Consider the following 57,671-nt stretch of genomic DNA (forward strand, 5'->3'; position numbering starts at 1 on the left):
CGGTATTGGATATCCGCGTCCAAGCAGTTAGGCTGGGAAATAGGCAAATCCGTTTCCCGTAAAGGCTGAGCTGTGATGGCGAGCGAAATTTAGTAGCGAAGTTCCTGATTCCACACTGCCAAGAAAAGCCTCTAGCGAGGTGAGAGGTGCCCGTACCGCAAACCGACACAGGTAGGCGAGGAGAGAATCCTAAGGTGATCGAGAGAACTCTCGTTAAGGAACTCGGCAAAATGACCCCGTAACTTCGGGAGAAGGGGTGCTTCTTAGGGTGTTAAAGCCCCGAGAAGCCGCAGTGAATAGGCCCAGGCGACTGTTTAGCAAAAACACAGGTCTCTGCGAAGCCGTAAGGCGAAGTATAGGGGCTGACGCCTGCCCGGTGCTGGAAGGTTAAGAGGAGCGCTTAGCGTAAGCGAAGGTGCGAATTGAAGCCCCAGTAAACGGCGGCCGTAACTATAACGGTCCTAAGGTAGCGAAATTCCTTGTCGGGTAAGTTCCGACCCGCACGAAAGGCGCAACGATCTGGGCACTGTCTCAACGAGAGACTCGGTGAAATTATAGTACCTGTGAAGATGCAGGTTACCCGCGACAGGACGGAAAGACCCCGTGGAGCTTTACTGCAGCCTGATATTGAATGTTGGTACAGCTTGTACAGGATAGGTAGGAGCCTTGGAAACCGGAGCGCTAGCTTCGGTGGAGGCATCGGTGGGATACTACCCTGGCTGTATTGACCTTCTAACCCGCTGCCCTTATCGGGCAGGGAGACAGTGTCAGGTGGGCAGTTTGACTGGGGCGGTCGCCTCCTAAAATGTAACGGAGGCGCCCAAAGGTTCCCTCAGAATGGTTGGAAATCATTCGCAGAGTGTAAAGGCACAAGGGAGCTTGACTGCGAGACCTACAAGTCGAGCAGGGACGAAAGTCGGGCTTAGTGATCCGGTGGTTCCGCATGGAAGGGCCATCGCTCAACGGATAAAAGCTACCCCGGGGATAACAGGCTTATCTCCCCCAAGAGTCCACATCGACGGGGAGGTTTGGCACCTCGATGTCGGCTCATCGCATCCTGGGGCTGTAGTCGGTCCCAAGGGTTGGGCTGTTCGCCCATTAAAGCGGTACGCGAGCTGGGTTCAGAACGTCGTGAGACAGTTCGGTCCCTATCCGTCGCGGGCGCAGGAAATTTGAGAGGAGCTGTCCTTAGTACGAGAGGACCGGGATGGACGCACCGCTGGTGTACCAGTTGTTCTGCCAAGGGCATCGCTGGGTAGCTATGTGCGGACGGGATAAGTGCTGAAAGCATCTAAGCATGAAGCCCCCCTCAAGATGAGATTTCCCATTCCGCAAGGAAGTAAGATCCCTGAAAGATGATCAGGTTGATAGGTCTGAGGTGGAAGCGTGGTGACACGTGGAGCTGACAGATACTAATAGATCGAGGACTTAACCTATATTCTAATGTGAAGCATGAACGTTGTTATCTAGTTTTGAGAGAACATTCTCTCCATCAGGTTTGGTGGCGATAGCGAAGAGGTCACACCCGTTCCCATACCGAACACGGAAGTTAAGCTCTTCAGCGCCGATGGTAGTTGGGGGTTTCCCCCTGTGAGAGTAGGACGCCGCCAAGCTTGTTATTTTTATATCGTCGCGGGGTGGAGCAGTTCGGTAGCTCGTCGGGCTCATAACCCGAAGGTCGCAGGTTCAAATCCTGCCCCCGCAACCAAATTATTTTATACACCAATAGGGAGTACTCATTAAGTGCAACCCAAATGGTCCGGTAGTTCAGTTGGTTAGAATGCCTGCCTGTCACGCAGGAGGTCGCGGGTTCGAGTCCCGTCCGGACCGCCATTTTTTATGACTTGTAAACGAAAACGTATAGTTTCGTTTTTTTTTATGTCTTTTTCTTTCAACAAGTAACCATGATGCGGTGAAACAGCTTGCATTTGGCTACACTATATGTGAAAAGAAAAGATAGATGACTTCAACACAGCCTGGTTTTTTCATACCAGGCTTTCTTTATATCATTTTTAGTTGGAACTGAGGCTCATATTCGCTACACTAATACTAACTGTGTCTGACATCATGTCTACTCAATTAATTGATTGCATGAAGGGGCTGTCTTTTTTATGGATGAATTTGATCTTATTCGCCGGATTACACCAAAAGAAACACATCAATGTTCCTTGGTCATGGGGATCGGTGATGATGCAAGTGTTTATCAACCTCATTCACATTGTGAAGAGGTCGTTTGTGTTGATACAATGGTGGAGCATGTTCATTTTCGTTTTGATTTTTCCACGCCCTTTGAGGTTGGCTTTAAAGCGCTGGCAGTCAATGTCAGTGATATCGCCGCAATGGGAGGAACACCAAAGTACTATCTTGTATCGATTGCGATCCCGCCTCATGGTGATGAGACAATCGTCACTGCTCTTTACGAGGGAATGAAAGCTTTGGCTGACACATATCAAATGGATTTGATCGGTGGGGATACGGTAGCCATCCGCAGTGACTTTGTCATTACGGTGACGGTCATTGGTGAGGTTCCAAAGGGAAAAGCTTGTTACCGCCACAGTGCTCAAGCAGGAGATATTGTATTTGTTACAGGTGAGCTCGGTTCATCAGCTGCTGGATTATCACTTTTAATGAACGAGGTAGACTCTGCAAAGGCGATCAATTCTGCTTTTTTTCTTGAGCGTCACAAAATGCCTCAGCCTCACATTGCTGCTGGACACATTTGCTCAAGCTTCCCGCGGGTGACCTTGAATGATGTCAGTGATGGATTAGCGAGTGAGCTGAATGAGATAGCAGAAGCAAGCCATGTGACGATGGAGATTGAAGCTGACAAGCTCCCAAAACATCCAGATTTACCTCTGTTACGCAAAGACTGGCTTGAATGGGTGTTATTTGGGGGAGAGGACTTTGTTTTAACTGGCACGATTCCAGAGAATGATTGGAAAAGCTTTGAAACGCAATGTAAAAGAGAAGACATTCAGATCACACGCATTGGACAAGTCAAAGATGATCAAGCGGCCAGCGTCATTTTAAAAGACAATGATCAATCAACAACGTTAATGAAAAAAGGATATAATCATTTTAAGAAATGAGGTGACACCAACTGTGAAATTAACATGGACGACAAAAGGTGCGGATGAGACGAAACGAATTGCCGGTGCTTTGGCCAAACTTGTGATGCCAGGCGATGTATTGACATTAGAAGGGGATTTAGGCGCAGGCAAAACCACTTTTTCAAAAGGTTTTGCAGAAGGCTTAGGTATTACCCGTATCGTCAACAGCCCCACCTTTACCATTATTAAAGAATATACCGATGGCAGACTGCCACTTTATCATATGGATGTGTACCGCATGGAAGATGCGGAAGAAGATATCGGACTCGAAGAATATTTTGAGGGCGAAGGTGTATGCTTGGTTGAATGGGCACATCTCATTGAACCGCAATTGCCTTCATCATATTTAAAAATTGACATGCTGAGAACAGAACGTGAAGAAGAACGTCATCTCACGTTTTATGCAAAAGGGGAGCGCTATGAGACCCTTTGTAAGGAGATGAAAGAATTTGACCATACTGGCGATTGATACGTCAAACCATACACTAGGAATTGCTCTTGTCAGAGATTTCGCAGTGATTGGCGAGAGCATCACGTACTTAAAAAAGAACCATTCCGTCCGAGCGATGCCGACAGTTGAAGCACTGATGAAAGAATGTGGTGTAGCGCCAAGCGAACTAAGCAAAATCGTTGTAGCAAAAGGACCTGGTTCCTACACTGGCGTCAGAATCGGTGTGACCATTGCAAAAACACTTGCGTGGACGCTGTCTATCCCGATATCTGCTGTTTCGAGTTTAGAAACACTCGCTGCAAATGGTCAATATTTTGATGGATGGATCTCGCCACTATTTGATGCGAGAAGAGGACAAGTTTATACTGGGCTATATACGTTTGAAGAAGGAAAGATCAAAGAGGTCAAACCAGACCAAAATATCTTGCTCACGGATTGGCTTCATGAGCTGAAGCATGGAGGAAAGCCTGTCTTATTTCTTGGACATGATGTGCATCTTCATCAAGAGAGCATTCGCTCCATTTTAGGAGAGACTGCTGTTTTGGCAGAGGGGGCATTTCATAATCCAAGACCTTCAGTGCTTGCGTTTTTAGGAGCAGATCGCCCTGTTGAAGATGTCCATCAGCTTGTCCCTAACTATATTCGTTTGGCAGAAGCGGAAGTGAAATGGCTTGAAGGACAAAAATAATCTCAACACAGCAGAGATTCGAAGAATGACAGTAGAGGACATTCCAGAGGTGTATACGATTGAAGTGCATGCGTTTACAGCACCATGGAAAAAAGAATCGTTTGTCTATGAGATTCTCCATAACCAATACAGCCATTATTTCCTCATTGAAGAAGATAAGCAGCCTGTTGGGTATTGCGGAGTCTGGATTGTCATGGACGATGCACAAATTACGAATATTGCGATTCTCCCTGAGCATAGAGGAAAAGGCTACGGGGAAGCATTGCTTCGATATGTCATGGAATTTTGCAAAGAAAAAAAGACAGATCATCTTTCATTAGAGGTGCGGGTATCGAATACCCCAGCACAATCCCTTTATGAAAAGCTTGGTTTCCGACCAGCTTCTATTCGAAAGAACTATTATACAGATAATGGGGAAGATGCATTAGTCATGTGGGTGAATATAAATGAGTGAACAAAAAGATCGATTCATATTAGGTATAGAAACAAGCTGTGACGAAACAGCTGCGTCCATTGTGAAAAATGGGAAAGAAATTGTAGCGAATGTTGTTGCCTCACAAATAGAAAGTCATAAACGATTTGGCGGTGTTGTGCCAGAAATCGCATCAAGGCATCACGTGGAGCAAGTGACCATCGTATTAGAAGAAGTGATGGCACAGGCCAACATGAGCTTTAAGGATTTAGATGCCATTGCTGTCACAGAAGGACCGGGCTTAGTCGGTGCACTTCTGATCGGCGTCAATGCAGCCAAGGCACTGAGCTTTGCTCATCAAATTCCTCTCGTTGGTGTTCATCATATTGCTGGACATATTTATGCGAATCAGCTCGTTGGTGAATTGCTGTTTCCTTGTTTAGCTCTTGTCGTCTCTGGCGGGCATACTGAGCTTGTTCTAATGAAAGAGCATGGGGCCTTTGAAGTCATCGGTGAAACATTAGATGATGCGGCTGGAGAAGCGTATGACAAAGTGGCTCGGACGATGGGTCTTCCTTATCCAGGCGGGCCTCACATTGATCGATTAGCACATGAAGGAGAGCCGATGGTCAAGCTTCCTCGAGCATGGCTTGAAGAAGGCTCTTATCATTTTAGTTTCAGTGGTTTAAAATCAGCTGTGATCAACACATTACACAATGCATCCCAAAAGGGAGAAACGATTGCTCCAGAGAATTTGGCGGCAAGTTTTCAAGAAAGCGTCATTGAGGTGCTTGTTGGAAAGACATTAAAAGCGGCTGAGGCATATGGTGTGAAGCAGGTTGTTTTAGCTGGGGGAGTCGCTGCCAATAAAGGATTGAGAGAAGCTTTAACGTCAGCATTTACGAAGCTGCCTGAAGTGAGTGTCACCATACCGCCATTGTCTCTTTGTACAGATAATGCAGCCATGATTGCTGCTGCGGGTACCATTGCGTTTGAAAAAGGAATAAGAGGCGATATGGCAATGAACGGTCAGCCTGGATTACCGCTTGTCTCATATGAATGAAGACTCCTGTGGATATACAGGGGTTTTTTCATTTGAAATGAAAGCGATTTATTCACATGTAAACGTGATATATCCACAATTATTAGAAAATTTCGTTTTAAAATGAAGAGAATGTGTACAAATAGGATCTTTTCTGTGGATATGTGATTAAAACTCTGTGGATAAAGTGGATAAGTCCGAAGTGTTTAATAATAATCAAGAAGTTATTGTGGGTATCATTGTGGATAATAAATTATCACTGAAAGAAAAAGAGCACCCGTTAGGGCACCCTTTAAGATTCTGATAGGTCTTCCCACTCTGCAAAAAGTGATTCGAGCTCTTGATTAAGCGCATCATTTTCTGTTTGAATGGCTTGGACCTTCTCGTGATCTTGGAAAATAGCAGGATCACATAAAAGCTGTTCATTTTCACCAAGCTTCTCTTCAATGACGGCGATCCGCTCTTCAATTTCTTCGATTCTGCGCTGTTTTTGTCTTTCTTTCTTTTTCAGTTCTTTTTCTTCAGCATAGGAAAGCTTGGTTGTTTCTACTGGTTTTTCTGCGTGCTTTTTAGACGGCTCGTGATCTTTGAGCGCTTCAAGCTCTAATTGTTCGTTTTTCTTTTCAAGGTAGTAGTCATAGTCACCAAGATATTCTTTTGTTTCTGCTCGCGACAGCTCGAACACTTTTGTTGCCAGACGGTTGATAAAATACCGGTCATGAGAGACAAATAAGATGGTTCCTGGATAATCAATCAGCGCATTCTCTAAAATTTCCTTACTATCTAAGTCAAGGTGGTTAGTCGGTTCATCGAGAATGAGGAAATTGGCTTTTTGCAGCATCAGCTTCGCCAGCGCAAGACGCGCTTTTTCTCCACCACTTAGTGCATGAACGGGCTTTAAGACATCATCACCGGAGAAAAGGAAGTTGCCTAAACATGTCCGGATTTCTTTTTCATTCATATGAGGATAATCATCCCAAAGCTCATTTAGCACTTTCTTGGAGGATGTCAGTTTGGCTTGTTCTTGGTCATAATAGCCGATGGTGACATGAGACCCAAAGCTGATGTCGCCTTTTACAGGTGTTAATGCATTCGTTAAGGTTTTTAAAAGTGTTGATTTTCCAATTCCGTTAGGACCAATGAGTGCCACACTATCCTCGCGTTTGATATGAAAAGAAAGAGAGGATAGGAGCGGCGTTTTTTCATCATAGCTAATATCGAGATCATGCACCTTCAGCACATCATTGCCGCTTTGTCTCGTAATATCAAAATGAAAGCTTGCGGATTTTTCATCACCTAATGGCTTATCTAAACGATCCATTCGTTCCAGCTGCTTCCGTCTGCTCTGAGCCCGCTTTGTGGTAGAGGCTCTTGCTAGGTTGCGATCCACGAAATCCTGGAGCTTTGAGATTTCTTCTTGCTGCTTTTCATAGAGCTTCATATCACGCTCTAGCTGCTCCGCTTTCAGCTCAAGATACTTACTATAGTTCCCTGCAAACTTTTTCATTGCTGTTCTTGAGACTTCATAGACATGGTTGACGACTTTGTCTAAGAAATAGCGGTCATGGGAAACGATGAGAATAGCTCCTGTATAATTTTGCAAATACTGCTCAAGCCATGATAAGGTATCAATATCTAAATGGTTGGTCGGCTCGTCCAGAATTAAGAGTTCTGGTTTCATTAATAATAGCTTTCCAAGCGCTAGACGGGTTTTCTGACCGCCGCTTAAGGATTGGACGGTTGAGTCATCTTCAAAATGACTAAATCCGAGCCCATGAAGAATGGAGCGGACATCTGCTTCATATTGATAGCCGCCTTGATCCTTAAATTCCTGCTGCAGCCTGTCATAGGTTTTCATCAGGGAATCCAGCTCTGAACCTGTGGAAGAAGCCATTTTTTCCTCAATGGTTCTCATCTCTTGTTCCATTTCTTTTAAATGATCAAAAACCGATAATAATTCGTCTTTTAACGTACGTGTAGACGTCACATCGGTGTGCTGTGCTAAATAGCCGATTGATAGGTCTTTCGGTTTGATGATCTCACCTTGCTCGTAAGACATTTGACCGGCAATAATTTTTAAAAGCGTGGATTTGCCTGCGCCGTTACGACCAACAATGGCAATACGATCCTTTGCTTTGACTTCCAATTTTATATTCGTTAAAACGGTATCAGCGCCAAACGATTTGGACAGCTGATTCACTTGTAGAATCATCATGTAACTTCACCTCTGCTATAATATGTTAAGTGTAGCTTATCAGCAGTAAACCGGCAAATCTTACATACAATCGCAATGGTCAAATGAAAGACAGATAGGAAAAAATAGTGTATGATTTGAGTGAGGGAGCGTTGAAAGATGAGTCAATTTAGCCACTTTAACGAACAAGGAAGAGCAAAGATGGTCGACATTAGTAACAAATCGTCTACAGTGAGAACCGCCGTTGCTGCTTCAAGCGTTCGTATGATAAAAGAAGTGTTTCATAAAATACAACAACGTGAAATTGGAAAAGGGGATGTGCTGTCTGTCGCACAGGTTGCTGGCATCATGGCAGCAAAGCAAACGTCCAACATCATTCCAATGTGTCATCCGCTTGTACTAAAAGGCGTGGATATCTCCTTTGATTGGGAGGATGACGGAAATGCGCACATTCTGAACATACAAGTACAGGTCAAAACAAAAGGAAGTACGGGTGTTGAGATGGAAGCGCTCACTTCTGCTTCAGTATGTGCACTGACCGTTTACGACATGTGCAAAGCGATTGATAAAGGCATGATCATCGGTCCTACCTATCTAGTTGAAAAGACAGGCGGGAAAAACGGTGATTTTCACAGAGCATCTGATATTTAAGTTGGAGGACCTTATATGAATATAGACCAGTCAAAAATTCCACAAGCGACAGCCAAACGTTTGCCGCTTTACTACCGTTTTTTAAAAAATCTGCATGCATCAGGAAAACAAAGGGTGTCATCGGCAGAGCTTAGTGATGCAGTCAAAGTGGATTCTGCCACCATTCGCCGAGATTTTTCGTATTTTGGTGCACTAGGGAAGAAAGGGTATGGCTATAATGTCGATTACCTCTTGACCTTCTTCAGAAAGACCCTTGACCAAGATGAAATGACCAATGTTATGCTCATCGGTGTCGGGAATTTAGGGACTGCTTTTTTACACTATAATTTCATAAAAAATAATAATACAAAAATTTCAATGGCTTTTGACGTCAATGAGAGTAAAATAGGAAGTGAGATAGGCGGCGTGCCTGTCTATGATTTGGATAAGCTTGAAGAGCATGTTCAAGAGGTAGGAGATATTCCTGTTGCGATTTTGACAGTACCTGCCGTAGCAGCTCAATCCATTACAGATCGTTTGATTGCCCTTGGCATCAAAGGAATCCTTAACTTTACGCCGGCTCGATTGAATGTGCCGGAACACATTCGAATTCATCATATAGATTTGGCGGTTGAACTTCAGTCTCTTGTGTATTTCTTAAAGCATTACTCTGTTACGCAGGAGGACTGATGAAAAGGGGTAAAGGGGGTGGAGCAAATGGGTCCGATCGGTCCTGGAAGTTTGGTTCTGATTGCGATTGTTGCGCTCATTATTTTTGGGCCGAAAAAGCTTCCTCAATTAGGAAGAGCAGCAGGAGATACATTACGTGAATTTAAAAATGCCACAAAAGGTTTAGCTGATGATCAGGAAGAAAAAAAGAAAAAAGAAGATCAGTAGAATAGGATGAGCTTCATGAATGTCAAAGATATGCCGCTTATGGAGCATATTGTGGAACTGCGAAAACGTTTAGTGATCATTGCGATGTTTTTTGTTGCCTTTATGGCGGCAGGTTTTTTTCTCGCTAAGCCGGTCATTGTGTATTTGCAAAATACCGATGAAGCGGCAACACTGACATTAAACGCATTTAAGCTCACAGATCCACTGTACGTGTTTATGCAGTTCGCATTTGTCATTGCTTTGGTTTTGACGTGTCCCGTGATTTTATATCAGCTATGGGCGTTTGTGAGCCCTGGTTTATATGAAAAAGAAAGAAAGGTGACACTTGCTTACATTCCGATTGCACTGCTTTTATTTTTGAGCGGTGTGGCTTTCTCTTATTTTATTTTGTTTCCCTTTGTCGTCGATTTTCTGATGCGGATGTCGAATGATTTAAATGTAGAGCAAGTGATTGGGATTCATGAGTATTTTACATTTCTGATGCAGTTAACACTTCCATTTGGCTTTTTGTTTCAGATGCCCGTTGTGTTGATGTTTCTCACAAGACTTGGCATCATCACACCGATGTTTTTATCAAAAATACGGAAGTATGCCTATTTTGTCCTCCTTGTCATTGCCGCACTCATTACACCGCCAGAGCTTGTTTCTCACCTCATGGTTACCTTGCCAATGCTCGTTTTGTATGAAGTGAGTATTGTCATTTCAAGAGTGACCTATCGCAAAATGCAGCAAACAGAGGAGAAAGAAAGTCATTATGTCTCATAAAAAAGCATCGTGATCCAAATGGTGATCACGATGCTTTTTCTATTGTGATCGAAATTGATTGATGGCGTGAAAGAGGCGCTGATAATAACCGGGCTCATGAGGGACAAAGTCGTGTACATCTACTTCTCTGCTTTCCTCACGCCGTTCTCCGGCTGCATCAATCTCAAAGCCCTCTACCTGAATCCTTTCACATTGACCTGTTAAAAGGTGCTGTGCATCGATGAATCTCGTTCTGTAAAGACCAGCGACTTCTTTTTTCTGTAATTGAACGTTCACAGACTCCCCTTGATTTCATAAAGGTGCACGTGGCAGAACTCACGGTCGATGAACGAAGGGATATGGATTTCATCCTGCATGACACCTGCAAAGGTAAGGTCTTCAAAAGGGATAGAGAGACCAAGCTCTTCTTCTACCTCTCTGATGCCATCAAAAGGCTGTTCATCTGCAAGAAGGTGGCCTGCTGCTGTGATATCAAGGAGAGAAGGAAAATCCTTTTTTGCGGGACTTCTTAGCTGAAAATAGAGATAGACTGTGTTATATTCCTTTTTTAAAAGCCAAAAAGCCAAAGACCTTGGGCATGGACATCTGAACGGGCGGCAACTCCAATCGTTTCATGCTGCTCGTTCATGATTCTCAGTTTTTCATGTTCCATGAAGACACGACCTCCATAAAAAAAACCATTTTCCTAGCGGCGGAAAATGGTTTTTGATTTATTTTTGCTGTTGTTTTTTTAGTTTGACAGAGAAGGCAAACATTTTAAACGCGATATTGATATTATAGGCCGCAAACACCATCAGCAAAATGCTGTAAAATGACCACATGTCACCTGGGTTTTGGATGGCCATATAGGTGAAAGCCACACCTACTGCAAAATAAATGATGCCCCATACGACAGGGTTTCTCATGAGAAAAAGCCTCCAATAATCATTTGCATTGTTTGAGATTGTTCTTCAATCATTTTTTTCACTGGCTCAATCTGCACAAGAATGACGAGCGAGTTCATGAGCATATGAGCGCCGATTGGAACAATGATTCGTTTTGTTTTCGCATATAAAAAGGCAAAGGTAAAGCCCATCGCGGTATAGAGCAAGATATGGGCAAAATCAGTGTGTACAGCGGCGAAAACCACTGAACTAACAAGTGCCCCAATGAAAAAATTCGTCTTTTCGTAGATCACCCCAAAAATGATTTTTCGGAAAATGATTTCCTCTAAGATAGGTCCAATCAGGGCGATGACGATCACAAGCCAAGGAACGGCATCCATAATAGATAAAATCGCTTGTGTATTTTCTGACTCACGGCCAATGCCAAATGCATACTGCTCAATCACTCCTGCAATCGATTGCGCAAAGAGGGAGAGAAAGAAACCGCCAATGATCCAAGCGATGGCAGACCCGGCTGAAACCGGTGCTTCATTTCGTAGTGAAGCTTTTGGTACTGTCCGCAGGATGAGCAAAATAATGATCAATCCAATACAGAAGCTGATGATTGTCCAAGTTCCCGACAATTGTGAGAGCTCCGCTTGTGTCATTGGTGTCTTAATGAATCCCAACCATTTCATGATGAGCACATAAGGAATAGCAGAAACCTGTACCAATATATACGTTAAGATGATGTACCAATATTGTTTTTTCAAGTAACGAAAACCCCTTTACTAAAAGAACTAGATTTATTGTAACACAAGTCTTCTTTTTCGTTGAAAAGGAAAGAATCAGTGATGGAAAAAGATCGTGAAAGCGCAAAAATTTTTAAAGGTTTTTACTTGAAATTGCAGAAGACATTCTTTATTATAATAAATGTGTTAGCACTCGCTAGTGATGAGTGCTAAAAAAGACTACATATAAAAATTGAGGAGGTTGTTTCTTATGTTAAAGCCATTAGGCGATCGCGTAATCATTGAACTCGTTGAATCTGAGGAAAAAACCGCTAGCGGTATTGTCTTACCGGATTCTGCAAAAGAAAAACCACAAGAAGGTAAAATTGTTGCAGCAGGTTCAGGTCGTGTACTTGAAAGTGGTGAGCGCGTTGCGTTAGAAGTCAATACAGGCGACCGCATTATCTTCTCAAAATATGCAGGCACTGAAGTGAAATATGAAGGCAAAGAATATTTAATCCTTCGTGAGAGCGACATTTTAGCTGTTATTGGTTAATCACATATAAAATATTGAGATACATTTCTAAAAAGACTGAGGAGGTTTTGTTATTATGGCAAAAGATATTAAGTTCAGTGAAGAAGCACGCCGTGCGATGTTACGTGGTGTAGATGCACTTGCAGATGCTGTAAAAGTAACTTTAGGACCTAAAGGACGTAACGTGGTTCTTGAGAAAAAATTCGGTTCTCCACTTATCACAAATGATGGTGTAACGATTGCAAAAGAAATCGAATTAGAAGATGCATTTGAAAACATGGGTGCAAAACTTGTGGCTGAAGTCGCAAGCAAAACAAACGACGTAGCTGGTGACGGTACAACAACGGCAACGGTTCTAGCTCAAGCAATGATTCGTGAAGGTCTGAAAAACGTAACAGCTGGTGCAAACCCTGTTGGCGTTCGTAAAGGGATCGAAGAAGCAGTGAAAGTAGCACTTGAAGGCTTGCACGAGATTTCTAAACCAATCGAAGGCAAAGAATCAATTGCTCAAGTTGCGTCCATTTCTGCAGCAGATGAAGAAGTAGGAAGCTTGATTGCTGAGGCAATGGAGCGTGTAGGTAATGACGGTGTTATTACAATCGAAGAGTCTAAAGGTTTCACGACTGAGCTTGAAGTGGTTGAAGGGATGCAATTTGACCGCGGTTACGCTTCACCATACATGGTGACGGATTCTGATAAGATGGAAGCCGTTCTTGAAAATCCTTACATCTTAATCACAGACAAAAAGATCACGAACATTCAAGAAATCCTTCCTGTACTTGAGCAAGTGGTACAACAAGGAAAACCATTATTGATCATTGCTGAAGATGTAGAAGGCGAAGCACTTGCAACACTTGTTGTGAACAAACTTCGTGGTACATTCAACGCAGTGGCAGTAAAAGCACCTGGATTCGGTGATCGTCGTAAAGCAATGCTTGAAGACATCTCTGTTCTAACTGGCGGAGAATTAATCACAGAAGACCTAGGACTTGACCTGAAATCAACTGAAATTGGTCAGCTTGGCCGCGCGTCTAAAGTCGTTGTGACAAAAGAAAACACAACAATCGTAGAAGGCTCAGGAGATTCTGCTCAAATCGCAGCTCGTGTAAACCAAATCCGTGCGCAAGTTGAAGAAACAACTTCTGAATTCGATAAAGAAAAATTACAAGAACGTCTTGCAAAACTAGCTGGCGGCGTCGCTGTCATCAAAGTTGGTGCTGCAACGGAAACAGAGCTAAAAGAGCGTAAGCTACGCATCGAGGATGCACTCAACTCAACTCGTGCAGCAGTTGAAGAAGGCATCGTATCCGGTGGTGGTACAGCACTTGTGAATGTATACAAAAAAGTCGCTTCAATTGAAGCTGATGGTGACGTTCAAACAGGCGTGAACATCGTTCTACGTTCTCTTGAAGAGCCAATCCGCCAAATCGCTCACAACGCAGGTCTTGAAGGATCTGTCATCGTTGAGCGCTTGAAAAACGAAGAAATTGGCGTAGGCTTCAACGCAGCAACAAACGAATGGGTAAACATGATCGAAAAAGGAATCGTTGACCCAACAAAAGTAACTCGCTCTGCACTTCAAAACGCAGCTTCTGTGGCAGCAATGCTTCTAACAACTGAAGCAGTCGTTGCTGACAAACCAGAAGAAGGCGGCTCAGGCGGCGGAATGCCAGACATGGGCGGCATGGGCGGTATGGGCGGAATGATGTAAACACCCTCGAAAACCCCTTGAAATATAGGGGTTTTTGTTATCTTCAATAATATTAAAAACAGGTATTATTTTTAATTTGAGTGAATGGTTTAAACTTTAACTCCAATATAAAAGAGGTTTTAGAGTGACAGATAACTTAACTCCGAAGCAGCGTCGGAAAAATATGCAGGCAATCCGTTCTCAGTCAAAATTAGAAAATCGAATTTCTAAAGAAATTTGGCGCAGAGGTATACGTTTTCGTAAAAACGATCGGACTCTTTTTGGTAAACCGGATATCTCCATAAAAAAATATAAGGTTGTCATTTTTATCGATTCGTGTTTTTGGCATGGCTGCGAGATACATGGAAATCGTCCAAAAAGCAATCAGGAATACTGGGATAAAAAGCTCAAACGGAACAGGAAACGAGATGAAGAGGTAAGGGATTATTATAAGGTACGCGGATGGAATTATAAGCGGGTCTGGGAGCATGAATTTAAGGGAAATTTCGATAAAGCAGTCGGCGAAATTGAAGCGTTTATAAGGCAAGCTCAAAAGACGGAACCTTAATAGCGGCGCCGTCTTTTTTTTGTTATATATTCAGTTCTGTTTGATTATCTAATTTTTCAACCGGTTTATCTTGTGAATTCTTCACTTCATCAATTGTTACCTTTCTCTGTCCGCGTAAATTTTCAAGCTGTAACTTTTTCGCAGGCTCTATCCATTCATAATCTATCTTAGCGAATGATTTCAAAATGGCTTCAAATACAATCTTTGCTCCCTTAACTGGTACTGCCATGCCAATTTGCTTTCTTACTGCTTCTTTGCTTCCCTGAAATACAAAGTCATCTGGAAATGTCTGCAGGCGGGCACGTTCCCGATTTGTAAGCGCACGAAGCTCTTTCCAATGATACATATGAGTTCCGCCGCCGCCGCTGCCAGTCACTGTATAAGCCGGCCGATCCGGGTCAAGACGCTTGTAAATTGAACTTAGGCGTGCTCCTTTTACATTAAGCTGAAGGTCTTCTGGAATTCCAGCATACCAGGCATTTTCACCGGGCGGAATGTAGCTCAGCATTTCCTGTACCTTCTTAGTGTGTTTAGGTATTTCATGATTTGGTGCATCTTCAGGAATCGGCGGCTCAGTAATTGCCTGCTTAGAAGTAACATAGTCTGTAGAGGCTAGTGTAGTTGGTGCCGGTACTCTGAACTCTACACCTTTTGCAGCCCAGTCATTTCTGATACCAACAATGATAATACGATGCCGTGCCTGTGGGACACCGTATTCTTCAAATTTGTACAAGTGAGGTGTTAATTTGTATCCGCACTCCTCAAGCTCTGTTAAGATTTTGATGAATGCTTTTCCTTCGTTAGCGCTTTGGAGTCCACCAACATTCTCTGCTACAAAGAATTTCGGCTGGTATTCTTCCAGCACTTTTACCCCGTATGAATAAAGAGGACCGTATGTACCGTTTAATCCCTGCTTTTCACCAACATTGCTATAATCATTGCATGGGAATCCAAACGCGAAACAATCTATTTCCTCTAGAACTGTTTTATCGCCAATAGGAAGCTGCTGTACTGGTCCGCAAAAGACAGATTGATCTTCTAAATCACCGCAAATATTGTAACGAAATGTGCTACACGCATTTGGATCATAGTCATTTGCCCAAACATGCTCTATACGCCATTCTTTGCCTGTTTCAGGATGTGTAAATCCAGCCAATTTAGCGCCAAGACTGAGGCCGCCGGGTCCATTAAATAGTTCGCCCTTTTTAAAAATCATAACAAAACCTCTTCTCATATTTTTATATAATCAACGTTTTTACGAAAGTATGTTCTTGCATACTGATACGCTATTTATTTTACACGTTTTAGAAAAAAAATAAAGTCTTAAAGAATTGCTTTATAAAAAATTAGCGATTTTTCACTATATTTAAACTACATTAGACATGTACTCACTCATTAAAAACTAAAAGTTAGGTTGAGGCAAGAATTTAGCTATCATAGATGGCGATAACACTAGTGTTTATTTTCGATAATTATTAACTGTATATTACAGTGCTTTTTTCTTTCATTGATTGTAAAAGCATCCACAATTAAATTGGTGGCATATTTTTTCCATATAAATCCTTCTGAGAATGTATTAAAATTAAATTTACTAGGTTTAGCTGTGTAGGCAAAAAAATAATTGGGTTTATAATTAAAATGTTATCTTTTGAAAGATTGTCAAGGTTATGGATCAAAAAAACTTAAAAGCGAGAAAAGATATTTTAAGTGCATTACAATGAAAATTGTAAGGAGGATGGGAAATTGGCAGAACGAAAAGTATGGTTTATTACAAGACCAGAAAGAGATCCGCAATTTCATGCTGACGCCATAAAAGCATTGGCTGAAGCAACGCAAAAGTTTACTGTAAAATGGCAGGGAAATAGGGGAGTACATAAACACTATGAGGCGGTATTAGCCTCTAAAGGATTAAAGAGGAACAATATTAGTGCTGATGGATCAGGAGGCCGTACTTGGTGTGCTATGTTAAAGACTTTTGCCTACTGCTATATAAATAGTGATGGTCTAGTTAAACCAACTAAATCAGGACAGGCACTGATTAAAGGAATAAAAGAATATGAGAACGTAAAAAAGCAGATTTTAACACTTCAGATTCCAAACGCTTACTTTATGGAAGCGGGCTTCCGTCCCAAATTCGATCAGAGCTTCCGCATACGTCCTGCTAGATTTTTAGTTAAGCTTGTGCAGCGATCTGATTTAAATTACCGGCTGACAAAAGAAGAAATCACCTATTTTGTTCTGACAGCACAGCAGGACAGCCAACTAGAAGAGATAGCTCAAAAGATTATTGCTTATCGTAATGCAGGTGAGAATGAAAAGGAGATGATGAAGCAAAAGATTGCTGTTGAATATGACCATCGCGATAGAAATGACAAATCAGCACGTGATTATTACCAGGCTCATTCTGATGTAGCACATACGTTTATGCTATTATGCGAATACACTGAGCTTGTCGAGTATCAGCGTGGAGAGGCATTATTGAAGACTGATCCTGCATTAGCGAGAGAAGCGCAGAGTATTCTAAATTATTATGATAGCCGCTATCCTTTTAACACACGATATCTAATTTCAATCGAACGTATGGCACAAAATAATGGACTTGATGTAGATAGTTATAAAGTGAGCGATTTTGGAGATGAGAAACCTGCGAGTAACAATGTCAAGATGAAGAGGAAAATTGAATCTGTTCTAAATAGTATTCCAAATGCATCTGAATTGGTACGTGAAGAACTGCTTTCGTATTTTATTCCAGCTATAGGGCCGAATGAAGCCCGGAAAGCTGTAGATAGGCTTCGTTCTGAAACATACAAATTTGCAAGCATACCTGAAGAGTTTGTGGAGAGGTATCTTGGTGAACTAACACCAGCAGAATTTGAAAAAGAAACATTGAAAATCTTTGAAGCTATCGGCTTTGAAGCTTTATATCAGCCAAAAGCAAATGGAAAAAAGACAGAGATTGAAATTTTGCTAAAATATGAGGATAAATGTGGTATTATCGATACAAAGTATTATCCCAATGGTTTTACACTTTCACAAAATCTAGCTAATTATATGGCCTCAGAGTATATCCCAAATTACCTTCAATATGAAGGAAAGAAATTATCTTTTTATGGATATGTCACATCCGGTAAGTTATCAGGAGACAAAAAACTTAAATCCATTACAACTCTTAGTAGCAAACTAGTAAATAAAGAGATTGAGGGGATTATGATGACAAGAGAAGTGTTAATAGGTTTTCTTGATTACTGTATGGAAAATGAAATTCAAAAAAGTAGACGTATTGAACTCTTTATTGAAAAGATACAAAACAAAGGTTTTAGTGACTTACAAATATTTTTGAATCATAATTAATGAGAGTAGTGCAGAGCGCTCCACTTTTATCACAACTGTAAAAAATCTTTATTAAGAGATCATATGGACACAATTCCTTATTTTAAAAAAGAAATGCGGTGATCATATGGGCTTGACTACTTGGGTGGCTATTATTGTTGCACTGGCCGTCGTGTTTGGATTGTTTGGATCGAAGAAGCATGATAAATAAAGAAAGAGTTGAAAACCTACTTCCAATTAGGGAGTGGGTTTTTTATTGCAAATACAACATTAATCAGTTATACTAACTTTAGTTATTTGTTGTAAATGCAACAAAAGGGAGTCGAGATACATGAAAGAGATTTTGCGGGAGATCGGCGTCATTGCTCGGGCACTTGATTCGATTAGTAATATTGAATTTAAAGAGTACGATTTAACGAAGGGGCAGTATTTGTATCTTGTGCGTATTTGTGAGGAGCCTGGCATCATTCAGGAAAAGCTGGCGGAAATGATTAAGGTGGATCGAACAACGGCTGCCCGTGCCATCAAAAAACTAGAGCTGCATGGTTTTATTGAGAAGAAAGATGACCCGGTGAATAAAAAAATCAAAAAGCTTTTTCCAACCGATAAAGGGAAAGCCGTATATCCAATGATCAAACGAGAAAATGATTACTCGAATCAAGTAGCGCTGGATGGGTTTTCTGAAGAGGAAGCGGAACAGATTTATGAGTATCTTCTAAGGGTGAGAAAAAATATCGAAAAAGATTGGGATTATGTGAAAAAAGGAAATAAGAGATGTTACTAAATGATAAGGAGTGATGACTTCAATGACCGTCACTTTTATTCTGTGCAATGAACAGCATATAGAAGAGCTGCAGAAAGTCGGAATCGACACGTTTAAAGAGACCTTTCAGGATCAAAACAAAGCTGAACATATTGATGCTTACGTAAAGAAAGCCTTTCATCCGAACCAGCTGTTAAAAGAATTACATCATCCATCTTCACAGTTCTATTTTGTTCAAGTGAGTGGTGAAGTTGCTGGTTATTTGAAGGTCAATATGGACGAGGCGCAGTCAGAGGAGATGGGAAGTAAAGCGTTAGAGATTGAAAGAATTTATATCAAGCAGTCGTTTCAAAAGCAAGGGTTAGGACGATTTTTAATCAATCAAGCCTTTGAGATCGCAAAGAAATATGATAAACGTGATGTTTGGCTTGGGGTGTGGGAGCACAATAGAGCGGCCATCGCATTTTATCAAAAGCTTGGGTTTGTTCAAACAGGGGTGCACGCTTTCCTTATGGGAGACGAAGAGCAAATGGATTTTATTATGACCAAAACACTGAACTGATCAAAAAGGGGGAAGGGAATATGCATATTCCATCATTTTTTCAAGTGAAAGATTTGGAGGAAGTAAAAGCATTTATTCAATCACATTCATTTGCAACAGTTGTGACCACAACGGATGAAAAACCTATTGCGACACATATTCCAGTGAGTTTTCATCAAATTGAGGATTCGTATGTGATCACAGGTCATATGGCGATTGGAAATCCTCAGTGGAAAACGTTTGAAGAAAATGAGAAGGTGCTCGTGATTTTTCAAGGGCCACATGCTTACATATCATCTTCATGGTATGAAAAAGAAGCCGTGCCGACGTGGAATTATCAAGCTGTGCATGTATATGGAAAGGCTGAACTGCTAGAAAAGGCGGAACTGGTAAAGGAATTAACAAAGATGCTAGAGACTTACGAAAGCCATAGGGAACAGCCAGTGTTATGGCATACGTTGTCTAATGAACTGTTAGAGAAACAAATGAAAGGGATTGTGGGCTTCAAAATCATCATTGATGAAGTTCAGGCTGCTTTTAAGCTTAGCCAGAATCGCCATGAAAGAGATTATGCTCACATCATTGAACAGCTGGAAGCAGAGGGTGAAGTGGAATTGGCTGATGCGATGAAAAAGAGATTAGAGGATGTATGAGAAAAGCACTCTTATGAGCAAGAGTGCTTTTGTTGTTCCGAGCTATCTGAGGGTGCCATGGCTCATATCTATAGCCTGTCACTTTTTCTTTTCCTTACGTATAGCGGATGAAAAAGCTAAATTCTTGAGCATGTTTGGTATGCCAATTGAAGCTGAACGTCAATTGCTGAATCTCTTTTTTGTTTAAAATTACATAAAAAAATCCACTATTTCCATAAAAAATCAGATCAATTCCTTATAATAAAAGTATCTGAGAACGGGGAGTGAGTCGAGATGGACCAAAACGTGCTGCAAATGAATCAAGAAAGATCAGAGGATGAATTAGCGGTTGTGAATATATCTTCTACAGAAATTGGGGCGCTGTCAAAGGAAGCGGCTGAGCGGATTTTACAAACGAAGGATACGGATGATATTCATTTACTGATGTATGTTCCGATTGCAAAGAAAGCAGATTTGAATTGGTTGATTGAAAGTGTTGGACAGGCGTTAGGAGATGAGGATGAAGATAACGTTGCACTTGAATTTGCTGATTTGCTCTATTTCTTTATCATTCCATTTTATAAGGAGTATATTGTGAGGGAACATCATTTGTATGAGTGTATAGATGATTTGTTGGTACGATTAGCATCAAGGGCTCACTCGGATATCCAAACACTGGTCGATGCGATGAGAGACGATTTGACTGAATAAACATGAAAAAAAGCTTGTAGAGAGGTCCTCTACAAGCTTTTTTTAACGTAAAAAACCATGAATTATTGGGCTCTTTCCCAAGTGATCTTTGTTTCATTTGTTTTTTTCTTTCCTTTTGCCAGCACCTTGCCGTTTTCTTGTTTCACGGTGATGTTCAGGTCATAAAAGGAGTAGAGGGCGCCGAGGCTATCATTTTCTGGTTTGTGCAGGTTGTTTTCTTTTTCAGTTGATGCCCCAATGGCCAGCGTCTTGGCAAAGTTTAAACCGATGACTTCAGCGTAATCACTATTGGTATCAGAGGAAGCTGTCACGTTTAAAGAAATAACTTTTTTCTTTTGATCAACGGTGATCGCTGTGTCTTTTACGAGCTTAGACTGCTCCATCACCTCTTTCGTTTCATTTTGAATGCGCTCATTAATTGTAGGAAGTGCCTTAGATTCTGTTTTTTGTTCTTTTGTCGTATTCGAGCAAGCTGCTAGAATGAAGAGACTTGCAACTAGACTCATGAAAATAAGTAGACTTTTTCTCACGTTCGTTCTCCTTTTTTCTTCGAAGTATATATGCTTATGTTACCACGAATCCTTGTTTTGATTAAAAGAGAAGTGTTGATAAGCTGTGAACAATAAAAAGCACCCAAAACTGGGCGCTTTTTTCTTATTGTGCTGAAAGGGTTGTACTAAGTGGAATAGAAGAATGTACCGTGAATTTAGGAGACGGCGCACCTGATTCTAGATTTTTACGCAACAATGAGGATTTGACGGTTCCATCCCATTTTTTATAGACGCTTCCTGATGTATCTGCACGAAGCTGTACATTCGAGAAGCTTGCTTGTGAGTAGCTGTTTGCCCCATTATCCTGAACGCCGTGTACCATTTTGACAACATCAAGGTTTTTCAGACGGCTGGGTTTGAAAACAGGCTGCTTGTAGCGCAATTTCCCATTGACATATAGTGACACCGTGCCATCACCATTGTTGATGAGCTTTAAGTTGACACGTGCGCCATCCTTAATACTCTTATCGTATTCACTGTTCCAGTATTGACTGCCGCCTTGTGAGCCGCTGCCAAGAAAAACCTTATAGCCAGAAGACGTTTTTGAAATACCGCTCTCTACAACGGCAGAGCCAAGACCGAGATACCAGTCAGCATATCCATTTTTAATCGTCGCTGTTTTCGGAAGCACAATATCAGCAGAGATACCTGACCATCTGGCTTCATCCGTTTGTGTCACAATCGCACCGTGACGGGGACCAGCTGCTGAGGCAGGTAGACTTGAAAGCATCAAAACGAAGGCCAAACTCACACTCAAAGCGATGAACCACTTTTTCATAAAAATTCCTCCTTAAATTTGATTCACTTTTATTATATAAAATGAAAGAGAGGGGCTGCTTACATTGTTTTGGCTGATTTTGGTATTTTTTGTGAACGAAATCGGTCATAAAGTGGTCAACTTGTATTCGAATTGTAATGTGACTGTAAAATAACTGGGTGCATCTTCATGTATAATAAGTGCAGAAACCAAATACGGAGGATTTTTTAATGAATAAAAAGCTTATTGCGACAATCGTAACAGTAGCTAGTTTATTTTTAGCGTTTAGTTTCTCACATGGAGCAAGTGCAAAAAAAGTAAGCGGCAATATTACTTGGTATAATGGTGTCGGTAAAAAAGGCGCAGATGGAAAAAAACTCGGTCATTGGGATGCAGCAACTAAAATGGGATTTGACGTACCGAAAAAAGGTACAAAACTAAGAGTGACAACAAAAGCGAAACCACATAAAGTGATTACAGTCTATAAATATGATGTAGGTAGAATGCCAAACGCTGTATTAGACGTAAGTCCGAAAGCATTCAAAGCACTTGGATATAAAACAAGTAAAGGTGTCGTGAAAGGGCATTACACTTATTAATACATAGGCATGCAAAGAAGCGGGAAAAATTCATTTTCTGGCTTCTTTTCTTGTAGAGAGGGTCTGAAAGGCAATGAAAAAATCAACATGGTGGATCATCACGGTCATTGGAGTCGCAGTGATTGCGGCAGTCATTTTCTTCATGATGAAGCCGGATCAAGAGGCGAAACATGTGGGGAAAGTTAAAACGAATCAAGACGCAAAAGACGAATTGCTTGTTTCATTTACAGATCGGCAGCTAAACAATACATATTACCTGCACGATCGGGCGCTCCATACGGAAAAACTGACAGCCTATCCTTCGATTGCATATGATTCTACGAAACAACTTTTATATTACACGTATACGGATGAAGACACGCAAAAAGTGAGTATTCGGGAATTGAATGTGAAAAATGATCAAGAAAAAACGCTGTTTACTAGTGACGATTCAATCGACAGTATGAGGCTGTCTGGTGATGGAAAGCAGTTATTTCTAAGGTATAACAAGGGTTCTGGGGAACAATTTTATGTCGCTTCTTTTGATTTGAAAAAACACAAGGTGAAGATGTTGTATCCAGAAAAAAGCAAGGATGATACGGTGAGTTCTTTTGCCTATGATCCGACTTCAAACCTTTTGGCTGTCCAGCATTATTCATTAAAAGAAGATTATCAGAAGACCGATGAAGCGAATGAAAAAGGGACGGATCCTGAACCAACGACCATGAAGATCACCCTTCAAACAGATGAGAAGGGAAAACGTATTGCACGGATCTCACAAACGATCAATGATATTTCATTTTCACCAGATCACAAGAAATTGATTTATACAGAGGTGAAGGTTCGAAACGAAAAAGAAATATCCTCTATTAAGATGCTTGATGTAGAAACGGGGAAAACGACGACACTCGTTAAAAACAGCCAGGATGTTCATATTTTAAGTGCTGCACAGCCGCAATTTTCTATGGATGGGACATCTGTTTATTTCTTAGGTGTTGCAAAGAACGCTAAGGAATTAAAGGATGACACTGGAAGAAAGGCGAAGGTAAGGACCATTTTTGAATATGATATTAAGAAGAAAACGGTAGAAACCGCTTGGGAGAAGGATGGCGGAATCATTAACAATTTCACTGTTAATCGATGAAGGATGCGTTCAGTTATTTTATATAACTGGACGTTTTTTTATTTTGTCATTTGATATGCCGGAGAATATGTGAATTCATGAAATGAAAGTCGTTTTTTAAAAAGAAAAACGAGGGGCATTTTCGTATTTTGCTGGTGTGACAGAGGAGAAGAAAGACAGTAAAATGAATGGAAATAAAAAAACGAGAGGACAGATGGCTTCTCGTTTTATCTTATTTGTTTGGTGTTTTCGTCTAGTAAGTTTTGAAAAATAAACAGGGCATTAATGGAATGAGGAAATCCAGCAACCTTTGTACAGTGCTTAATAATCTCCATGATCTCTATGACAGAGAGACCGATATGTAATGCTTGTTCAAAATGAGCCTTTAGTTCTTCATCACAATTGCCTTTTGTGATGAGGGCAGATAATGTGCTGATTGCCTTCTGTTTATCATCTAATATGAAGTGATTGAATTCTTTTTGTTCACCGAGTTCAATTGTTAGTTGTTCAATGTTTGACCGAATGCTCTCATTTTCATGAATTGAAAGCTTCTCCATGTTACCTGCCGCTGTTTCTTGTTTGATCTGGCAAGTCTCTTTTTCTTCATTCAAATTGAACTCCTCCGTTTTTTATCGCAATTTTCCATTTGTTTGTTCAATGTTCCTTATGTGCCTTTTGATAGATGTAATGGGTATATAGTAGTACTATCGGCTTGCTGCGTCAACTTTTTAAGTGTTGCATGTACAAATAAATGCCAATTCACGCGATACATTGTTCTATTTTCTAATGAATCAATGAAAAGGAAATAAAGGGCTAATGTAACAATGTCCGTTAGCCCTTCGCGATCATCTACTTAATGCATATTTCTAAGCATGTGAAGGAAGAATGGTTTCATTTTTACCGAATGATATCCATCGGCCGCATCATGTCATAATCTTCGTGCTCTAAAATATGACAATGCCACACATACCGTCCGCTGTATGGGACAAAGCGTGCGATGATTCGAATGACTTCACCGGCATGCGCCTGAATGGTGTCCTTGTAGCCTTGTTCATGTAAAGGAGGTGCTTCATTTGGTCCTGTATACACGATTTCTCCAGTCGACTGATAGATTTCTGTATCAAATGGTCTTCTGTCTATCACCCTGAATTGAACAAGGTGTAAATGAATGGGGTGCGTACCCCTTGTTGGGTTGACGATGGACCAAATCTCTACACTGCCAAGTCGGGGGTTTTCAGTAACGGGATCATTCCAAAATTGGTTATCTAGTAATAAAATAGGGCGGCCATATTTATCCTGCGTGCCGTTAAGTGTGAGCGTACGTTCTTTATCAGCTCGACTTGGCCGAAGCGGTGGCAGGGGTTTGAAGATTGGACGTAATGATTTAGGTGCTCTCCCTTTTAGCGGACGCGTGACTTTAAACTGCATAATGTTCGCATCTGTTTCTGGATTCACTTCTTGGCCGCAGCCTGCTTTATTTTTTAGAATAATTGTTTTGTTTTCATAAGCTGAGAAGTCGATGATGACATCGAAACGTTCAGCAGGTGCAATGCTAAAGGACTGGTGATGAACAGGTCTTGGCAAAAAGCCGCCATCAGATCCAATTTGCAAGATCGTGGCATCGTTGTCTAAATGCAGCTCGTAAGTTCTTGTATTGGACGCATTTAACATGCGAAAACGGTATTTTCTCGGCTCTACTTCTAAATACGGCCATACTTTTCCATTAACCAAAATCGTTTCCCCGCAAAAAAAGGGGACGATGGAGGGATCTGGAATGTCACTGTTCTCCGGCGTGTTGTTTGGTCTGCTTGGATAAAACAGTGCGCCATCCTCCTGAAACGTACGGTCCATGATCATTAAAGGAATGTCATACTCACCTTTCGGTAATTCTAACGACTTTTCAAACGCATCTGAGATTAAGTAAAACCCAGCTAAGCCGGCGTATACATTTAATCGTGTTAATGCCATTGCATGATCGTGATACCACAATGTGCATGCTTGCTGATGATTTGGGTATTCGTAAATCTGCCGTTCAAAGAAGGGGCCTGTCGCTTCAAAGTCTCGTGAAAACCAAGCCTCTGGATAACCGTCACTGCTTGCTGGTGTGACCCCGCCATGTAAATGAACGACGGTTTTGACTTCTGGTTCGTCATGATGGCCTTCGTGAATGGTGTGATCGACCGGCAGAAAATGCTTAAGCGGCAATTTGTTCATCCATTTTACTTTAACCTTTTCATTTCGATTTGCTTTAATGGTTGGACCAGGCAAACTGCCATTATAGGTCCATAGCTTAGTTGGGGGCAGGTCTCTATGAACTTTTAAGAACACTTCCTCCATGGCGATTTCATAATACGTTTGTCTTGGGTTCTTTTTGACGGGCTTCGCGACTTCTGGAATGGGCAGCTCGTCAATAAATTTTTCTAGGTTCATGTTCACTAATCCTCACTTCAAATCCAATTTGATACATTATAAGTGCGGACATTAAAATAGGTGAATAAAATAAAAAACCCGCTTTTCAGCGGGAGAATTAAGGGTGTTTATTTTCAAGCGCCGCATTTGCAGGCACTTTTTTATTCGGTTTAAAGATAAAATAAGCGGCTAGCACACCAAAGGTAATGATACTCGTCAAAATGAGCTGTGGTCTCATCGATTCGATAAACAGCATAGAGGCCAAAATTGCACAAATGACCAAAATGGTAAAGTACGTGAGGTATGGGAACAGCCACATTTTGATTTTGAGTTGTTCTGGATTTTCTTTTTCGAGTTTACGACGCATTCTTAATTGCGAAACGGCAATGACCAAGTAGACAAGAAGTGCGATAGCACCTGATGCATTGACAAGGAACAAAAAGATGGTTTCAGGATAAAAGTAGTTCATCATGACGGCAATATAGGAAAAGAAGGTCCCTGCGACTGTAGCCGCTACAGGAACACCACGCTTGCTGATTTTCATAAAGCGTTTTGGCGCTTCGCCTCTTTCCGCTAATGAATAAAGCATTCTGGACGTTGTGTACAAGCCGGAGTTTAAACAAGATAGAACGGCTGTTAAGACAATGACGTTCATCACCTGAGCGGCAGATGGGACGCCGATGTATTCTAATACCGCAACGAACGGGCTTGTTAAAATACTCGCTGAATCCCATGGAAGCAAGGTGACAACGACAGCGATCGATCCGACGTAGAAGATGATAATACGCCATACAACAGAACGAGTAGCTGTTGTAACAGATTTGACAGGGTCTGCTGATTCGCCGGCCGCAATTGCCACAATTTCGGTTCCCATGAAGGAAAAGATGACGACGACGATCCCGAGTAAAACAGAGCTGAATCCGTTTGGAAGGAAACCGCCGTTCCCCGTTAAATTCGCAAGACCTGCAGTATGATGACCGCCAAAACCAAAGATAAATGCAAAACCAATGAGGAGAAATAGAATAATGCTGACGACTTTAATTAATGAAAACCAATATTCAAATTCGCCAAAAGATTTAACAGAAAAGATATTTGTTAATGTTAAGAGGATTGTGAGGATAAGACTTGTGAGCCAAACAGGTGCATCTGCATACCAATATTGAATAATGGCAGCACCGGCAATGGCCTCGATGGCGATGACGATTACCCAGAAGAACCAGTAAAGCCAGCCGATTGTAAAACCAGCCCATGGGCCGATGGCGTCGCTTGCATATTGTGAGAAAGAACCGCTTGTCGGATAGGCACACGCCATTTCTCCAAGCATTCTCATAATAAAGATCACCAGAAGTCCGGCAAATGAATAGGAAAGAATGGATCCAGGCCCTGCAGAATGAATGACAGCGCCGCTACCAACAAATAGCCCTGCCCCAATGACCCCGGCAATGGAGATCATTGAAATATGTCTTGTCTTAAGGTTTTTTTGAAGACCGTTTGTCATGTTGGACATTTCTTTACCTCCAAACACTTCTCTTCGATAGAGAATTTGTTTTTAGAATATTTTAAATTTTATCATACTGAATTATCATTCAGCATTGGACAGGTTATCAAACTGACATTTCAAACCTCTTAACATGATGTTAAAAAGTATAAAGGATTTGAGAGATTATGTTCCCTCTTTTTCCTCTGCTCATTCTTAAAAATAGTATAAGAGAGAAGAGGGGGAAGTTGTGTCATGAAATAAAAATATTCCGACAATTAATCGAAAGGGTGATTATGCTTATATGCAAATGTCGGAGTGTGTTGGAAAAAGGTTGATAGGAGTAGGTCTTGAGGTCAATTGACCTTATAAAAATAAGTTTGCTTAGGTCAACACATTTCTATGTACCCTATTTTGCTGACGCAAGCGAATCATGTTGCTGTAGACCCACACGGGCTTTGCTTTGTAAGATAAATAATAGAAAAGTGATGTGTGAGGAGGCTCTGTTCGACATGGAGCGCTATAACGAATTAAGACAAGGTGAAACAGGTGCTTGGGTCAGCATCATTGCCTATGTGATCTTATCTGCGGTGAAACTCATCATTGGATATGTGTTTCATTCAGAAGCTCTTTCGGCAGATGGATTGAATAATACGACAGATATTATTGCATCTCTTGCTGTATTGATTGGGCTGCGTATTTCTCAGAAGCCGCCTGATGAAGATCATCCATATGGTCATTTTAGAGCAGAAAATATTGCGTCACTTGTCGCTTCCTTTATTATGATGCTTGTTGGGCTTCAGGTTCTGCTGAGTGCAGGCCAGTCGCTTTTCTCATCTGAGCATCAAACGCCTGATATGATTGCGGCTTGGACGGCAGCAGGAAGTGCTGTTGTGATGTACGGTGTGTATATATACAACCGCAATTTGTCCAAACGAATCAATAGCCAGGCACTTCATGCGGCAGCTGCTGATAATAAATCAGATGCGTACGTGAGCATCGGGACATTTATAGGGATCATCGCCTCCCAATTTCAGCTGGCATGGATTGATACGCTTGCTGCGTTTGTTATTGGCTTAATTATTTGTAAAACGGCGTGGGAGATTTTCAGAGATGCCTCTCATTCGTTAACTGACGGTTTTCATATAAAAGATATGTCAAAATATAAAGAGACCATTAAGGAGACACCAGGAGTGGGCGATTTGAAAGATATTAAGGCCCGTTATCTTGGAAGCACGGTCCATGTGGATGTAGTCGTTGAGGTAGAGCCGCATTTGAACATTGCAGAAAGCCATGATATTGCAGATGAAATCGAACGTAGAATGAAAAAAGAACATGATATTTTACATTCTCATGTTCATATGGAGCCAGCAAGTGCGCCTAAAGAAGAGAAGAAGTCTTTTCCATCGTGAGAAGGCTACCTTTCTTTTTCTGACGTGCTGATGTTTTATGCAAACGCGCGTTGTATGGTAAAGTTAGACTATATGAAAATTGCGGAAACGTGATAGGAGGATCAGGATGGCATTTGATGAACCAATGCATTCAGATGTACAAAAAATCTTAGATAACATCAATAAAGTCATGGTTGGGAAAAAAGACATTGCGATATTAAGCCTTGTGGCGATTTTGGCGAAGGGGCATGTGTTATTAGAGGATGTGCCTGGCGTTGGGAAGACGATGATGGTTCGTGCTTTGGCAAAATCAATTGGCTGTGAGTTCAAGCGAATCCAATTCACCCCTGACCTTTTGCCTTCAGATGTGACAGGTGTGTCGATTTATAATAAAAAGACAAATGAATTTGAATTCAGGCAAGGACCGATTATGGGGCAGATTATTTTGGCGGATGAGATCAATCGGACCTCTCCTAAAACACAATCAGCACTGCTTGAAGCGATGGAAGAGGGCAGTGTCACAGTGGACGGAGAAACGATGCCGCTTGCGGATCCTTTCTTTGTCATGGCCACGCAAAACCCGGTGGAATATGAAGGAACCTATCCACTGCCAGAAGCGCAAATGGACCGGTTTTTATTCAAGCTGCAGATGGGGTATCCGACCATGCTGGAGGAGCTAGAAGTGCTCAACTTGCAGGAGAAGCAATCTCCGATCGATACGCTCCAGGCTGTGATGGCGAAGGAGCATATCCATAATTTGCAGCAAGCCGTTCAGAAAGTGCATGTGGATGCATCTATTAAAGAATATATTGTCGAAATCGCCCAAGCGACGCGTCATCACCCATCTGTTTATTTAGGCGTTAGTCCAAGGGGATCGATTGCACTCATGAAAGCGGCTCAGGCGTATGCGCTTTTGAATCAGCGGGATTATGTGATTCCAGATGATGTACAGTATTTAGCGCCTTATACATGGCCGCATCGAATGATTTTGACGTCAGAAGCGACGTATGAAGGGAAGAAGGCTGAGACACTGCTGCGACAGCTGCTTGAGCAAATTGGCGTACCAGTTCAAAAGTCGATGACTCAATGAAGTCACAAGACCGTTTAGCTGTTTCATTATGGTTACGGGTGATCATGCTCATCATCCTCACTGTGGCAGCCTTTTGTTATGCCATGTTTCAGGGCGGCTTTGTGAGCTGGTTCCTTTTTTATGCATTTTTACCATATACTTTGTATGCTTTGCTGTTTGCGGTCGTTCCGCTTCGCGCGACAGCCAAAAGGACATTGCGGCACACCCGGTTGAAGGCTGGGGATGTGCTTTCGGTTGACCTTGAAATCAAGCGGACGAATCCATTTCCATACGTTTACGTTATTATCGAGGATGATCCGCCGTACACTTTTCACTTGCAGGAACAGATTGAAATGAAGCAAATGCTGTTTCCATGGTTTCGGAAAACGTGGCGATTTTCTTATCAATTGAATGATATCGTGCGGGGGGAGCACCATTTGACAGCAGTCAGAATCAAAACGGGTGATATGTTTGGTTTTGTTGAAAAAGAAGTGATCCTTCCGTTAGAGAAAAAGCTCCTTATCTATCCAAAAATGCTAGATCTTCCTGTGGAGTCTGCTGATTCAGTGAATGAAAATGGAGGCAAAGCCGTTCACACTTGGTTAAATGAACCGACCAATGTGACAACAGGCGTGCGGGAATACCAGCAAGGAGACCGTTTTGCTTGGGTGGATTGGAAGACGACGGCCAGAAGAGGTCAGCTGATGACGAAGGAGTTTGAACAGAATCAGACAAAGGATCTTGTGGTGTTTGCCGATTTTACAGATGAAGCCGTTTTTGAAACCGTCGTGTCTATTGCAGCCTCTGTTCTCCAAACGGCTGTGAAAAAAGGGGTGCCGGCAGGTCTCGTTCCTTTTGGAGATCAACATGCATTTCGAGTGGACCAAGGAGAACTTCATTTGCAGGACATGCTTTATTATTTAACAAGAGTGCAGCATCAGCCTTCTCGCGCACTAGAATATAAACCGTTAACAGCTAGTGAGTACCAGTACACCGGAAAATATGTCATTACGGGTCAGCTGCATGAGGAGCTTGCTGCAAGTCTCTTTGGAAATCGAAATAGAAAGAACATCACTGTTCTTTTAGTGAAGAGAGCCGTGGATCGATTCACGACAAAAGAGAAACAGCTTGTAGACCGGCTTAAGGCATCTGGAATACGCACGACCCTTTTATTTGAAGACCGGCTGCACGAAAGAACTGTGAGGTGACAAACATTTATGCTGCATACGCATCAGCGGCAAAGCCGTTTTGAGTTGTTCATCTATTATGCTGTAGCATTTCTGCTGCTTTGGGAGTGGCTTCGACCGCTTCAAGATTTTACAGAGACGAGTCATACGTCTTATTTCATCATTTTTATAGGGCTTACATGTTTGTTTACATTCTTTCGTTTGAAGTGGTATGTGACGTTTCCTATTTGTACGGGCTTGATTTTGCTCGCCTTATATTTGATCTTTTATCAAGCAGAGCCAAGCTATCCGGCTGCATTATTTGCTGATATTAAAGATAATATCACCTTCATGAGCACAGGCATGTGGAGTGACATGTATCCCTCCTTCCGCACATTATTGTTTTATATTTTGCTATGGCTGCTTGTCTACTTGCTTCATTATTGGGTGGTCTATCAGCAGCGTATCTTTTTCTTTTTACTCATGACGATTGTATATGTCACGATTCTGGATACGTTCACACCATATGATGCGACCTTTGCGATCGTTCGTATTATGGTGTTTGGCTTTTGTTTGCTTGGGCTGCTGTATTTCGATCGACTGCGTTCGACTGAGGGTGTTCGGGTGTCGCAGAAGGCGCGCTTAAAGTGGTTTTTGCCTATGCTGGTGCTTGTTCTTCTGTCAGCGACACTCGGCGCTTCTTTGCCAAAGTCAGATCCGAAATGGCCTGATCCTGTCCCGTTTTTAAAGGCGGTGACGAATCAAGATGGTTCTGCTGGGCAGAATAAGGTGGGATATAGTGCAGATGATTCGTCGCTTGGCGGACCGTTTAGTGAGGACCGCACACCGGTCTTTAAATGGAGCGGGAAGGAGCCGTCTTACTTTCGTGTCGAAACAAAAAGCATCTACACCGGCAAGGGCTGGGAGGATGCTTCAAATGATACGAAGCCTACTCGGCTAAAGAATGATGATGTACCGAATCGTTGGTTTACTAATCGTGTAAAAACAGAGGAGCACGAAACGAGAGTCGATATGGAATCGGATTATCGATTTAATCACGCCGTCTATCCAATTGGCACGATCACACTGATGCCAATGGAAAACATCCCGCTGCAAATGATGGGCAAGACGGAAAAAATTGTCCCGTCTATTCAAAACCCGCCTAAAAATTTAGGGAACTATCAAGTCAGCTTCTTATCACCTACATTTATCCTTGAGGACTTACAGCGGATCAAAGTGCCGACTAAGAAGCAGGTGAATCAACAGGTCGGCCGTGAATACTTGCAGCTCCCTTCCTCATTGCCAGATCGTGTGAAAACATTGGCAAACAGCTTAACAGAAACAAAGGAGAATATGTATGACAAGGCAAAAGCGATTGAGGATTACTTAGGATCTGCGAAGTTTTCATATGAAACGCAAAATGTCGCCGTGCCTGGACGGAATGAAGATTATGTGGATCAATTTTTATTTGATACGATGATTGGCTACTGTGATAATTTTTCAACCTCTATGATTGTGATGCTTCGTTCAATCGGTATTCCGGCGAGATGGGTAAAAGGGTATACGTCTGGTCAGTTATATGAAACACAGATGGATGGAAACAATGTGTATGAAGTGACCAATAACAATGCGCATTCATGGGTAGAGGTCTATTTTCCAAACCGGGGCTGGGTGACCTTTGAACCGACAAAAGGGTTTACAAACCCAGAGACATTTACAAATGAAACCGCTGCTAGCGATCAAACGGATGATCAAAAGGAAGAAGAAGATCAGCCTAGTTCTGATGCAAGCGAAGATCAGCAGCCGCAGCAGGAGAAGGAGCAGCCGGCAGAGCCAAAGGAACAAACAGCTCAAACAAAGCCAAGTATGGTGCATGTTGGTTCGATTTTGGGGTATACGGGAGGTGCTGTCGTCCTTCTTGGTTTCATCAGCTGGGTGCTTTATCGATTCAGGGCAAGATGGGTGCCATTCTTTATTGTACGAAAGGTGAAACGTCTGCCAGATGAGGAGGCATTCTTCTATGCGTACGCTGCCCTATTAAAGCAGCTGAAGCGCAGAAGGATCGAGAAGAAGCCAGGCATGACGTTAAGAGAATTCGCTTCTGCGATGGATAGCAAGGATGGAGATCGTCACATGTCAGAGCTGACACAGCTTTATGAGCGGGCGCTCTATCGACGAGAAGATGCATCAGCGCTTTGGCGGCAATCCGCAAAGTTATGGGAAAATTTAATAAACAGGAGATAGTCTTGACCGCGTACCTTCCTGTTGTTAGAATAGGTGAATATTAAAACCTTCTAAAATACATGAAATTGAAGCGTTCGGATGTGAGTCTGGGCGCTTCAAAAGCGTGATTTCACACTGAGAGCAGGTTTTCTCCTCTCATTTTTTCTGTGCGTTTATAAAAACTATATTGGACATAGAGGTGACACCATGACAAATTTAGTAAATGAAATGATTTTGGTTCTCGATTTCGGCAGTCAGTACAATCAGCTGATCACACGCCGTATTCGTGAATTTGGTGTGTACAGTGAGCTTCATCCGCACACTTTAACTGCTGAAGAAATTAAAGAAATGGCGCCTAAAGGAATCATCCTTTCTGGCGGACCGAACAGTGTGTATGATGAAGGATCTTTCCGCTGTGATGAAAAGATTTTTGATCTAGGCATTCCGGTTCTAGGCATTTGCTACGGCATGCAGCTCATGACTCACTATTTAGGCGGGAAAGTAGAAGCGGCCAGCCAGCGTGAATATGGGAAAGCAGATATCCACATTAACGGAACACCTGCTTTATTCAAAGACCTTCCGAATGACCAAGTCGTTTGGATGAGCCATGGTGACCTTGTCGTTGAAGTGCCAGAAGGCTTTACAGTGGATGCAACAAGTGCACATTGTCCAAACTCAGCGATGAGCTTTGCTGAGAAGAACTTCTATGGCGTACAGTTCCACCCAGAGGTTCGTCACTCTGAGTACGGCAACGACCTATTGAAAAACTTTGTCTTCGGCGTGTGTGATTGTGATGGCAAATGGTCAATGGAGAACTTCATAGAAATCGAAATGCAAAAAATCCGTGAAACAGTGGGCGACAAACAAGTATTGTGCGCACTAAGCGGCGGTGTTGATTCATCTGTTGTAGCGGTATTGATCCACAAAGCAATCGGTGATCAGCTGACATGTATCTTCGTTGACCACGGTCTTCTTCGTAAAGGCGAAGCAGAAGGGGTTATGAAGACATTTAGCGAAGGTTTCAACATGAACGTGATTAAAGTAGATGCGAAAGATCGTTTCTTAAACAAGCTAAAAGGTGTATCTGATCCTGAGCAAAAACGTAAAATCATCGGTAACGAATTCATCTATGTATTCGATGATGAATCGGACAAGCTAAAAGGAATTGACTACTTAGCACAAGGAACACTTTACACAGATATCATTGAGAGCGGAACAGCAACGGCACAAACAATCAAATCTCACCACAACGTAGGTGGTCTTCCAGAAGACATGCAGTTCGAATTGATTGAGCCTTTGAATACACTATTCAAGGATGAAGTCCGAGCCCTAGGTTCAGAGCTTGGCATTCCTGACGACATCGTCTGGAGACAGCCATTCCCAGGTCCAGGACTAGGTATCCGTGTATTAGGTGAAATTTCTGAAGAAAAACTAGAAATCGTTCGTGAATCTGATGCCATTCTTCGCGAAGAAATTGCGAACTTCGGCCTAGAGCGCGACATCTGGCAATACTTCACCGTTCTTCCAGACATCCGCAGTGTAGGTGTGATGGGTGACGCAAGAACATATGACTACACAATCGGCATCCGTGCTGTTACGTCTATTGATGGTATGACGAGTGACTGGGCAAGAATCCCTTGGGATGTGCTTGAGAAGATCTCAACTCGTATTGTGAATGAAGTGAAGCATATTAACCGTGTGGTGTATGATATTACGAGTAAGCCGCCTGCTACAATCGAGTGGGAGTAGACTTCCAAGAATTGAATGATTAAAGGTGCTGAGAAAGCAGTCGTATCAAAGGTTTGAACAGTTTGTGTGTGGATAGGGTACTATTCATCCGCAGCAATCTTTTTTCAAAATGAGACTCTCGTTTATTCACATTATTTGTGAAAAAAGGAGGGTCTTTTTTATGACTGAAATTACAGAACTACTAGATGATTTTAAAATGAAAAAGATCATCATCATTAGGATAAGCCGCGAGTCAAGATCGTGGCTTATCTTTTTGTGTTTTCCCATGTTCGGAGCAGGTGCATTTAAGTACACTCACCTAACATAGTGCATAGGATAATTTGATAAACTGTGAAGGGATTGAGAAAAATGTATTACTATCCAAATATGTATCCATATCAATATCCTTATTATGTTCATGTACCAATGAATAACTATGATAGACAGTCTGTTTATTGGAATATTCCTGTTGAGGGACATGCAAACAGTTCTTTTCGTTTTTCCATTGGTGATGCTGCAAGCATTTTATCAAAAGATTATGGAGCAGAACCGTTTGCCGTTAATATCAATGAGGCTACAAAGAAAAACAATACGTACCGTACCGCCTTATGGACAGGAACTCATTTGCAAGTTACCTTAATGAGTCTCAATGCTGGCGAAGATATCGGGTTGGAAATGCACCCTAACGTTGACCAATTCTTACGTGTTGAACAAGGTCAGGGGATTGTTCAAATGGGCAAAAGGAAAGATAAATTAAATTTTAGAAGAAATATCTATGATGATACTGCAATACTGATACCTGCTGGAACATGGCACAATGTAACCAATACAGGTAATGTTCCGCTTAAACTTTATTCAATATATGCTCCTCCTAACCACCCGTTTGGTACTATTCATGTAACAAAGGCAGATGCAGTGGCTGCGGAAGAAGGTGACGGTCACGGCAATGAAAATACAGTTATTTTTGGCAGAACTCCAGATGAATGGATAAAGCACACGGAATTTTTGGTAAACGAAGGGTTAGAGGATGTTAAAAAAGGAATAAATGCTACACACATTCTCCAAGAATTTATTCTAATGGGCGTTCTTGTAGGAAAAGGGTATTCTCCCGAAAATGCATATGAAACAGTAGAAGAATGGGAACGTACAGGAGAATCCAAACTTCTTCAGAAAAGTAAAAAATATGTAGGATTAGAGTAAATGCATATAGTGAGGAGAAAAAAACTCTTGATAAAAGATTTACTTAACCTTTAGGTTCTACTATTTTTAACAATACAAAAGAGTATGATTCCATAAATATAATCATACTCCTTTTTCTGTATTTAAAACTAATGAAAAAAGGATTACATTGGAAAATTATTCGTGTAAATTGACATCATTACACCTTCACCTAAAAGGTTCCTGAGAGACCTCTTTCAAATGCTGCAAGATGATTCAAAGAGGCGTTACGAAGTTGTGAAAAAACTGTTCTCGAAAGAGATCAATGTTCAATCCTTTTAAGTGGTAAGGCTGATTTGTTAGATGACCTTTGAAGACGTCATCATGTCTTTTAGAGATTTCCCCCCACATTCTTTCACCCTCAAGCTCCTCTTGTTCAGTCTCGCCTAAAAAGATTAATTTGACCGTATCTCCGGTCTTTAATATATCGGTTATTTGTTTGCTGGGTCTGTAAAAAGTATAAGGAAATGCAGCGTTTTTTCGTGAACGTTGTCTAAACGCCATGACATGTGTAAACCGCCTTTCGGTTGTTTGGTCGTGCTATTCTACATGAAAATATCTGAAATGATTTGTCTACTTGTCTAACACGATTGATCATATCATGATTGTGAAAACACTGAAAATTTTCAACCAATATAACCATTAGCTTGGATTACCCTTTGTTTTGTGGATGATTTTTTATCAAATAAAACAATTTAGCACAAATGATCAAAAAAAAGAGGGAGTAAGTTATAAAATATAAAGGTATAGGGGGGAGAAACAATGGATTACTATGAGAGAATACAACATTCAATTGAGTTTATTGAGAAGAATCTGCAAAACGATATGAGTATAAATGATATATCCTCGAAATCCTGTTTTTCAACGTTTCATTTTCAGCGTCTTTTTCAAGCCATTACAGGTTTTTCTGTGCAAGAGTATATCAGGAATAGAAGGCTTACAGAAGCTGCTAGGTTACTGAAAGAAACAAAACAGAATGTCTTAGATATAGCGGTTACTTTCCAGTATGGTTCTCAAGAAGCGTTTACTCGTGCCTTTGTACATTTTTTTGGTATGACACCTGGTAGGTATCGAAAAGAGGAGATTGTGTTAAAGCAACAACACAAAATGAACTTTTTGGAGTACCAATATAAGCTAGAAGGTGAATTCAATATGAATAAACCCGTTATCACTCAATTAAACAAAGTTTATATGATTGGTTACGAGTATAGAACGAATCTGTATAACGAGAATTATTTCACTGAAATTCCATCGTTTTATATTGATTTTGGAAAAAAGGAGTATTATAAACGTATTCCTAAGAAAATAGCACCTCATATGGCTTACGGTGTATCTACTCATTTTCAAGATGATGGCCGTTTTTCGTTTGTTGTTGGAGAAGAAGTGGAGGAATCCAATATAGAATTAGAAGAAGGATTTGTACAATTGGTCATTCCTGAGGGGAAATATGCAGCATTTAAAGTGAGTGGAAGCAATGAATTGGTGCAAAACACCAGGAGGTATATCTATGGAAGCTGGCTGCCACATTCAAATTATGAAAGAGCGGATGGACCAGACTTTGAAATAACAGATGTCTTACATTCGACGTACCCAAATGATATGAAAATGAGAATCTATATTCCAATTGAGGGATAGCCAAGGGGGTCATGAGATGAGAATGGAAAGCATTTTTGAGACTTTTCCTGTATTAGCATCAAAGAATCTATTATTTAAAAAAATTGATGAGAGCCACTTACAAGAATTATATGCAATTTACGACAATGATAAGGTCTTCCGGTATTGTGGGATCATTCCTAAGCATCATCTCCAAACGGTAAAAAAGATGATCGGTCATTTTGAGCGAGATTATACTAAAAAAAGCAGAGTGAAGTGGGGAATCTTTCAAAAGGACAAGCCTCATACGCTAGTTGGCATTATTGAAACAATGGACATCAATCAAAAAGTGAATGCGGTGACGATTGGTTATTTCTTGGCGGAGAATCATTGGGGCAAGGGCATCGCAACAGAAGCTGTCTCTACACTAGTGAAATTTCTGTTTGAAGAGGTTGATATCAACAGAATTAAAGCGGAGGTCATGCCGGCAAACGAGATATCAAAAAAAGTTCTTTTGAAAAATGGTTTTATCAAAGAAGGACTGCTTAGACAAGCTGTTTTATGGTCTGGCAAAGGAGTTATTGATTTAGAAATATATAGCATGCTGAAAGAGGATTACATGAATGAATAAGCTCGATAACATGATGCTGATATGACGCTTAGGATATCAGCTTTTTGTTATGATCCCATTTTTGTGTATTTGGGAATCCCTTTTAGAAAATAAAAAAGCGAGGCCTGTGCTCGCTTATTATTGTTTATATCATTTCGTTGGAAAATCGAATTTGCCTATCTTTCAGTTCATCATAAAATGTGAAGTGTTGTAACTTCAATTCTTCACAGATTTTTTTGATGATCCATTTGCCTCGTTCTTCAATCCTAAGATTTACTTTATGTAGGTACTCACTTAATTCTTGTTCATTTTGAGGTTTTAGTTGATTGTAATTTCCGATCCCTGCAAAATGACCTTTCCAAAATTCACTCACTGTCCATTCTTCATCATTGTTCACGTAAGGTTGAAGGAAATATCGCTCGACGAACTTTTTCCAACAGCCTAATGGTTGAAAGAATTCAAATAGTGAATACATCGTAATGTCCCAATAATCTTGAGAAAACAAATAACGACCCGAATTCATCCAATGTGGTAATACAGTGAAATTCCCAATGCAGTGGGTGAAAGTAGCGAATTTTTTAAACTCCTCTATTCTGTCAGCAATCAAATCGAATTTATTAAAATCATGAGAAATTAATTTTGCATATTGCTTTGTAAGGGAGTTATCTATTAATATTCCGATCTTTTCAAATTCCTCAATGGAATACGATGATTTTAAGATACTATGGTTAAAAGTTGTGATAAATGAATTCATGGTTTCACCACGGATCACTTTATCTGTACTCCATAGTACATCATAAATTGAAGAAGGTTCTTTATCGCAATCAGCTTTACTACCGGTTTTTCTAGTTGAGTTACAAACTCCAATTTCTTTAAGTTTACCAATCTTATACTCTAACATGAGCTTAATTGGTGAGGTAGTTTTTATCGATTTTTTGGCATAACTTTGTTTAAAATCCCATTCCCAAGGCTTTATTTCAAATTCTTCGCACTTTTTAAACCAGTTTTCTATCCACGTGTTATTCGTCATTTGTTTCTCCTCTGTCAAATAGAAATTTATTCGTAATCTCTCTTCAAAATCGAATACATATACACATCATCGAATCCATTTTGACCAAGATCATACTCTCTTAATAAACCTTCTCTTACAAAATTAAAGCTCTCCAGTAATTGAACAGAGGACGTATTTGCTGGATCGATAATGGCTTCAATTCGATTCAGATTCATCTCCTGAAATCCATATCGTAACACCGCAGCAATCGCTTCCTTCATAATGCCTTTTCCCCAATGATTGTGATGTAATTCATAGCCAATTTCCGTACGGCGGTGCTGTTTTTCTAGATTGAGAAAGCCGCAGCTGCCAATGATGGCTGGGTTTTCTTTTAAAGAAATGCCCCACCGGATGCCTGTTTGTTCTTTGAAGATATTGTCATACCACTTGATTTCTCCTTTTGTGTCTTCAAGTGATTCATGAGCATTGATTCCCATATAGCGGCACACGGTTTCATTTGATAAGTAGATGTGCATATCCTCAGCATCTGCGATCGTTGCTTGTTTTAAGATTAGTCTTTCGGTATGTATCGTTGGAAATGATGGTGGAAAGGTGATTTTGTTCATTCGTTTAGCCTCCATGCGATGTGTTTTGTTCTGAACATTCCTTTAATAAGTTTCTTCCATCATACCAAAAATTGAAATGTGTTCTATTGGTTTTCCTGTGTCTTTCGTTGGAGGCGGTGGTGTAAATAGAACGAATAACAAATCAACATCAACGCAACAAGGCTCGCTATACCGCCAATCCAGCTCAAATATGTGATCTTTGTATATTGGATGATCACGCCGCCCATTGACGATCCAAGCATCATGCCGATATTCATAATCGCTGTATTAAAGCTCAGCACGGTTTCTGATGCTTGGGGTTTAAGAGAGATTAGGTAAAACTGCTTCGCTGGGGTTGTCGTCCATGTAGCAATGCCCCATATGGCAAGCGTGATTAAGACACCGATAGCGGAGAATTGCGTAAAGAATAATGTAAAGAGAGCGAACATCTGGATCATGATGCTGATCGAGATGGTTCGGTTTGGCCCCCATTGATCAACGGCGAAGCCGCCAAATCGTGAGCCAATAAAAGCAGCTATTCCTAAAATGAGTAAGGCGATACTTGTCATTTCAAGAGAAAAGCCGGCGGTCTGTCGTAGTAATGGGGAGATATAAGCGAATACCATCGTGTAGCCTAAGATCCAAAAGGCGGTTGTGGCTAAGCCGCTGATCACCCTGCGGTCTTGAAGGATGTGTAATTGCTGCTTCAATGGCAGATGTGAATGTCCCTCCATGCGTGGCAGTAATTGATAAAGCAGTAATAAAAGACAAGCAGTACCTAGTGCAATGATGAGAAAAATATAGTGCCAATCCACATGCCCCGATAGAAATGTGCCAATAGGGACACCAAGTACAAGTGACACTGTAAACCCAGTAATGACCGTTGCCATCGCACTTCCCTTTTTTTCTGGAGGGGCGATCTGTGCTGCATAATTTGTGGCGACCACAATATATAAGCCGCCACTCATGGCCATGATGATCCGAGATAGCAGGAGCAGCACAAAGTGATGGCTAAAAAAGGCGACCACATTGCCTAAAATAAACACAAAAATAGCCGATAACAGAACCTTTTTTCGGTTCAATTTTGACGTTGCCATGACTAAAAAGAGAGCGCCTACTGCATAAAAGAGAGAGTAAACGGTGATAAGCTGCCCGGCAGCAGGAATGGAGATGTGTAAATCAGCAGCAATTATATCTAGAATGCCTGACACGACGAATTCTGAAGTGCCTGTGACAAATGAACCGACAGCTAAAAGAATAATCAATAACTGGTGAGATGTGTTTTTCATTTTTGAACCCTTCCTTCATTTTGATACGTTGTATTCAGTTTAAATTCCGTGCTAACATAAGTAAAATTGATGTTTTTCATGAAGGAGATGAGTAAATACTCATGAGCTTTGTTCGTTTTGACATTATTGCGAAAGTGGTTGAGCTAGGAAGTTTTACAGCCACTGCTGAAGCATTAAATATGACGCAGTCCGCAGTGAGTCATGCTGTGGCAAGTTTAGAAGCGGAGTGGGGTGTTTCTTTATTCATTCGTGACAGAAAAAAAGGAATTATGCTGACGGACATTGGTCAAACGCTTCTCCCGCATATAAGAGAAGTGTTAAATAGAGTGGAGAAGATCCAGCAAGAAATTGCGTTAACGAAAAATATTGAAACGGGCTTGATTCGTATCGGGACATTTGCCAGTGCATCGGCTTGTTTATTACCGAAATTGCTTGTGAGCTATCAGAAAAAGCATCCGAAGATTGAATTCAAGTTTTATGAAGGGACGTATGAAGAAATAGTGGAGTGGCTGGATTCTGGCATCATTGATGTTGGATTTGTTGTGAAAGGCAATGCGGATGATGCCTTTGATTTGCTGCCACTCATCAAAGATGAGATGGTGGTCGCCTATCACTCCAATCATCGATTTCAACAGCAGCCCATTGTAAAAATAACAGATTTAGCGGATGAAGCGTTTATTATGCCGACCGGTATGTATCAATCGCATGTAGAGGATATTTTTTCAGAGGCTCAAATCAAGCCAGCTACTTTATTTGAGGTGCATGATTGTACGACCATTGCCCGTATGGTCGGGGAAGGACTCGGTGTCACGATAGGCCCCGAGCTATTTTTGAAAACGCAGCAGCATGTGCAGATTAGTCAGCTGAATGTGTCGCATCATCGTGAGGTGGCGCTCGCCTGTCCATCTCTCTCTCATGCTTCTCCTGCGGTGAAAGAGTTTTTCCATGTAGCCGATGCGGTTTTTGCAAAGGAGAGGAATTCAGAGAAGGGTGTATAAAGAACTAGATGCGATTTTCCAATTTCGTGTAATAAGACGAATGAAGCGGACATTTCTTTGAAAATTGTTCGCTTTTCGTATTGTGTTTTAAAAATGAAGTTGGTACAATAGACACAGAAATCAAATAGATAGAAGTCGTATAATCGCGGGGATATGGCCCGCAAGTTTCTACCAAGCTACCGTAAATGGCTTGACTACGTCAATTCACACTCGTTTGATATAAATCATGCATTGTTCTTGTTTGATGTCACGGTCTGAATTCACAATTGTAGTCAAGCGTCCCAAACTGTTGGGGCGTTTTTTATTTGACTTGTGAATGGGACAGACTAAAGCAAAAGGACATGAAGGGAGTCAGTTGGCTTTGAAACAGTTTTTTCAGTTTGATGAGTTAGGAACGAATTATCGCAGAGAGATCATCGGCGGTTTAACGACATTTTTGTCGATGGCTTACATCTTGTTTGTCAATCCGGTCACACTTGCTTTAGTGGCAGTACCGGATTTTCCAGATAAATTACGAATTGACCAGGGGGCTGTCTTTACAGCTACGGCATTAGCCTCTGCCGCAGGGTGTATCCTGATGGGATTGATCGCCAGGTATCCGATCGCGATTGCACCGGGTATGGGATTGAATGCCTTCTTCGCCTTCTCGGTTGTTCTTGGCATGGGCATCACATGGGAAGCAGCACTTTCTGGTGTGTTTGTTTCAGGATTGATCTTTGTTGCCCTTTCTTTAACAGGTTTCCGTGAAAAAATCATCAATGCCATTCCGGCTGAGCTGAAGCTGGCGGTTGGTGCGGGTATTGGTTTGTTCATTACGTTTGTCGGTCTGCAGGGCTCTGGCATTATCGCCAATAATGATAATACACTCGTTTCGATTGGAAACATTCATAGTGGTCCTGTTCTGTTGACGGTGTTTGGTATCGTAGTGACCGTTATTTTAATGGTTCTTCGAGTGAATGCAGGTGTCTTCATTGGGATGCTTGTGACCGCTATTGCAGGGATGCTTGTTGGTCTTGTACCAGTACCGACGCAAATTGTGGGAAGTATTCCAAGTTTGTCTCCAACCTTTGGGCAAGCCTTGATTCATTTGCCAGACATTTTCTCGGTTCAAATGCTTGTCGTGATTTTAACGTTCTTATTCGTTGGGTTCTTTGATACAGCGGGTACGCTTGTGGCTGTTGCAACCCAAGCTGGTTTAATGAAAAATAATGAGCTGCCGCGTGCAGGAAGAGCACTTCTGGCGGATTCTTCTTCTATTGTTGTAGGTTCTGTCCTTGGAACATCGACGACAACGTCTTATGTTGAATCCAGCTCAGGTGTTGCTGCTGGTGCTCGTTCTGGATTTGCAGCTGTCGTAACAGGTATTTTCTTCTTGCTTGCGATGTTCTTCTCGCCGCTATTATCCATCGTTACATCAAATGTGACAGCACCTGCTTTGATCATTGTCGGTGCACTGATGGTCGCTCCGCTTGCGAAGATTGCCTGGGATCGTTTTGAAATTGCAGTACCAGCCTTCTTAACGATGATTATGATGCCACTCACATACAGTATTGCAACAGGGATTGCGGTTGGCTTTATTTTCTACCCGATTACCATGATCTTTAAAGGGAAAGCCAAAGAAGTACATCCGATTATGTACGGGTTGTTTGTCATTTTTATTCTTTACTTTGCGTTCTTAAATCATTAATTGTTCGCCTAAAACAGCAGCTTATGGAAGCTGCTGTTTTTTTGTTTTGTCTTATTTTCTTGCCATTTTAAAACCTCTGCTGTCTTTTATCCGTCTAGTCATATGAAAGTCAAGGCGTCTTGACTGAACAGAGAGACTCCGCTACTTTAAGAGGAGTTATCCGAACAGGTCATTCGTATGAGCCTGTAAGGATTGTGCTGGATAGGAGTTGATATGAGATGTTAGAGAAAGATCAAGAGCAAAGTACATCAGAATTAAAAAATGAAGAGCCATCAATAGATCAAGAAACAAGACAATCCCGCCTTAGCAGAAGCGCGGCAAAACGTGGAAGAACTTCAAAGGCAGCAGCGGATGATGAGCGTTCTTTCATTCAGCGTATGCTGCAAGGCGTAGGCGGCGCGTTTAAGCGCTATGGCTCATATGGACTGGCGATGTTGAAATCACCGAGTCGAGCAATCAATCAAGCGGAAACGCTGCGCATGAAGTACGCCTGGATTTCAATTGTGTTATTCAGCGTGTTTTTTGCTTTAGGTAACTATGTTCAATTAAAGGCGTCAAAGACCCGTTTATTAGGCTTTGGTATTCATTATTCTTTTGGCGACGCCTTTTTGAGGGTAGCTGTCTTTACACTCATCCTGTTGACATTGATGATGCTCACGGTTTGGGTGCTTGGGAAGTACATGCTGAAAGGAAATATATCGCTGAAAGAAGTGATCATGAAATTTGGGGCAGCGCTTGTGCCAGTGCTTCTTTTATCCATCCTTTGGCTTGTATTTGCCATGCTGAATATTCCATATGTGACCGTCATGTTATCTGTAATGATGTTTTTTGGTCTCCAGTTAATAGCTGTAGTGCTCTTTCGTTCCATTCAATCGGAGCATGAAGCCGTACGTGGAGATTTGATGTATGCTGGCTGGGCATTTTTATTGGTTGAGCTGATCATCATTGCACTGCTGTGGAGCATTGTTGGGGAGTATTTGATTCCATCACTTGTTCCTGTCCGGTTTGGATAAAATATTTGTGAAAACCTCCTTTTTTCGAAAAGGAGGTTTTCATGTTGAGAAGAGGAAAAAACGGGTAAACTCTTGGTAACAAAGGCCACCCTTGTTGTCGAAAGATATATGTGTTTTTATCGCGCAAATTTGATTGTATCAAGGTTTGTTCTCTAGTAGAATATGGGGTGCTTTATTTGATTTTTAGTGCAGGGGGTTCAAATCGTGCTTCAACAACTTTTATCCAATGCGTTCACCATGGTTTTGATCATTTTAGTCATTAATATTGTCTATGTCTCTTTCTCCACCATGCGATTGATTTTAACAATGAAAGGCAGACGGTACGCAGCAGCTTTTGCTGGTACGGTTGAGATGCTCATTTATGTGATTGGGTTAAGCATTGTGCTAGATAACTTAGACCAAGTACAAAATGTTCTTGCGTATGCACTAGGTTATGGGATTGGGATCATTGTCGGGATGAAAATTGAAGAGAAGCTGGCACTTGGCTACATTACTGTGAACGTGATTACAAAAGAATTGGATCTTGATCTCCCAAGACAACTGAGGGAAAAAGGATATGGTGTCACCACCTGGGCAGCAGGCGGTCTTGAAGGAGACCGGTCAGCAATGCAAATTTTAACACCGAGAAAATATGAACTGCAATTATATGAAACGATTAAAACGCTTGATTCAAAGGCGTTTATCATCTCATATGAGCCCAAATCGATTCACGGCGGCTTCTGGGTGAAGGCTGTGAAGAAAAGGAGAATTAAAGAATGACCGCAAAACCAAAGAAGAAGAAATTCTACGTGGAAGACAACATGACAATCGACCAAGTGTTGGCCCAAATGGCAGAGGAAGGCTATTCGCCTGTCCGTCGAATGGAGGAGCCGATCTTTCAGGAAAAGAAGGAAAATGGGTCGATTCAGATCATTCCGATTGGGAAAAAAATCGTATTTGAAGGAAAAATAGTCTAAACACGAACATTAAAACGACGACTTCATAGATTGTTCGATAAATCCGTTGACATCATGAACATCCGTTGTTAAGATAAACATGAAATCAAAACACGAGCCTCATATAATCTTGGGAATATGGCCCATAAGTTTCTACCCAGTTACCGTAAATGACTGGACTATGCAGGATAGTGAACAAAACTGACATGGCGTTTCAAAAGCGAACAGCGCTTACCATGGCCCGGTTTGTGTTGCTTCCTAACAATGCAATGCAAATCGGGCCTTTTTGTTCGGCGTTTGACAAGCTGCTTAGGTTTGGGGAGCGTGTCAAACGATACAAAATCGAATATCAGCTTAAAGGTGGGGACAAAATGAAGCCGCTTGTAGGTGTCATCATGGGAAGTACATCTGATTGGGAAACAATGAAAAATGCGTGCGATATCTTAGAGGAATTAGACATTCCGTATGAAAAACAGGTTGTATCCGCACATCGGACACCTGATTTGATGTTTGAATATGCGACTGAAGCAAGAGGTAAAGGACTAAAGGTCATTATTGCCGGTGCTGGAGGCGCAGCACATTTACCGGGGATGGTCGCAGCGAAAACGACACTGCCGGTCATTGGTGTGCCCGTACAATCAAAAGCACTAAATGGGCTGGATTCGTTATTATCCATCGTTCAAATGCCAGGCGGTGTGCCAGTTGCCACAGTGGCTATTGGCAAAGCCGGTGCAACAAATGCAGGCCTGCTAGCCGCACAAATGATCTCAGCATTTGATGAAACGATTGCATCTCGTCTTGAAGAAAGAAGAGAACAAACAAAACAGACTGTACTAGAAAGCAGTGATCAGCTTGGCTAAGCAGACCATTTTTCCGAACGCAACCATCGGTATTATCGGCGGAGGACAGCTTGGCAGATACATGGCCGTCAGCGCAAAGCAAATGGGGTACCGGGCAGCTGCCTTAGACCCTGTCACTCAATCTCCTTGTGGACAGGTTGCTGATACTGAAATCACAGCCGCATATAGTGACCTTGAAGCGATTCGACAGCTAGCGGAAATCAGCGATGTGGTGACATATGAGTTTGAAAATATTGATTATGATGCACTTAATCAGCTGAAGGAAGAGGCGTATTTACCGCAAGGAAGCGAACTTCTTCTGTTAACTCAAAACCGTGAAACTGAGAAAAAAGGAATTGTAGACGCAGGCTGTGAAGTAGCGCCTTATCGCATTGTTCATGATGAAAAGGAGCTAGAAAACGCAGCGGATGTGCTTGGATTGCCTGCCGTACTGAAAACATGCAGGGGCGGTTACGATGGAAAAGGACAGTACGTGATCAAAGAGAAAGAGCAGCTTCATGAAGCTGCTGCACTCCTCACTCACGGAACTTGTATTTTAGAAAGCTGGGTCCCATTTCAAATGGAGCTCTCAGTCATCGTCGCGCGGTCTGTTCATGGAGAAATTGCGGTATTCCCAGTCGCTGAGAACATTCATAAGCACAATATTTTATTCCAAAGCATTGTGCCTGCAAGGGTAGATGACCGCATTGAGGAAAAGGCGAAAGAGCTGGCAACGACACTGGCTGAAAAGCTAGGGTTAGTCGGTACACTTGCTGTAGAACTGTTCCTGACAAACGAAGGAAAGCTGCTCGTCAATGAACTGGCACCTCGCCCGCATAATTCTGGTCACTATACACTCGATTTATGTGAGACGAGTCAGTTTGAACAGCACGTTCGCGCGATATGTGGTTTGCCGCTTGGCGGTACAGCCCTTTTATCAGAGGGCATGATGGTGAACTTATTAGGCGATGAAGTGGACATTCCAAAAGAGCATCCTGAGCTTTTAAAGGAATCAAAGCTTTATCTATATGGTAAGCATGAAGTGAAAGCCGGCCGCAAAATGGGGCATATAACGTTTATGAAAAAGCTCGATGATGAATGGATGACAAACATCACAAAGATATGGACTGAAAGAGATGGAGGAAACGGGAAATGATCGAACGTTACGCACGACCAGAAATGTCAGCAATCTGGACAGAGGAAAACAAATTTAATGCATGGCTTGAAGTAGAAATTCTTGCTTGTGAAGCTTGGGCAGAACTTGGCATCATTCCGAAAGAAGACGTCGTGACAATGCGCAAGAATGCAAGCTTTGATATTGGACGTATTTTAGAGATTGAACAAGACACGCGCCACGACGTGGTTGCCTTTACGCGTGCTGTATCTGAATCTCTAGGAGAAGAAAGAAAGTGGGTTCATTACGGGTTAACCTCTACAGACGTAGTGGATACGGCGCTTTCATATCTATTAAAACAGGCGAACGATATCTTGCTCAAGGATATTGAGAGATTTGTTGACATACTAAAAGAAAAAGCAAAAGAGCACAAATATACCGTCATGATGGGCCGTACACATGGTGTGCACGCTGAACCGACAACATTTGGTCTAAAGCTTGCTCTTTGGTACGAAGAAATGAAGCGTAACTTAGAACGTTTTAAACAAGCAAAAGCTGGCATCGAATTCGGCAAAATCTCTGGTGCTGTTGGCACATATGCGAACATCGACCCGTTTGTTGAGCAATATGTATGTGAGAAACTTGGCATCAAAGCTGCACCAATTTCTACCCAAACCTTGCAGCGTGATCGTCATGCAGATTACATGGCAACTCTTGCTTTAGTCGCTACAAGCATTGAGAAATTTGCTGTTGAAATTCGTGGTCTCCAAAAGAGTGAAACACGCGAAGTAGAAGAGTTCTTCGCAAAGGGACAAAAAGGATCATCGGCTATGCCGCATAAACGGAACCCAATCGGCTCTGAAAACATGACGGGGATTGCCCGCGTCATCCGTGGTTATATGCTGACAGCTTATGAAAATGTACCGCTTTGGCATGAGCGTGATATTTCTCATTCATCTGCTGAGCGCATCATTTTACCAGATGCAACGATTGCACTGAACTATATGCTGAATCGTTTCTCAAACATCGTGAAAAACTTGACGGTCTTCCCTGAGAACATGAAACGTAACATGGACCGCACACTTGGCTTGATTTACTCACAGCGCGTTCTTCTTGCGTTAATCGATACAGGCATGGCACGTGAAGAAGCGTATGACACCGTTCAGCCAAAGGCAATGGAAGCTTGGGAAAAGCAAGTGCATTTCCGTTCATTAGTAGAAGCGGAAGAAAAAATCACATCACGCTTAACACCTGAACAAATTGCGGATTGCTTCGATTACAACTATCACTTGAAAAATGTCGATATGATTTTCGAACGTCTAGGTCTTGCATAAGAAATGGGCCGCCTGCTCGGCAGGCGCCCAATCCTGAAAATTGCCAACATTCAAATTAGGAGGCCAACCTGAATGACTGTGAAACAAGAACTTCTCTACGAAGGCAAAGCGAAAAAAATCTATCAGACCGATGACGAGCATATTTTATATGTCGAATATAAAGATTCAGCGACAGCATTTAACGGCGAAAAGAAAGCTGAAATTGAAGGCAAAGGCAGACTGAACAACGAAATTTCAAGCTTAATCTTTCAAATGCTGCATGAGAAAGGGATCAACAATCACTTTGTAAAACGCCTCTCTGAAACAGAACAGCTCATTCAAAAGGTGCAGATTGTACCACTTGAAGTGGTTGTACGAAACGTTGTGGCAGGCAGTATGTCAAAGCGCCTCGGAATTCCAGAGGGAACGCAACTGGACACACCTTTGATCGAGTTTTACTACAAGGATGATGCACTCGGTGATCCGCTCATTACAGAAGATCATATTCGCATTTTACATGCAGCGACACCTGAGCAGGTGAAGGAAATGAAACAGATCACAAGACAAGTGAATGAAGAGTTAAAGCAAATCTTCTCAGATTGCCATGTGAATTTAATTGATTTCAAGCTTGAATTCGGAATAGATCACGAGAATCGTATTTTGCTAGCTGATGAGATTTCACCTGATACGTGCAGGCTTTGGGACAAAGACACAAACGAAAAGCTTGATAAAGACGTGTTCAGACGAAACCTGGGCGGCTTAACGAATGCATACGAAGAAATTTTCAAAAGACTTGGAGGCCATAAACATGTATAAAGTGAAAATTTTTGTCAGCTTAAAAGAGAGCGTTCTTGATCCACAAGGAAGTGCCGTGCAGCACGCTTTGCACAGCATGTCTTATCAGGAAGTAAAGGATGTCCGTATCGGGAAATACATGGAGCTTGTCATTGAAAAATCAGATCGTGATTTAGACACAGTCGTAAAAGAAATGTGTGAAAAATTACTTGCCAACACGGTGATTGAAGATTACCGCTATGAGGTGGAGGAGGTTGTCGCACAGTGAAGTTTGCAGTGATCGTCTTGCCTGGCTCTAACTGTGATATCGATATGTACCATGCGATTCAAGATGAGTTAGGTGAACAAGTTGAATATGTATGGCACGACGAAACGAGTCTTGACCGATTTGACGGTGTACTCGTACCAGGCGGTTTCTCTTATGGGGATTACTTAAGATGTGGTGCGATTGCTCGCTTCTCTAACATCATGCCGGCTGTGAAAAAAGCAGCTGAGGAAGGAAAACCTGTTCTGGGTGTTTGTAACGGGTTCCAAATTCTTCAGGAGCTTGGCATTCTTCCAGGTGCGATGAGACGAAATAAAGACCTGAAATTTATCTGTCGTCCAGTTGAACTCATTGTAGAGAACAACGAAACGCAATTTACAAGCGGCTATCAAAAAGGCGAATCCATTACGATTCCTGTAGCACACGGTGAAGGCAACTTCTACTGTGATGAAGACACTTTAGCGAAGCTCACTGAACGAGGCCAAATCGCTTTCACTTACGGAGACGATATTAACGGCAGTGTCAATCGAATTGCAGGTGTAACGAATGAAGAGGGCAATGTACTCGGCATGATGCCGCACCCTGAGCGCGCAGTTGATTCATTACTAGGCAGCGCAGACGGACTTAAATTGTTTCAATCTATCGTGAAAAATTGGAGGGACACTCATGTCACTACTGCTTGAACCAAGTCACAAGCAAATTAAAGAAGAGAAATTGTATCAGCAAATGGGATTGAGTGATGAAGAATTCGCTTTAATCGAATCCATTATTGGCAGGCTGCCAAACTACACAGAAACGGGTATTTTTTCTGTGATGTGGTCAGAGCATTGCAGTTATAAAAACTCGAAGCCTGTTTTAAGCAAATTCCCGACAAAAGGAGAGCATGTTCTTCAAGGCCCTGGGGAAGGCGCTGGAATCGTTGATATTGGAGACAACCAAGCGGTTGTGTTTAAAATCGAATCACATAACCATCCATCTGCGATTGAACCGTATCAAGGAGCGGCAACAGGTGTCGGCGGGATTATCCGTGATGTATTCTCTATGGGTGCGCGTCCAATTGCTGTATTAAACTCTCTTCGTTTTGGTGAACTGACTTCACCGCGCGTGAAGTACTTGTTTGAAGAAGTAGTGGCAGGGATCGCAGGCTATGGAAACTGTATCGGTATTCCAACAGTCGGCGGAGAGGTTCATTTTGATCAAAGCTATGAAGGCAACCCGCTCGTTAACGCCATGTGCGTTGGGTTAATCAATCATGAGGACATCAAAAAAGGCCAGGCCAAAGGTGTTGGCAATACGGTCATGTACGTTGGTGCCAAAACGGGACGTGACGGGATTCACGGTGCAACATTTGCCTCTGAAGAATTTTCTGATGGATCAGAAGAAAAACGTTCAGCTGTTCAAGTGGGCGATCCGTTCATGGAAAAGCTATTGCTTGAAGCGTGCCTTGAAGTCATCAAAAACGATGCGCTCGTTGGTATTCAAGATATGGGAGCGGCTGGCTTAACAAGCTCAAGTGCGGAAATGGCCAGTAAAGCAGGTTCTGGTATCGAGATGAACCTAGACCTCATTCCGCAGCGTGAAACAGGCATGACGGCATACGAAATGATGCTGTCTGAATCTCAAGAGAGAATGCTTTTGGTCATTGAAAAAGGCCGCGAACAAGAAATCATTGATATCTTCGAAAAATACGATCTTGAAGCTGTATCAGTCGGTCATGTGACAGATGATAAAATGCTTCGTTTACTCCATCAAGGTGAAGTGGTTTGTGAGCTTCCTGTTGATGCACTTGCAGAGGAAGCACCGGTTTATCACAAGCCGTCAAGTGAGCCTGCTTACTATCGTGAGTTCTTAGAAACAAAAGTCGAAGCACCTGACATCACAGATGCAGCAGATACGTTAAAGCAGCTCCTTCAGCAGCCAACGATTGCAAGTAAAGAATGGGTTTACGATCAATACGACTACATGGTACGAACAAATACAGTCGTTGCACCGGGCTCTGATGCGGGCGTTTTAAGAATCCGTGGAACGAAAAAAGCCCTAGCGATGACAACAGATTGTAACGCACGCTATCTCTACCTTGATCCAGAGGTCGGCGGGAAAATCGCAGTCGCAGAAGCAGCACGTAACATTGTCTGCTCAGGCGCTCGTCCTCTTGCAGTAACAGATAACCTGAACTTCGGTAACCCGGAGAAACCAGAAATTTTTTGGCAAATTGAAAAGTCTGCTGACGGAATTAGCGAAGCATGCCGTACGCTAAGCACACCGGTGATCGGTGGTAACGTCTCTTTATATAACGAATCAAATGGAACAGCGATTTACCCAACACCTGTCATTGGGATGGTTGGTTTGGTTGAAGATACAGCTCATATTACGACTCAATCGTTCCAGCAGGCAGGCGACGTGATTTTCGTCATTGGTGAGACGAAGGAAGAATTTGCAGGCAGTGAGCTTCAAAAGATGACAGAAGGCCGTATCTACGGAAAAGCACCTGAAATTGATTTGGATGTCGAGCTCACGCGTCAGGAAGCCCTTCTAGCGGCGATTCAAAACGGACTTGTTCAATCGGCGCATGATGTATCTGAAGGCGGACTTGGTGTGGCACTTGCTGAGAGTACGTTTGGAACAGACGGCCTTGGTGCTGATATCCAAATCGATTTAAACAGCGAAGCCTCATTATTCAGTGAGACGCAGTCACGTTTTGTTGTGACAGTTAAGCCAGAGCACCGCGAAGCGTTTGCTGCGGCTGTGAAGGATGCAAAAGAAGTCGGAACGGTCACAAATGATGGTGTATTTACCGTCAAAAATCAAGAAGGACAACAATGGATTCATGCAGCAGTCAACGAGCTTGAATGCGCATGGAAAGGAGCGATCCCATGCTTGCTGAAATCAGAGGCTTAAACGAAGAGTGTGGTGTCTTTGGGGTTTGGGGACACGAAGAAGCCCCTCAAATCACATATTACGGATTGCATAGCCTTCAGCACCGAGGACAGGAAGGTGCGGGAATCATTGCAACAGATGGTGAAAACCTGACGTCACACAAAGGCCTTGGACTGATTACGGAAGTCTTTCAAAACGGTGAGCTAAAGGATTTAAAGGGAAGAGGAGCGATCGGACACGTTCGGTATGCGACAGCAGGCGGAGGCGGCTTTGAAAATGTGCAGCCCCTCTTCTTTCGCTCGCAAAATAACGGCAGTCTTGCCCTTGCTCATAACGGGAACTTAGTGAATGCAACGCAATTAAAGCAGCAGCTTGAGAATCAAGGGAGTATTTTCCAGACATCCTCTGATACAGAGGTGCTGGCTCACTTAATTAAGCGCAGCGGGTATGTTGAATTGAAGGAACAGATCAAAAACGCCCTGTCTATGCTTAAAGGAGCCTATGCTTTCTTAATTATGACGGAAACAGAAATGATTGTGGCGCTTGATCCGAACGGCTTACGTCCACTTTCACTTGGTATGCTTGGGGACGCTTATGTTGTCGCTTCTGAAACATGTGCATTTGATGTCGTTGGCGCAACATATTTACGAGATGTGGAGCCTGGCGAAATGCTGATCATTAATGATGAAGGATTAAAATCTGAGCGCTTCTCTATGAACATTAACCGCAGCATGTGCAGCATGGAATATATTTATTTCTCAAGACCTGACAGCAACATCAATGGCATCAACGTGCATAGTGCGAGAAAGAATCTTGGCAAGAAGCTTGCAGAAGAAGCCCATGTGGAAGCAGATGTTGTCACAGGGGTACCAGATTCTAGTATTTCTGCAGCGATTGGATATGCCGAAGCAACAGGCATTCCGTATGAGCTTGGTTTAATTAAAAACCGATATGTCGGCCGGACATTTATTCAGCCGTCTCAAGCATTGCGTGAGCAGGGCGTGCGTATGAAGCTGTCTGCTGTGCGCGGGGTGGTCGAAGGAAAGCGTGTTGTCATGGTGGATGATTCGATCGTACGTGGAACAACGAGCCGCCGAATTGTTACGATGCTAAGAGAAGCGGGTGCAACGGAAGTGCATGTCCGCATTAGTTCACCGCCAATCGCTCATCCGTGTTTTTATGGAATTGATACGTCCACACACGAAGAGCTGATTGCTTCTTCTCATTCAGTTGAAGAAATTAGACAGGAAATCGGTGCAGACTCCATTGCATTTTTATCTGTAGACGGTTTAATGGACGGGATTGGCAGAACGTATGATGATCCGCAGCGTGGTCAGTGTTTAGCATGTTTTACTGGAAAATATCCGACTGAAATTTATGAAGATACTGTCCTTCCGCATGTGAAGGAAACAGTCCTGACGAAATAATCGAATAATGGAGCAGCAGTCAAGATGATTTGATATGCTGCTCTTTCATTCTGCCGAAAATACATGGAAGAAAGCAGATAAAAGGAGTGAATGGGATGTCAGAAGCATATAAAAACGCCGGTGTCGACATCGAAGCAGGATACGAAGCCGTCAAACGAATGAAAACACACGTAGAACGCACAAAACGAGCAGGCGTCATGGGTGCTCTAGGCGGATTTGGCGGTATGTTTGATCTATCTGAGCTGCCATACAAAAAGCCCGTTCTTGTCTCAGGAACAGATGGTGTCGGAACGAAATTAAAGCTTGCCTTTTTAATGGATAAACACGATACGATCGGCGTAGATGCCGTGGCAATGTGTGTCAACGATGTGCTTGCACAAGGGGCAGAGCCGCTCTTTTTCTTAGATTATTTAGCTGTCGGAAAAGCAGATCCATTGAAAATTGAATCCATTGTCAAAGGGGTGGCTGACGGCTGCGAGCAATCTGGTTCGGCGCTTGTCGGCGGAGAGACAGCAGAAATGCCAGGTCTTTACACAGAAGAAGAATATGATATTGCTGGTTTTTCAGTAGGCGTCGTTGAAAAGGATGAAATCGTGACAGGAAACGGTATGAAAGAGGGGCATTTGCTCATTGGACTCAGCTCAAGTGGAATTCATAGTAATGGCTACTCTCTCGTTCGCAAAGTATTGCTGGAAGACGCTGGTCTTGATCTTCATCAAACGTATGAACCTTTTACAAGGCCGCTTGGAGAAGAGCTGCTTGAACCGACGAAAATTTATGTGAAGCCTGTTCTCAAACAAGTGAAAGCCGGTAAAATTGACGGGATGGCACATGTGACAGGCGGCGGCTTTATTGAGAATCTACCACGTATGCTGCCTGAGGGACTTGGCGTTGAGATTGATAACGGTTCATGGCCAGTACCGCCTATTTTCTCCTTTATTCAAGAAAAGGGTCAGTTAAAGTCAGAAGAGATGTTCAACGTGTTTAATATGGGCATTGGCTTTGTCTTAGCGGTAAAAGAGAATGATTTAGTTGATGTGATCAGCGGGCTTGAACAAGACGGAGAAAAAGCATTTCTCATTGGGCGTGTTCAAAAAGGAGAAGGTGTCACATTCGGCGGTGGAAGCCTCTCATGAAGAAGTTTGCGATCTTTGCCTCTGGAAGCGGGACGAATTTTCAAGCCATTATGGATACGTTAAAAGAAGAAGAGTGGCAGGCAGAGGCCGCCATTGTGATTTGTGATAAACCGGGTGCGAAGGTGCTGGAGCGTGCTGAGAAAGAGGGCATCCCCTCCTTTGCTTTTACGCCGAAGGCTTTTCCAAGCAAAGCCGCTTTTGAACAAACCATTATTGAACAGCTTACGCTTCATGAAGTGGAATGGATTTTCCTCGCTGGGTATATGAGACTGATCGGTCCGACATTACTTGAAGCATACAGAGGGAAAATCGTGAATATCCATCCATCTTTACTGCCAGCATTCCCAGGGCTTGATGCCATTGGACAAGCCTATCAAGCAGGAGTCAAAGTGGCAGGCATCACCGTCCATTATGTTGACGAAGGCATGGATACGGGCCCGATTATTGACCAAGCAGCGATCCATATAGAACAAGGCGAAGACCTTGAATCAATTGAAAAAAGAATGCATGAACTAGAACACACACTATATCCAAAAGTGATCAAATCACTTTTAGAATTATCTTAATGAGGTGACAAAGGCATGACGATCAAACGCGCATTAATCAGTGTTTCCGATAAAACGAATCTTGTACCTTTTGTGAAAGCATTAACAGAACTGGGTGTTGAAGTCATTTCAACTGGAGGTACACATAAGCTTCTTCAAGAGAACGGCATTGATGTCATTGGGATTTCTGAAGTAACTGGATTCCCAGAAATCATGGACGGACGACTCAAAACACTTCATCCAAACATACATGGTGGACTATTGGCGGTGAGAGAAAACGATGAGCACATGGCACAGATTGAAAAACACGGCATTCAGCCGATTGATCTTGTTGTCGTGAATCTCTATCCATTCAAAGAGACAATCTCAAAAGACGATGTGACGTATGAAGAAGCGATTGAAAACATTGATATTGGCGGGCCGGGCATGCTTCGTGCTGCATCTAAAAACCATCAGGACGTGACGGTCATTGTAGACCCTCGTGATTATGATGCAGTCGTTCAGCAAATCAAAGAAGGCGGCGTGTCGCTAGAGAAAAAACGTGAGCTTGCGGCAAAGGTATTCCGTCATACAGCTGCTTACGATGCCCTCATTGCGGATTATTTAACGAACTATGTTGGCGAAACGGAGCCAGAACAGTTCACTGTCACGTTTGAGAAAAAACAATCCCTTCGTTATGGAGAAAACCCGCACCAAGCGGCTACTTTCTATGAAAATTCTCTTCCAAGCAAAGGCTCTTTGGCAACAGCGACACAGTTACATGGAAAAGAACTTTCCTACAACAATATTAAAGATGCAGATGCAGCTCTTCAAATCGTACGTGAATTTACGGAGCCAGCGGCTGTTGCTGTGAAGCACATGAACCCATGTGGTGTCGGTACAGGAGAAACCATTGCAGAAGCCTTTGACCGTGCATTCAAAGCAGATGAAACATCTATTTTTGGCGGCATTGTGGCGCTTAACCGTGAAGTAGACAAACAAACGGCAGAAGTGCTTCATACGATTTTCTTAGAAATTGTCATCGCACCATCATTTAGCAAAGAAGCACTTGAGGTGTTAACAGCGAAAAAGAACCTTCGTCTATTAACACTCGATGTCGAAGCTGATCTCGAGAAGAAAGAAAAGCAGCTAACTAGTGTCCATGGCGGACTGCTCGTTCAGGATATCGACACCTACGGTTTAGAGGAAGCAACGATCTCCATTCCGACAAAAAGAGAACCAACTGAAAACGAATGGAAAGATTTAAAGCTCGCATGGAAAGTGGTCAAGCATGTGAAATCAAATGCGATTGTCCTTGCGAAGGATCAAATGACAGCAGGTATCGGTGCTGGTCAAATGAACCGTGTCGGCTCAGCTAACATTGCGATTGAACAAGCAGGTGAAAAGGCGAAAGGAA

The 57,671-nt window shown here is 42.2% G+C and carries 57 protein-coding genes, 2 tRNA genes, 2 rRNA genes and 2 riboswitches (2 of these 63 only partly in view); of the genes, 47 read left to right on the forward strand and 14 right to left on the reverse strand.

The annotated features are described in order from the left end of the window. The 9 genes from ACYH0L_RS02900 to tsaD form a co-directional block, all read left to right on the forward strand. Positions 1–1,436 (forward strand): 23S ribosomal RNA (locus ACYH0L_RS02900); it begins 1,495 nt to the left of the window's first position. Positions 1,437–1,497: 61 nt separating this feature from the next. Then, positions 1,498–1,613, forward strand: a 5S ribosomal RNA gene (gene rrf, locus ACYH0L_RS02905). 18 nt (positions 1,614–1,631) lie between these two features. Next, positions 1,632–1,708, forward strand: a tRNA-Met gene (locus tag ACYH0L_RS02910). Between the two features lie 48 nt (positions 1,709–1,756). Next, positions 1,757–1,833: transfer RNA gene (locus ACYH0L_RS02915), tRNA-Asp, on the forward strand. Positions 1,834–2,111: 278 nt separating this feature from the next. Beyond that, complete coding sequence (gene thiL, locus ACYH0L_RS02920) at positions 2,112–3,089, forward strand: thiamine-phosphate kinase (RefSeq protein ID WP_230031488.1); 978 nt, start codon at positions 2,112–2,114, stop codon at positions 3,087–3,089. A 13-nt stretch (positions 3,090–3,102) separates the two neighbouring features. Then, complete coding sequence (gene tsaE / locus ACYH0L_RS02925) at positions 3,103–3,579, forward strand: tRNA (adenosine(37)-N6)-threonylcarbamoyltransferase complex ATPase subunit type 1 TsaE (RefSeq protein WP_256499340.1); 477 nt, start codon at positions 3,103–3,105, stop codon at positions 3,577–3,579. Further along, the gene (gene tsaB, locus ACYH0L_RS02930) at positions 3,560–4,249 is read left to right on the forward strand and encodes a tRNA (adenosine(37)-N6)-threonylcarbamoyltransferase complex dimerization subunit type 1 TsaB (protein ID WP_099727429.1); all 690 of its coding nucleotides are present in this window, start codon (positions 3,560–3,562) and stop codon (positions 4,247–4,249) included. The genes tsaE and tsaB overlap by 20 nt, the downstream gene beginning before the upstream one ends. Before the next feature lie 25 nt (positions 4,250–4,274). Beyond that, a complete protein-coding gene (gene rimI, locus ACYH0L_RS02935; protein WP_099727437.1) occupies positions 4,275–4,703 on the forward strand; it encodes a ribosomal protein S18-alanine N-acetyltransferase in 429 nt (142 codons plus the stop codon). Further along, complete coding sequence (gene tsaD / locus ACYH0L_RS02940) at positions 4,696–5,724, forward strand: tRNA (adenosine(37)-N6)-threonylcarbamoyltransferase complex transferase subunit TsaD (RefSeq protein WP_256499341.1); 1,029 nt, start codon at positions 4,696–4,698, stop codon at positions 5,722–5,724. Before rimI ends, tsaD begins: the two co-directional genes overlap by 8 nt. Before the next feature lie 271 nt (positions 5,725–5,995). Here tsaD and ACYH0L_RS02945 read toward each other — a convergent pair whose 3' ends face one another. Continuing rightward, complete coding sequence (locus ACYH0L_RS02945) at positions 5,996–7,918, reverse strand: ABC-F family ATP-binding cassette domain-containing protein (RefSeq protein ID WP_099727427.1); 1,923 nt, start codon at positions 7,916–7,918, stop codon at positions 5,996–5,998. A 138-nt stretch (positions 7,919–8,056) separates the two neighbouring features. Between ACYH0L_RS02945 and moaC the strand changes: the two genes are divergently transcribed. The 4 genes from moaC to tatC are packed head-to-tail and all read left to right on the forward strand — an operon-like array spanning position 8,057 to position 10,189. Then, the gene (gene moaC / locus ACYH0L_RS02950; protein WP_230031490.1) at positions 8,057–8,548 is read left to right on the forward strand and encodes a cyclic pyranopterin monophosphate synthase MoaC; all 492 of its coding nucleotides are present in this window, start codon (positions 8,057–8,059) and stop codon (positions 8,546–8,548) included. Between the two features lie 15 nt (positions 8,549–8,563). Beyond that, positions 8,564–9,217, forward strand: a complete 654-nt coding sequence (locus ACYH0L_RS02955) for a redox-sensing transcriptional repressor Rex (RefSeq protein ID WP_008355687.1) — start codon at positions 8,564–8,566, stop codon at positions 9,215–9,217. Positions 9,218–9,244: 27 nt separating this feature from the next. After that, positions 9,245–9,424: a twin-arginine translocase TatA/TatE family subunit gene (locus ACYH0L_RS02960; protein ID WP_099727425.1), complete on the forward strand. Its 180-nt coding sequence runs from the start codon at positions 9,245–9,247 to the stop codon at positions 9,422–9,424. A 15-nt stretch (positions 9,425–9,439) separates the two neighbouring features. After that, a complete protein-coding gene (tatC, locus tag ACYH0L_RS02965; protein WP_370461141.1) occupies positions 9,440–10,189 on the forward strand; it encodes a twin-arginine translocase subunit TatC in 750 nt (249 codons plus the stop codon). A gap of 39 nt (positions 10,190–10,228) precedes the next feature. On the opposite strand, the gene ACYH0L_RS02970 is transcribed toward tatC, so the two are convergent. The 4 genes from ACYH0L_RS02970 to ACYH0L_RS02985 all read right to left on the reverse strand — a co-directional run bounded on the left by ACYH0L_RS02970 (position 10,229) and on the right by ACYH0L_RS02985 (position 11,825). Further along, entirely contained in the window at positions 10,229–10,465 is a 237-nt protein-coding gene (locus tag ACYH0L_RS02970) for a hypothetical protein (RefSeq protein WP_230031491.1), read from the reverse strand. Next, positions 10,462–10,755: an NUDIX hydrolase gene (locus tag ACYH0L_RS02975; protein ID WP_482354335.1), complete on the reverse strand. Its 294-nt coding sequence runs from the start codon at positions 10,753–10,755 to the stop codon at positions 10,462–10,464. The genes ACYH0L_RS02970 and ACYH0L_RS02975 overlap by 4 nt, the downstream gene beginning before the upstream one ends. A gap of 144 nt (positions 10,756–10,899) precedes the next feature. Next, entirely contained in the window at positions 10,900–11,094 is a 195-nt protein-coding gene (locus ACYH0L_RS02980; RefSeq protein ID WP_034320377.1) for a YdiK family protein, read from the reverse strand. Further along, positions 11,091–11,825 carry a CPBP family intramembrane glutamic endopeptidase gene (locus ACYH0L_RS02985; RefSeq protein WP_099727423.1) on the reverse strand — a complete coding sequence of 245 codons (735 nt, stop codon included), beginning with the start codon at positions 11,823–11,825 and terminating at the stop codon, positions 11,091–11,093. The genes ACYH0L_RS02980 and ACYH0L_RS02985 overlap by 4 nt, the downstream gene beginning before the upstream one ends. A gap of 229 nt (positions 11,826–12,054) precedes the next feature. Here ACYH0L_RS02985 and groES point away from each other — a divergent pair, with 229 nt between their 5' ends. The 3 genes from groES (at position 12,055) to ACYH0L_RS03000 (ending at position 14,576) form a co-directional block, all read left to right on the forward strand. After that, entirely contained in the window at positions 12,055–12,339 is a 285-nt protein-coding gene (groES, locus tag ACYH0L_RS02990) for a co-chaperone GroES (RefSeq protein WP_003214120.1), read from the forward strand. Between the two features lie 55 nt (positions 12,340–12,394). Continuing rightward, complete coding sequence (gene groL / locus ACYH0L_RS02995; RefSeq protein WP_034320371.1) at positions 12,395–14,029, forward strand: chaperonin GroEL; 1,635 nt, start codon at positions 12,395–12,397, stop codon at positions 14,027–14,029. Between the two features lie 124 nt (positions 14,030–14,153). After that, positions 14,154–14,576, forward strand: coding sequence for a very short patch repair endonuclease (locus tag ACYH0L_RS03000; RefSeq protein WP_230031493.1), 423 nt, complete (start codon positions 14,154–14,156; stop codon positions 14,574–14,576). Between the two features lie 22 nt (positions 14,577–14,598). Here ACYH0L_RS03000 and ACYH0L_RS03005 read toward each other — a convergent pair whose 3' ends face one another. Further along, complete coding sequence (locus ACYH0L_RS03005; RefSeq protein WP_230031494.1) at positions 14,599–15,792, reverse strand: DNA cytosine methyltransferase; 1,194 nt, start codon at positions 15,790–15,792, stop codon at positions 14,599–14,601. Positions 15,793–16,319: 527 nt separating this feature from the next. Here ACYH0L_RS03005 and ACYH0L_RS03010 point away from each other — a divergent pair. The 5 genes from ACYH0L_RS03010 to ACYH0L_RS03030 all read left to right on the forward strand — a co-directional run bounded on the left by ACYH0L_RS03010 (position 16,320) and on the right by ACYH0L_RS03030 (position 20,553). Further along, positions 16,320–17,927 (forward strand): AlwI family type II restriction endonuclease, encoded by a 1,608-nt coding sequence (locus ACYH0L_RS03010; RefSeq protein ID WP_327925302.1) that lies wholly within the window; start codon positions 16,320–16,322, stop codon positions 17,925–17,927. Between the two features lie 310 nt (positions 17,928–18,237). Then, positions 18,238–18,690 (forward strand): MarR family winged helix-turn-helix transcriptional regulator, encoded by a 453-nt coding sequence (locus ACYH0L_RS03015; RefSeq protein WP_099727422.1) that lies wholly within the window; start codon positions 18,238–18,240, stop codon positions 18,688–18,690. A gap of 22 nt (positions 18,691–18,712) precedes the next feature. Beyond that, entirely contained in the window at positions 18,713–19,231 is a 519-nt protein-coding gene (gene paiA, locus ACYH0L_RS03020) for a spermidine/spermine N(1)-acetyltransferase (protein WP_099727421.1), read from the forward strand. Between the two features lie 20 nt (positions 19,232–19,251). Next, complete coding sequence (locus ACYH0L_RS03025) at positions 19,252–19,863, forward strand: FMN-binding negative transcriptional regulator (RefSeq protein ID WP_099727420.1); 612 nt, start codon at positions 19,252–19,254, stop codon at positions 19,861–19,863. A 273-nt stretch (positions 19,864–20,136) separates the two neighbouring features. Further along, positions 20,137–20,553: a hypothetical protein gene (locus ACYH0L_RS03030; RefSeq protein ID WP_327925304.1), complete on the forward strand. Its 417-nt coding sequence runs from the start codon at positions 20,137–20,139 to the stop codon at positions 20,551–20,553. A gap of 62 nt (positions 20,554–20,615) precedes the next feature. Here ACYH0L_RS03030 and ACYH0L_RS03035 read toward each other — a convergent pair whose 3' ends face one another. Beyond that, the gene (locus ACYH0L_RS03035; RefSeq protein ID WP_099727417.1) at positions 20,616–21,083 is read right to left on the reverse strand and encodes a hypothetical protein; all 468 of its coding nucleotides are present in this window, start codon (positions 21,081–21,083) and stop codon (positions 20,616–20,618) included. A gap of 124 nt (positions 21,084–21,207) precedes the next feature. Then, complete coding sequence (locus ACYH0L_RS03040; protein WP_367308160.1) at positions 21,208–21,882, reverse strand: hypothetical protein; 675 nt, start codon at positions 21,880–21,882, stop codon at positions 21,208–21,210. A gap of 209 nt (positions 21,883–22,091) precedes the next feature. Here ACYH0L_RS03040 and ACYH0L_RS03045 point away from each other — a divergent pair, with 209 nt between their 5' ends. Further along, complete coding sequence (locus tag ACYH0L_RS03045) at positions 22,092–22,460, forward strand: RlpA-like double-psi beta-barrel domain-containing protein (RefSeq protein ID WP_003213878.1); 369 nt, start codon at positions 22,092–22,094, stop codon at positions 22,458–22,460. Between the two features lie 73 nt (positions 22,461–22,533). After that, the gene (locus ACYH0L_RS03050) at positions 22,534–23,583 is read left to right on the forward strand and encodes a hypothetical protein (RefSeq protein ID WP_099727415.1); all 1,050 of its coding nucleotides are present in this window, start codon (positions 22,534–22,536) and stop codon (positions 23,581–23,583) included. A 206-nt stretch (positions 23,584–23,789) separates the two neighbouring features. On the opposite strand, the gene ACYH0L_RS03055 is transcribed toward ACYH0L_RS03050, so the two are convergent. The 3 genes from ACYH0L_RS03055 to gabP form a co-directional block, all read right to left on the reverse strand. Next, positions 23,790–24,173: a carboxymuconolactone decarboxylase family protein gene (locus tag ACYH0L_RS03055; protein WP_099727414.1), complete on the reverse strand. Its 384-nt coding sequence runs from the start codon at positions 24,171–24,173 to the stop codon at positions 23,790–23,792. A gap of 286 nt (positions 24,174–24,459) precedes the next feature. Then, the gene (locus ACYH0L_RS03060) at positions 24,460–25,992 is read right to left on the reverse strand and encodes a multicopper oxidase family protein (protein WP_327925306.1); all 1,533 of its coding nucleotides are present in this window, start codon (positions 25,990–25,992) and stop codon (positions 24,460–24,462) included. 97 nt (positions 25,993–26,089) lie between these two features. Next, on the reverse strand, positions 26,090–27,478 hold the full coding sequence (gene gabP, locus ACYH0L_RS03065; RefSeq protein WP_099727412.1) for a GABA permease: 1,389 nt from the start codon (positions 27,476–27,478) through the stop codon (positions 26,090–26,092). 482 nt (positions 27,479–27,960) lie between these two features. Here gabP and ACYH0L_RS03070 point away from each other — a divergent pair, with 482 nt between their 5' ends. From ACYH0L_RS03070 to ACYH0L_RS03105, 8 genes are all read left to right on the forward strand, one after another. After that, positions 27,961–28,860: a cation diffusion facilitator family transporter gene (locus ACYH0L_RS03070; protein ID WP_099727411.1), complete on the forward strand. Its 900-nt coding sequence runs from the start codon at positions 27,961–27,963 to the stop codon at positions 28,858–28,860. A gap of 106 nt (positions 28,861–28,966) precedes the next feature. Then, the gene (locus ACYH0L_RS03075; protein WP_482354336.1) at positions 28,967–29,929 is read left to right on the forward strand and encodes an AAA family ATPase; all 963 of its coding nucleotides are present in this window, start codon (positions 28,967–28,969) and stop codon (positions 29,927–29,929) included. After that, on the forward strand, positions 29,926–31,116 hold the full coding sequence (locus ACYH0L_RS03080; protein ID WP_482354337.1) for a DUF58 domain-containing protein: 1,191 nt from the start codon (positions 29,926–29,928) through the stop codon (positions 31,114–31,116). Before ACYH0L_RS03075 ends, ACYH0L_RS03080 begins: the two co-directional genes overlap by 4 nt. Before the next feature lie 9 nt (positions 31,117–31,125). Then, a complete protein-coding gene (locus ACYH0L_RS03085; RefSeq protein ID WP_482354338.1) occupies positions 31,126–33,318 on the forward strand; it encodes a transglutaminase TgpA family protein in 2,193 nt (730 codons plus the stop codon). Positions 33,319–33,504: 186 nt separating this feature from the next. Further along, positions 33,505–35,046 (forward strand): glutamine-hydrolyzing GMP synthase, encoded by a 1,542-nt coding sequence (guaA, locus tag ACYH0L_RS03090; protein ID WP_249705239.1) that lies wholly within the window; start codon positions 33,505–33,507, stop codon positions 35,044–35,046. Between the two features lie 348 nt (positions 35,047–35,394). Next, positions 35,395–36,225, forward strand: coding sequence for a cupin domain-containing protein (locus tag ACYH0L_RS03095; protein ID WP_482354339.1), 831 nt, complete (start codon positions 35,395–35,397; stop codon positions 36,223–36,225). A 780-nt stretch (positions 36,226–37,005) separates the two neighbouring features. Beyond that, complete coding sequence (locus ACYH0L_RS03100) at positions 37,006–37,878, forward strand: AraC family transcriptional regulator (RefSeq protein ID WP_099727405.1); 873 nt, start codon at positions 37,006–37,008, stop codon at positions 37,876–37,878. A gap of 16 nt (positions 37,879–37,894) precedes the next feature. Further along, a complete protein-coding gene (locus tag ACYH0L_RS03105) occupies positions 37,895–38,467 on the forward strand; it encodes a GNAT family N-acetyltransferase (protein ID WP_482354340.1) in 573 nt (190 codons plus the stop codon). Between the two features lie 124 nt (positions 38,468–38,591). On the opposite strand, the gene ACYH0L_RS03110 is transcribed toward ACYH0L_RS03105, so the two are convergent. From ACYH0L_RS03110 to ACYH0L_RS03120, 3 genes are all read right to left on the reverse strand, one after another. After that, a complete protein-coding gene (locus ACYH0L_RS03110) occupies positions 38,592–39,476 on the reverse strand; it encodes a hypothetical protein (protein ID WP_482354341.1) in 885 nt (294 codons plus the stop codon). A 26-nt stretch (positions 39,477–39,502) separates the two neighbouring features. Beyond that, positions 39,503–40,063, reverse strand: a complete 561-nt coding sequence (locus ACYH0L_RS03115; RefSeq protein WP_482354342.1) for a GNAT family N-acetyltransferase — start codon at positions 40,061–40,063, stop codon at positions 39,503–39,505. An 83-nt stretch (positions 40,064–40,146) separates the two neighbouring features. Further along, positions 40,147–41,331 (reverse strand): MFS transporter, encoded by a 1,185-nt coding sequence (locus ACYH0L_RS03120; RefSeq protein WP_482354343.1) that lies wholly within the window; start codon positions 41,329–41,331, stop codon positions 40,147–40,149. Positions 41,332–41,432: 101 nt separating this feature from the next. Between ACYH0L_RS03120 and ACYH0L_RS03125 the strand changes: the two genes are divergently transcribed. The 16 genes from ACYH0L_RS03125 to purH all read left to right on the forward strand — a co-directional run. Next, entirely contained in the window at positions 41,433–42,329 is an 897-nt protein-coding gene (locus ACYH0L_RS03125; protein ID WP_482354344.1) for a LysR family transcriptional regulator, read from the forward strand. Positions 42,330–42,444: 115 nt separating this feature from the next. After that, a riboswitch (purine riboswitch) is annotated at positions 42,445–42,546 on the forward strand. Positions 42,547–42,690: 144 nt separating this feature from the next. After that, entirely contained in the window at positions 42,691–44,016 is a 1,326-nt protein-coding gene (locus ACYH0L_RS03130; RefSeq protein ID WP_482354345.1) for an NCS2 family permease, read from the forward strand. 218 nt (positions 44,017–44,234) lie between these two features. After that, the gene (locus ACYH0L_RS03135) at positions 44,235–45,029 is read left to right on the forward strand and encodes a hypothetical protein (protein WP_249705244.1); all 795 of its coding nucleotides are present in this window, start codon (positions 44,235–44,237) and stop codon (positions 45,027–45,029) included. Positions 45,030–45,233: 204 nt separating this feature from the next. Then, the gene (locus ACYH0L_RS03140; protein ID WP_034320274.1) at positions 45,234–45,788 is read left to right on the forward strand and encodes a DUF2179 domain-containing protein; all 555 of its coding nucleotides are present in this window, start codon (positions 45,234–45,236) and stop codon (positions 45,786–45,788) included. Beyond that, positions 45,785–45,985, forward strand: a complete 201-nt coding sequence (locus ACYH0L_RS03145; protein WP_230031509.1) for an NETI motif-containing protein — start codon at positions 45,785–45,787, stop codon at positions 45,983–45,985. The genes ACYH0L_RS03140 and ACYH0L_RS03145 overlap by 4 nt, the downstream gene beginning before the upstream one ends. Before the next feature lie 79 nt (positions 45,986–46,064). Further along, positions 46,065–46,166, forward strand: a riboswitch (purine riboswitch). A 169-nt stretch (positions 46,167–46,335) separates the two neighbouring features. Further along, positions 46,336–46,824, forward strand: coding sequence for a 5-(carboxyamino)imidazole ribonucleotide mutase (purE, locus tag ACYH0L_RS03150; RefSeq protein WP_230031543.1), 489 nt, complete (start codon positions 46,336–46,338; stop codon positions 46,822–46,824). After that, positions 46,817–47,959 carry a 5-(carboxyamino)imidazole ribonucleotide synthase gene (gene purK, locus ACYH0L_RS03155; RefSeq protein WP_230031510.1) on the forward strand — a complete coding sequence of 381 codons (1,143 nt, stop codon included), beginning with the start codon at positions 46,817–46,819 and terminating at the stop codon, positions 47,957–47,959. Before purE ends, purK begins: the two co-directional genes overlap by 8 nt. Beyond that, positions 47,956–49,251, forward strand: a complete 1,296-nt coding sequence (gene purB, locus ACYH0L_RS03160; RefSeq protein WP_099727396.1) for an adenylosuccinate lyase — start codon at positions 47,956–47,958, stop codon at positions 49,249–49,251. The genes purK and purB overlap by 4 nt, the downstream gene beginning before the upstream one ends. 72 nt (positions 49,252–49,323) lie before the next feature. After that, positions 49,324–50,046 carry a phosphoribosylaminoimidazolesuccinocarboxamide synthase gene (gene purC / locus ACYH0L_RS03165; RefSeq protein ID WP_327925314.1) on the forward strand — a complete coding sequence of 241 codons (723 nt, stop codon included), beginning with the start codon at positions 49,324–49,326 and terminating at the stop codon, positions 50,044–50,046. Next, entirely contained in the window at positions 50,039–50,293 is a 255-nt protein-coding gene (gene purS / locus ACYH0L_RS03170; RefSeq protein ID WP_003214349.1) for a phosphoribosylformylglycinamidine synthase subunit PurS, read from the forward strand. Before purC ends, purS begins: the two co-directional genes overlap by 8 nt. Next, the gene (purQ, locus tag ACYH0L_RS03175; protein WP_099727394.1) at positions 50,290–50,973 is read left to right on the forward strand and encodes a phosphoribosylformylglycinamidine synthase subunit PurQ; all 684 of its coding nucleotides are present in this window, start codon (positions 50,290–50,292) and stop codon (positions 50,971–50,973) included. Before purS ends, purQ begins: the two co-directional genes overlap by 4 nt. Further along, positions 50,957–53,188: a phosphoribosylformylglycinamidine synthase subunit PurL gene (purL, locus tag ACYH0L_RS03180; protein WP_230031511.1), complete on the forward strand. Its 2,232-nt coding sequence runs from the start codon at positions 50,957–50,959 to the stop codon at positions 53,186–53,188. Before purQ ends, purL begins: the two co-directional genes overlap by 17 nt. Next, complete coding sequence (gene purF / locus ACYH0L_RS03185) at positions 53,164–54,594, forward strand: amidophosphoribosyltransferase (RefSeq protein WP_099727392.1); 1,431 nt, start codon at positions 53,164–53,166, stop codon at positions 54,592–54,594. Before purL ends, purF begins: the two co-directional genes overlap by 25 nt. Positions 54,595–54,689: 95 nt before the next feature. Further along, positions 54,690–55,730 carry a phosphoribosylformylglycinamidine cyclo-ligase gene (gene purM / locus ACYH0L_RS03190; RefSeq protein WP_230031512.1) on the forward strand — a complete coding sequence of 347 codons (1,041 nt, stop codon included), beginning with the start codon at positions 54,690–54,692 and terminating at the stop codon, positions 55,728–55,730. Then, on the forward strand, positions 55,727–56,296 hold the full coding sequence (gene purN / locus ACYH0L_RS03195) for a phosphoribosylglycinamide formyltransferase (RefSeq protein ID WP_099727390.1): 570 nt from the start codon (positions 55,727–55,729) through the stop codon (positions 56,294–56,296). Before purM ends, purN begins: the two co-directional genes overlap by 4 nt. Positions 56,297–56,311: 15 nt before the next feature. Further along, positions 56,312–57,671, forward strand: the 5' portion of a protein-coding gene (purH, locus tag ACYH0L_RS03200) for a bifunctional phosphoribosylaminoimidazolecarboxamide formyltransferase/IMP cyclohydrolase (protein ID WP_482354346.1). It continues 179 nt past the right edge of the window; 1,360 of the gene's 1,539 nt are visible here — the first part of the coding sequence; it begins with the start codon at positions 56,312–56,314; its stop codon lies off the right edge, out of view.

The organism is Bacillus sp. MC1252 (assembly GCF_056838025.1).

Excerpts from the sequence above, each read along its gene's own strand:
- ACYH0L_RS03045 (WP_003213878.1), top strand. The coding sequence starts at position 22,092 with ATGAATAAAAAGCTTATTGCGACAATCGTAACAGTAGCTAGTTTATTT.
- purC (WP_327925314.1), top strand. The coding sequence starts at position 49,324 with ATGACTGTGAAACAAGAACTTCTCTACGAAGGCAAAGCGAAAAAAATC.
- ACYH0L_RS03095 (WP_482354339.1), top strand. The coding sequence starts at position 35,395 with ATGTATTACTATCCAAATATGTATCCATATCAATATCCTTATTATGTT.
- purL (WP_230031511.1), top strand. The coding sequence starts at position 50,957 with ATGTCACTACTGCTTGAACCAAGTCACAAGCAAATTAAAGAAGAGAAA.
- ACYH0L_RS03135 (WP_249705244.1), top strand. The coding sequence starts at position 44,235 with ATGTTAGAGAAAGATCAAGAGCAAAGTACATCAGAATTAAAAAATGAA.
- tsaD (WP_256499341.1), top strand. The coding sequence starts at position 4,696 with ATGAGTGAACAAAAAGATCGATTCATATTAGGTATAGAAACAAGCTGT.
- ACYH0L_RS02945 (WP_099727427.1), bottom strand. The coding sequence starts at position 7,918 with ATGATGATTCTACAAGTGAATCAGCTGTCCAAATCGTTTGGCGCTGAT.
- groL (WP_034320371.1), top strand. The coding sequence starts at position 12,395 with ATGGCAAAAGATATTAAGTTCAGTGAAGAAGCACGCCGTGCGATGTTA.
- ACYH0L_RS03060 (WP_327925306.1), bottom strand. The coding sequence starts at position 25,992 with ATGAACCTAGAAAAATTTATTGACGAGCTGCCCATTCCAGAAGTCGCG.
- purE (WP_230031543.1), top strand. The coding sequence starts at position 46,336 with ATGAAGCCGCTTGTAGGTGTCATCATGGGAAGTACATCTGATTGGGAA.
- purS (WP_003214349.1), top strand. The coding sequence starts at position 50,039 with ATGTATAAAGTGAAAATTTTTGTCAGCTTAAAAGAGAGCGTTCTTGAT.
- guaA (WP_249705239.1), top strand. The coding sequence starts at position 33,505 with ATGACAAATTTAGTAAATGAAATGATTTTGGTTCTCGATTTCGGCAGT.
- ACYH0L_RS02960 (WP_099727425.1), top strand. The coding sequence starts at position 9,245 with ATGGGTCCGATCGGTCCTGGAAGTTTGGTTCTGATTGCGATTGTTGCG.
- purB (WP_099727396.1), top strand. The coding sequence starts at position 47,956 with ATGATCGAACGTTACGCACGACCAGAAATGTCAGCAATCTGGACAGAG.
- ACYH0L_RS03145 (WP_230031509.1), top strand. The coding sequence starts at position 45,785 with ATGACCGCAAAACCAAAGAAGAAGAAATTCTACGTGGAAGACAACATG.
- purN (WP_099727390.1), top strand. The coding sequence starts at position 55,727 with ATGAAGAAGTTTGCGATCTTTGCCTCTGGAAGCGGGACGAATTTTCAA.
- ACYH0L_RS03115 (WP_482354342.1), bottom strand. The coding sequence starts at position 40,063 with ATGAACAAAATCACCTTTCCACCATCATTTCCAACGATACATACCGAA.
- ACYH0L_RS03110 (WP_482354341.1), bottom strand. The coding sequence starts at position 39,476 with ATGACGAATAACACGTGGATAGAAAACTGGTTTAAAAAGTGCGAAGAA.
- ACYH0L_RS03105 (WP_482354340.1), top strand. The coding sequence starts at position 37,895 with ATGAGAATGGAAAGCATTTTTGAGACTTTTCCTGTATTAGCATCAAAG.
- moaC (WP_230031490.1), top strand. The coding sequence starts at position 8,057 with ATGAGTCAATTTAGCCACTTTAACGAACAAGGAAGAGCAAAGATGGTC.
- gabP (WP_099727412.1), bottom strand. The coding sequence starts at position 27,478 with ATGTCCAACATGACAAACGGTCTTCAAAAAAACCTTAAGACAAGACAT.
- ACYH0L_RS02955 (WP_008355687.1), top strand. The coding sequence starts at position 8,564 with ATGAATATAGACCAGTCAAAAATTCCACAAGCGACAGCCAAACGTTTG.
- thiL (WP_230031488.1), top strand. The coding sequence starts at position 2,112 with ATGGATGAATTTGATCTTATTCGCCGGATTACACCAAAAGAAACACAT.
- ACYH0L_RS03100 (WP_099727405.1), top strand. The coding sequence starts at position 37,006 with ATGGATTACTATGAGAGAATACAACATTCAATTGAGTTTATTGAGAAG.
- ACYH0L_RS03085 (WP_482354338.1), top strand. The coding sequence starts at position 31,126 with ATGCTGCATACGCATCAGCGGCAAAGCCGTTTTGAGTTGTTCATCTAT.
- tatC (WP_370461141.1), top strand. The coding sequence starts at position 9,440 with ATGAATGTCAAAGATATGCCGCTTATGGAGCATATTGTGGAACTGCGA.
- ACYH0L_RS03050 (WP_099727415.1), top strand. The coding sequence starts at position 22,534 with ATGAAAAAATCAACATGGTGGATCATCACGGTCATTGGAGTCGCAGTG.
- ACYH0L_RS03125 (WP_482354344.1), top strand. The coding sequence starts at position 41,433 with ATGAGCTTTGTTCGTTTTGACATTATTGCGAAAGTGGTTGAGCTAGGA.
- ACYH0L_RS03005 (WP_230031494.1), bottom strand. The coding sequence starts at position 15,792 with ATGATTTTTAAAAAGGGCGAACTATTTAATGGACCCGGCGGCCTCAGT.
- purF (WP_099727392.1), top strand. The coding sequence starts at position 53,164 with ATGCTTGCTGAAATCAGAGGCTTAAACGAAGAGTGTGGTGTCTTTGGG.
- rimI (WP_099727437.1), top strand. The coding sequence starts at position 4,275 with ATGACAGTAGAGGACATTCCAGAGGTGTATACGATTGAAGTGCATGCG.
- ACYH0L_RS03080 (WP_482354337.1), top strand. The coding sequence starts at position 29,926 with ATGAAGTCACAAGACCGTTTAGCTGTTTCATTATGGTTACGGGTGATC.
- paiA (WP_099727421.1), top strand. The coding sequence starts at position 18,713 with ATGACCGTCACTTTTATTCTGTGCAATGAACAGCATATAGAAGAGCTG.
- groES (WP_003214120.1), top strand. The coding sequence starts at position 12,055 with ATGTTAAAGCCATTAGGCGATCGCGTAATCATTGAACTCGTTGAATCT.
- ACYH0L_RS02980 (WP_034320377.1), bottom strand. The coding sequence starts at position 11,094 with ATGAGAAACCCTGTCGTATGGGGCATCATTTATTTTGCAGTAGGTGTG.
- ACYH0L_RS03015 (WP_099727422.1), top strand. The coding sequence starts at position 18,238 with ATGAAAGAGATTTTGCGGGAGATCGGCGTCATTGCTCGGGCACTTGAT.
- purM (WP_230031512.1), top strand. The coding sequence starts at position 54,690 with ATGTCAGAAGCATATAAAAACGCCGGTGTCGACATCGAAGCAGGATAC.
- ACYH0L_RS03075 (WP_482354336.1), top strand. The coding sequence starts at position 28,967 with ATGGCATTTGATGAACCAATGCATTCAGATGTACAAAAAATCTTAGAT.
- ACYH0L_RS03070 (WP_099727411.1), top strand. The coding sequence starts at position 27,961 with ATGGAGCGCTATAACGAATTAAGACAAGGTGAAACAGGTGCTTGGGTC.
- ACYH0L_RS03030 (WP_327925304.1), top strand. The coding sequence starts at position 20,137 with ATGGACCAAAACGTGCTGCAAATGAATCAAGAAAGATCAGAGGATGAA.
- ACYH0L_RS03025 (WP_099727420.1), top strand. The coding sequence starts at position 19,252 with ATGCATATTCCATCATTTTTTCAAGTGAAAGATTTGGAGGAAGTAAAA.
- ACYH0L_RS03120 (WP_482354343.1), bottom strand. The coding sequence starts at position 41,331 with ATGAAAAACACATCTCACCAGTTATTGATTATTCTTTTAGCTGTCGGT.
- ACYH0L_RS03040 (WP_367308160.1), bottom strand. The coding sequence starts at position 21,882 with ATGAAAAAGTGGTTCATCGCTTTGAGTGTGAGTTTGGCCTTCGTTTTG.